The sequence below is a fragment of the Winogradskyella haliclonae genome (genome assembly GCF_014635865.1).
Lineage (GTDB): Bacteria > Bacteroidota > Bacteroidia > Flavobacteriales > Flavobacteriaceae > Winogradskyella > Winogradskyella haliclonae.
The window spans coordinates 288,357-346,027 of record NZ_BMDQ01000003.1; the positions used below are offsets into that span (position 1 = coordinate 288,357).

The 57,671-nt window shown below is 33.5% G+C and carries 56 protein-coding genes (2 of these 56 cut by a window edge); 14 read left to right on the forward strand and 42 right to left on the reverse strand.

The genetic code is table 11. The annotated features are described in order from the left end of the window. The 21 genes from IEV10_RS11830 to IEV10_RS11930 all read right to left on the reverse strand — a co-directional run. On the reverse strand, positions 1-894 hold the 5' portion of the coding sequence (locus IEV10_RS11830) for an asparagine synthase-related protein (protein ID WP_188374936.1). It extends 492 nt beyond the left edge of the window; the window shows 894 of its 1,386 coding nt (coding positions 1-894); its start codon is at positions 892-894; its stop codon lies beyond the left edge, outside the window. A gap of 75 nt (positions 895-969) precedes the next feature. Further along, positions 970-2,160 (reverse strand): glycosyltransferase family 4 protein, encoded by a 1,191-nt coding sequence (locus IEV10_RS11835; protein ID WP_188374937.1) that lies wholly within the window; start codon positions 2,158-2,160, stop codon positions 970-972. After that, entirely contained in the window at positions 2,157-2,915 is a 759-nt protein-coding gene (locus tag IEV10_RS11840; protein ID WP_188374938.1) for an SAM-dependent methyltransferase, read from the reverse strand. The genes IEV10_RS11835 and IEV10_RS11840 overlap by 4 nt, the downstream gene beginning before the upstream one ends. Then, complete coding sequence (locus IEV10_RS11845; protein ID WP_188374939.1) at positions 2,915-3,904, reverse strand: glycosyltransferase family 2 protein; 990 nt, start codon at positions 3,902-3,904, stop codon at positions 2,915-2,917. The genes IEV10_RS11840 and IEV10_RS11845 overlap by 1 nt, the downstream gene beginning before the upstream one ends. Beyond that, positions 3,897-5,012, reverse strand: a complete 1,116-nt coding sequence (locus tag IEV10_RS11850; protein ID WP_188374940.1) for a glycosyltransferase family 4 protein — start codon at positions 5,010-5,012, stop codon at positions 3,897-3,899. The genes IEV10_RS11845 and IEV10_RS11850 overlap by 8 nt, the downstream gene beginning before the upstream one ends. 37 nt (positions 5,013-5,049) lie before the next feature. Further along, on the reverse strand, positions 5,050-5,982 hold the full coding sequence (locus IEV10_RS11855) for a glycosyltransferase (RefSeq protein WP_188374941.1): 933 nt from the start codon (positions 5,980-5,982) through the stop codon (positions 5,050-5,052). Continuing rightward, entirely contained in the window at positions 5,982-6,893 is a 912-nt protein-coding gene (locus IEV10_RS11860; RefSeq protein ID WP_188374942.1) for a glycosyltransferase family 2 protein, read from the reverse strand. The genes IEV10_RS11855 and IEV10_RS11860 overlap by 1 nt, the downstream gene beginning before the upstream one ends. Position 6,894: 1 nt before the next feature. Further along, a complete protein-coding gene (locus IEV10_RS11865; protein ID WP_188374943.1) occupies positions 6,895-7,770 on the reverse strand; it encodes a glycosyltransferase family 2 protein in 876 nt (291 codons plus the stop codon). After that, complete coding sequence (locus IEV10_RS11870; protein WP_188374944.1) at positions 7,757-8,584, reverse strand: glycosyltransferase family protein; 828 nt, start codon at positions 8,582-8,584, stop codon at positions 7,757-7,759. Before IEV10_RS11870 ends, IEV10_RS11865 begins: the two co-directional genes overlap by 14 nt. A 6-nt stretch (positions 8,585-8,590) precedes the next feature. Beyond that, entirely contained in the window at positions 8,591-9,553 is a 963-nt protein-coding gene (locus IEV10_RS11875) for a glycosyltransferase family 2 protein (RefSeq protein WP_188374945.1), read from the reverse strand. 14 nt (positions 9,554-9,567) lie between these two features. After that, complete coding sequence (locus tag IEV10_RS11880) at positions 9,568-10,491, reverse strand: glycosyltransferase family 2 protein (protein ID WP_188374946.1); 924 nt, start codon at positions 10,489-10,491, stop codon at positions 9,568-9,570. Further along, positions 10,484-11,143, reverse strand: a complete 660-nt coding sequence (locus tag IEV10_RS11885; protein WP_188374947.1) for a class I SAM-dependent methyltransferase — start codon at positions 11,141-11,143, stop codon at positions 10,484-10,486. Before IEV10_RS11885 ends, IEV10_RS11880 begins: the two co-directional genes overlap by 8 nt. Next, on the reverse strand, positions 11,133-12,017 hold the full coding sequence (locus IEV10_RS11890) for a GT-D fold domain-containing glycosyltransferase (RefSeq protein ID WP_188374948.1): 885 nt from the start codon (positions 12,015-12,017) through the stop codon (positions 11,133-11,135). Before IEV10_RS11890 ends, IEV10_RS11885 begins: the two co-directional genes overlap by 11 nt. Continuing rightward, complete coding sequence (locus IEV10_RS11895) at positions 12,010-12,867, reverse strand: glycosyltransferase family 2 protein (RefSeq protein WP_188374949.1); 858 nt, start codon at positions 12,865-12,867, stop codon at positions 12,010-12,012. Before IEV10_RS11895 ends, IEV10_RS11890 begins: the two co-directional genes overlap by 8 nt. A gap of 9 nt (positions 12,868-12,876) precedes the next feature. Next, entirely contained in the window at positions 12,877-13,497 is a 621-nt protein-coding gene (locus tag IEV10_RS11900) for an acetyltransferase (RefSeq protein ID WP_188374950.1), read from the reverse strand. Further along, on the reverse strand, positions 13,491-14,558 hold the full coding sequence (locus tag IEV10_RS11905) for a DegT/DnrJ/EryC1/StrS family aminotransferase (RefSeq protein ID WP_188374951.1): 1,068 nt from the start codon (positions 14,556-14,558) through the stop codon (positions 13,491-13,493). Before IEV10_RS11905 ends, IEV10_RS11900 begins: the two co-directional genes overlap by 7 nt. A gap of 8 nt (positions 14,559-14,566) precedes the next feature. After that, entirely contained in the window at positions 14,567-15,676 is a 1,110-nt protein-coding gene (locus IEV10_RS11910; protein ID WP_188374952.1) for an FkbM family methyltransferase, read from the reverse strand. Then, positions 15,676-16,935 (reverse strand): ABC transporter ATP-binding protein, encoded by a 1,260-nt coding sequence (locus IEV10_RS11915; protein ID WP_188374953.1) that lies wholly within the window; start codon positions 16,933-16,935, stop codon positions 15,676-15,678. Before IEV10_RS11915 ends, IEV10_RS11910 begins: the two co-directional genes overlap by 1 nt. Positions 16,936-16,940: 5 nt before the next feature. Beyond that, positions 16,941-17,804 carry an ABC transporter permease gene (locus IEV10_RS11920; RefSeq protein ID WP_188374954.1) on the reverse strand — a complete coding sequence of 288 codons (864 nt, stop codon included), beginning with the start codon at positions 17,802-17,804 and terminating at the stop codon, positions 16,941-16,943. Between the two features lie 97 nt (positions 17,805-17,901). Then, positions 17,902-20,385: an exopolysaccharide transport family protein gene (locus IEV10_RS11925; RefSeq protein WP_188374955.1), complete on the reverse strand. Its 2,484-nt coding sequence runs from the start codon at positions 20,383-20,385 to the stop codon at positions 17,902-17,904. A gap of 2 nt (positions 20,386-20,387) precedes the next feature. After that, the gene (locus IEV10_RS11930) at positions 20,388-21,182 is read right to left on the reverse strand and encodes a polysaccharide biosynthesis/export family protein (protein WP_188374956.1); all 795 of its coding nucleotides are present in this window, start codon (positions 21,180-21,182) and stop codon (positions 20,388-20,390) included. A 103-nt stretch (positions 21,183-21,285) separates the two neighbouring features. Between IEV10_RS11930 and IEV10_RS11935 the strand changes: the two genes are divergently transcribed. From IEV10_RS11935 to IEV10_RS11965, 7 genes are all read left to right on the forward strand, one after another. Continuing rightward, on the forward strand, positions 21,286-23,148 hold the full coding sequence (locus tag IEV10_RS11935) for an ABC-F family ATP-binding cassette domain-containing protein (RefSeq protein WP_188374957.1): 1,863 nt from the start codon (positions 21,286-21,288) through the stop codon (positions 23,146-23,148). Positions 23,149-23,151: 3 nt separating this feature from the next. Continuing rightward, a complete protein-coding gene (locus IEV10_RS11940) occupies positions 23,152-23,922 on the forward strand; it encodes an O-methyltransferase (protein ID WP_188374958.1) in 771 nt (256 codons plus the stop codon). A gap of 86 nt (positions 23,923-24,008) precedes the next feature. After that, entirely contained in the window at positions 24,009-24,695 is a 687-nt protein-coding gene (locus tag IEV10_RS11945; protein WP_188374959.1) for an ABC transporter ATP-binding protein, read from the forward strand. 266 nt (positions 24,696-24,961) lie between these two features. Next, complete coding sequence (locus IEV10_RS11950) at positions 24,962-25,537, forward strand: cob(I)yrinic acid a,c-diamide adenosyltransferase (RefSeq protein WP_188374960.1); 576 nt, start codon at positions 24,962-24,964, stop codon at positions 25,535-25,537. 239 nt (positions 25,538-25,776) lie between these two features. Further along, a complete protein-coding gene (locus IEV10_RS11955; RefSeq protein ID WP_008272287.1) occupies positions 25,777-25,998 on the forward strand; it encodes a DUF2795 domain-containing protein in 222 nt (73 codons plus the stop codon). Between the two features lie 181 nt (positions 25,999-26,179). Further along, on the forward strand, positions 26,180-29,539 hold the full coding sequence (gene secA, locus IEV10_RS11960; RefSeq protein WP_188374961.1) for a preprotein translocase subunit SecA: 3,360 nt from the start codon (positions 26,180-26,182) through the stop codon (positions 29,537-29,539). Between the two features lie 108 nt (positions 29,540-29,647). After that, positions 29,648-30,283, forward strand: coding sequence for a BglII/BstYI family type II restriction endonuclease (locus IEV10_RS11965; protein ID WP_188374962.1), 636 nt, complete (start codon positions 29,648-29,650; stop codon positions 30,281-30,283). Positions 30,284-30,305: 22 nt separating this feature from the next. Here the strand turns inward: IEV10_RS11965 and IEV10_RS11970 are convergent, their stop codons facing one another. From IEV10_RS11970 to IEV10_RS11985, 4 genes are all read right to left on the reverse strand, one after another. Beyond that, positions 30,306-30,983 carry a peptidoglycan DD-metalloendopeptidase family protein gene (locus tag IEV10_RS11970; RefSeq protein WP_188374963.1) on the reverse strand — a complete coding sequence of 226 codons (678 nt, stop codon included), beginning with the start codon at positions 30,981-30,983 and terminating at the stop codon, positions 30,306-30,308. A 116-nt stretch (positions 30,984-31,099) separates the two neighbouring features. Beyond that, complete coding sequence (locus IEV10_RS11975) at positions 31,100-32,740, reverse strand: hypothetical protein (protein WP_188374964.1); 1,641 nt, start codon at positions 32,738-32,740, stop codon at positions 31,100-31,102. A 46-nt stretch (positions 32,741-32,786) separates the two neighbouring features. Beyond that, a complete protein-coding gene (locus tag IEV10_RS11980; protein WP_188374965.1) occupies positions 32,787-33,356 on the reverse strand; it encodes a hypothetical protein in 570 nt (189 codons plus the stop codon). Beyond that, positions 33,340-33,885 (reverse strand): RNA polymerase sigma factor, encoded by a 546-nt coding sequence (locus IEV10_RS11985; RefSeq protein WP_188374966.1) that lies wholly within the window; start codon positions 33,883-33,885, stop codon positions 33,340-33,342. Before IEV10_RS11985 ends, IEV10_RS11980 begins: the two co-directional genes overlap by 17 nt. A 186-nt stretch (positions 33,886-34,071) precedes the next feature. On the opposite strand from IEV10_RS11985, the gene IEV10_RS11990 reads away from it, so the two are divergent. Together IEV10_RS11990 and meaB are read left to right on the forward strand one after the other, a co-directional pair. Beyond that, positions 34,072-34,659, forward strand: coding sequence for a DUF2911 domain-containing protein (locus tag IEV10_RS11990; protein ID WP_188374967.1), 588 nt, complete (start codon positions 34,072-34,074; stop codon positions 34,657-34,659). Positions 34,660-34,669: 10 nt separating this feature from the next. Next, positions 34,670-35,749, forward strand: a complete 1,080-nt coding sequence (gene meaB, locus IEV10_RS11995) for a methylmalonyl Co-A mutase-associated GTPase MeaB (protein ID WP_188374968.1) — start codon at positions 34,670-34,672, stop codon at positions 35,747-35,749. 3 nt (positions 35,750-35,752) lie between these two features. On the opposite strand, the gene IEV10_RS12000 is transcribed toward meaB, so the two are convergent. Next, positions 35,753-36,697, reverse strand: a complete 945-nt coding sequence (locus IEV10_RS12000) for an NAD-dependent epimerase/dehydratase family protein (protein ID WP_188374969.1) — start codon at positions 36,695-36,697, stop codon at positions 35,753-35,755. A gap of 110 nt (positions 36,698-36,807) precedes the next feature. On the opposite strand from IEV10_RS12000, the gene IEV10_RS12005 reads away from it, so the two are divergent. Then, positions 36,808-37,521, forward strand: a complete 714-nt coding sequence (locus IEV10_RS12005; RefSeq protein WP_188374970.1) for a glycosyltransferase family 2 protein — start codon at positions 36,808-36,810, stop codon at positions 37,519-37,521. Here the strand turns inward: IEV10_RS12005 and IEV10_RS12010 are convergent. The 14 genes from IEV10_RS12010 to IEV10_RS12075 all read right to left on the reverse strand — a co-directional run bounded on the left by IEV10_RS12010 (position 37,518) and on the right by IEV10_RS12075 (position 50,623). Continuing rightward, the gene (locus tag IEV10_RS12010; protein ID WP_188374971.1) at positions 37,518-38,090 is read right to left on the reverse strand and encodes a phosphatase PAP2 family protein; all 573 of its coding nucleotides are present in this window, start codon (positions 38,088-38,090) and stop codon (positions 37,518-37,520) included. The two genes, IEV10_RS12005 and IEV10_RS12010, sit on opposite strands and share 4 nt — an antisense overlap. Further along, positions 38,090-38,317, reverse strand: a complete 228-nt coding sequence (locus tag IEV10_RS12015; protein WP_073085759.1) for a DUF8828 family protein — start codon at positions 38,315-38,317, stop codon at positions 38,090-38,092. The genes IEV10_RS12010 and IEV10_RS12015 overlap by 1 nt, the downstream gene beginning before the upstream one ends. Then, positions 38,318-39,700 carry an MATE family efflux transporter gene (locus IEV10_RS12020; RefSeq protein WP_188374972.1) on the reverse strand — a complete coding sequence of 461 codons (1,383 nt, stop codon included), beginning with the start codon at positions 39,698-39,700 and terminating at the stop codon, positions 38,318-38,320. It lies immediately after the preceding gene. 33 nt (positions 39,701-39,733) lie between these two features. Then, the gene (locus IEV10_RS12025) at positions 39,734-40,651 is read right to left on the reverse strand and encodes a helix-turn-helix domain-containing protein (protein WP_188374973.1); all 918 of its coding nucleotides are present in this window, start codon (positions 40,649-40,651) and stop codon (positions 39,734-39,736) included. A gap of 20 nt (positions 40,652-40,671) precedes the next feature. Beyond that, positions 40,672-41,427, reverse strand: a complete 756-nt coding sequence (locus IEV10_RS12030) for an SDR family NAD(P)-dependent oxidoreductase (protein WP_188374974.1) — start codon at positions 41,425-41,427, stop codon at positions 40,672-40,674. Between the two features lie 262 nt (positions 41,428-41,689). Then, the gene (locus tag IEV10_RS12035; protein WP_188374975.1) at positions 41,690-42,283 is read right to left on the reverse strand and encodes a DUF4276 family protein; all 594 of its coding nucleotides are present in this window, start codon (positions 42,281-42,283) and stop codon (positions 41,690-41,692) included. Continuing rightward, complete coding sequence (locus IEV10_RS12040) at positions 42,276-43,487, reverse strand: AAA family ATPase (protein WP_188374976.1); 1,212 nt, start codon at positions 43,485-43,487, stop codon at positions 42,276-42,278. Before IEV10_RS12040 ends, IEV10_RS12035 begins: the two co-directional genes overlap by 8 nt. A 230-nt stretch (positions 43,488-43,717) precedes the next feature. Next, positions 43,718-45,082 (reverse strand): serine hydrolase domain-containing protein, encoded by a 1,365-nt coding sequence (locus IEV10_RS12045; protein WP_188374977.1) that lies wholly within the window; start codon positions 45,080-45,082, stop codon positions 43,718-43,720. Between the two features lie 223 nt (positions 45,083-45,305). Continuing rightward, positions 45,306-46,310 carry a DUF4097 family beta strand repeat-containing protein gene (locus tag IEV10_RS12050; RefSeq protein ID WP_188374978.1) on the reverse strand — a complete coding sequence of 335 codons (1,005 nt, stop codon included), beginning with the start codon at positions 46,308-46,310 and terminating at the stop codon, positions 45,306-45,308. 37 nt (positions 46,311-46,347) lie between these two features. Beyond that, positions 46,348-46,971, reverse strand: a complete 624-nt coding sequence (locus IEV10_RS12055) for a HEAT repeat domain-containing protein (protein WP_188374979.1) — start codon at positions 46,969-46,971, stop codon at positions 46,348-46,350. Beyond that, positions 46,968-47,501, reverse strand: coding sequence for an RNA polymerase sigma factor (locus IEV10_RS12060; protein ID WP_188374980.1), 534 nt, complete (start codon positions 47,499-47,501; stop codon positions 46,968-46,970). Before IEV10_RS12060 ends, IEV10_RS12055 begins: the two co-directional genes overlap by 4 nt. 111 nt (positions 47,502-47,612) lie before the next feature. Further along, positions 47,613-48,554 (reverse strand): NAD(P)H-dependent flavin oxidoreductase, encoded by a 942-nt coding sequence (locus tag IEV10_RS12065; RefSeq protein ID WP_188374981.1) that lies wholly within the window; start codon positions 48,552-48,554, stop codon positions 47,613-47,615. Positions 48,555-48,605: 51 nt separating this feature from the next. Beyond that, positions 48,606-49,799, reverse strand: coding sequence for a tRNA 2-thiouridine(34) synthase MnmA (gene mnmA, locus IEV10_RS12070; RefSeq protein ID WP_188374982.1), 1,194 nt, complete (start codon positions 49,797-49,799; stop codon positions 48,606-48,608). 113 nt (positions 49,800-49,912) lie between these two features. Next, positions 49,913-50,623, reverse strand: a complete 711-nt coding sequence (locus tag IEV10_RS12075; protein ID WP_188374983.1) for a toxin-antitoxin system YwqK family antitoxin — start codon at positions 50,621-50,623, stop codon at positions 49,913-49,915. 56 nt (positions 50,624-50,679) lie between these two features. Between IEV10_RS12075 and IEV10_RS12080 the strand changes: the two genes are divergently transcribed. Then, entirely contained in the window at positions 50,680-51,699 is a 1,020-nt protein-coding gene (locus IEV10_RS12080) for a fasciclin domain-containing protein (protein ID WP_188374984.1), read from the forward strand. Positions 51,700-52,114: 415 nt separating this feature from the next. On the opposite strand, the gene yidC is transcribed toward IEV10_RS12080, so the two are convergent. After that, positions 52,115-54,034: a membrane protein insertase YidC gene (yidC, locus tag IEV10_RS12085; protein WP_188374985.1), complete on the reverse strand. Its 1,920-nt coding sequence runs from the start codon at positions 54,032-54,034 to the stop codon at positions 52,115-52,117. 95 nt (positions 54,035-54,129) lie between these two features. Beyond that, positions 54,130-55,746, reverse strand: a complete 1,617-nt coding sequence (pyrG, locus tag IEV10_RS12090) for a CTP synthase (protein ID WP_188374986.1) — start codon at positions 55,744-55,746, stop codon at positions 54,130-54,132. Between the two features lie 157 nt (positions 55,747-55,903). Between pyrG and IEV10_RS12095 the strand changes: the two genes are divergently transcribed. The 3 genes from IEV10_RS12095 to IEV10_RS12105 all read left to right on the forward strand — a co-directional run. Beyond that, positions 55,904-56,962, forward strand: coding sequence for a helix-turn-helix domain-containing protein (locus tag IEV10_RS12095; protein ID WP_188374987.1), 1,059 nt, complete (start codon positions 55,904-55,906; stop codon positions 56,960-56,962). A gap of 74 nt (positions 56,963-57,036) precedes the next feature. Further along, positions 57,037-57,390, forward strand: coding sequence for a hypothetical protein (locus IEV10_RS12100; protein WP_188374988.1), 354 nt, complete (start codon positions 57,037-57,039; stop codon positions 57,388-57,390). A 28-nt stretch (positions 57,391-57,418) separates the two neighbouring features. Further along, positions 57,419-57,671, forward strand: the 5' portion of a protein-coding gene (locus tag IEV10_RS12105; protein WP_188374989.1) for a YHS domain-containing (seleno)protein. The gene runs 218 nt beyond the window's last position; only the first 253 of its 471 coding nucleotides appear in the window; the start codon lies at positions 57,419-57,421; the stop codon falls past the right edge of the window.

A 57,671-nucleotide genomic window follows, 5' to 3' on the forward strand; every position in this document is an offset into this window, starting at 1 on the left:
AAGGTTAACTGATGTCCATCTTGGTGCCCAATATTTGGACTTAAACGCTCTGAGTTTTGCATTAGTATCCTCAATCTTAATAGTACTTAGTAAGTTTGAGATTCTATTTTCAAAATAAGATTTAAAATCGCCTTCCAAATCCCAGGTTTGCCATAATTTAGAAGCAAATTCTAATCCTCCTCGTTTTAATAGTTTTTTACTCAAAAATTGAACTTGTGCATCATGAGACAGCTTCTCAGAATTATAACTATCAAACAGCACATCACCCCAATGTCCTAGTGAGAAAACACCTCCCATTTTAGAGAACTCATCTGAAATAGCCATTTGTCTTGGACTCGTAAAATCTGAATAGCAGTTATTTAGCTTAGCCAAATCATCTAGCTTTTTCCATAAATAGCCTTTCCCAATTTTAAAAGATTGAAAATCAAAATCGCAAACTTGTGCAATTTGCTTAGCTATTTTAGTTTCAGGATAACCATTTCTATACTCATAACTATATGCAGAAACATTGGCTCCTAAATACGTTAATGCAGCTGCTTGTGTTCTGCTATCTAATCCTCCAGATAAAGGCAAAATAACTTTTTTATCTTCAACTTGTTCAGTAATAATAGCTTCAAAAAGCTGGGAGAATTCTTCAAGAGCTTGTTCAAAACTAATATGGCGTGGCGTATAGTGCCAATTAAAATAGGGTTCAGATTTTTCTAGAATATTCTCAGAACTAGTACGATGGACAGAAGCTGGTTTTAGAACCTTTTTATGTGTCCAATAAGTATCATCATCCAAGAAAAAACCTATAGCCGAAAAAACACAAATGGCTTTTAAGTCTAACTCACCATTAGTGTCAATACAGACTTCTTTAGGTTTTATTGGGATTATTGGGTTGGTGATTTGCATAAATAAACAACTGCTCTAATATAGAGTTTTTGCAACAATGCTAGAGTATAATCTCTTGTACATTGTTAACAGTTTTTATTTAACAACTGTGTTATAGAGTTCTATGAATTTTTTAATATTATTAGCATAATCAAATTCACGTTTTACAAACTCATGTGCATTGGAAACCATAGATTTCAGTTTATCTTCAGGTGTGTTATCAAAATCAATTATAGCTGCTTCAATAGCTTTTGCATCTCGCATTGGTACTAGCCAACCAGTTTCTTTATGTTTTACAACCTCAGCCATGCCTCCACAGTCTGTAGAAATCACGGGTAATCCAACAGCCATAGCTTCTAAAACAACATTAGCAATACCTTCTCCTAAGCTTGGCAAAAGCAAGACATCTTGATGCTGTAAAGCCTCTAATAGTTCTTGTTGAGTCAATTGACTCTTAAAAGATATTGCCTCTAAGACATTAAGCTGGTGCATTTGAAAAAGCAAGGCCTCTGTAGGTCTTTCTGGTCCAATCAAAGTATACTGCACATCAAAACCCTTTACTCTTAATTGATGCAAGGCATCAATAGCGTATTGGTAACCTTTTTTCCAATGATTTCGACCCACAGACACTACACGTATAAGCTTACGCTTAGGTTTCTGATAAGGCTTATAGGTATTAAAAAAGAATCTTGGTGTTGGTGAGTAGATAACAATACTGCGACTAAGAATATCATCGTATTGCGACGCTTTTTTTACGATGGTATGTGATACGCCATGAAAAGCATCAACACAAGGAAATAGCTCTTTATAAACAGATGCAAACTTAGGCTCTACTACTGGTGTGTAATTGATATGAGCACCTCTAAAACTCACTACTAATGGTATGTTAAATCTGGTCTTTAAGAATCCATAAGCAGCAATATCTTTTGCCCATTGTAAGTGCAAAATATCTGGTTTATGCAATAAAATAGGTAAGCATCGCGAAAGTTTTATAAATCTTGAATAGCGTATTTTTTCTGATTTAACTTCTTCTAATAATCTAAATAGAGCTTTAGGTTGCTTAAAAAACAAATGCAATATCCTAAATGAAGTGACTAAAACATTAACCCACTTAGAATTTGGCGTAGCGTAAACTCTAATGTTTTTTGAAGAATACTTTACACTCTTTTTCTGAATACCAAATAAAAAAACCTTGTGATGTTCTGCGACTCCATTGATGAGACGTTCTATAAAAGACGTACTAGGAATATTGCCAGAGAAGATTGCTATTTTAAGTTGTTTTTTCAAGATTCAGGTTTTTCGAAAACTCCAATTATGGTTGCGCTTAAATACTTTGACGGATGTTTAATTAGATAATTATTAACACGTCCTTTAAAGATAAAACGCATGCCTTTATGAATGACCTTCTGAAAGAAATTCAATTTTTGATGTACTGCAAAAGGGAATCCTCCATAATATTGTAAAGTATTTACCTTTAGTTTATTTCTATTAGCAAACTTGTTAAAAACACTTAGCTTCATACATTTAAGATTATGAATTTTTAAATTTTCATAATCGCATAAATAACCATAAATCTTTCTTAAATATCTTTTATTAGGAATCATAATTAATAGCTTTCCTCCTGGCTTTAGATACTTGCAATGCAAATCTAAAATCTCATCATAGTTTTCAAAATGCTCTATAAAACCATTTGAAACAACATAATCGTATAATTGTTCTGATTGGTGCTTTGTAAAGTCAGCTCTAATAATCTCATAATCCTTGACTTCCATGGTTTTGAAAGCATCTTCAATTTGAGAAATGTTAGAATTATAATCCAGGCACGTTGGCTTAACACCATATTCTGAGGCAAGATATGCTAAATAACGCCCTGGGTAACCTCCAATTTCTATTAGGGTTTTACCTGAGTTTTTTTCTGAAATAAGCGTATCCCAAAAGGATGCATAAAACGAACATACATTAACTATGTGGGCTTTATCTGTATGTTTGGCCTTATAATACGTTTCCCAGTAGGATTGTGTTGTGAGTTTATTATCGGACATTAAATGTATCTATACTGATGGATATTTGGGCTCAGCAATTTACGTCTTACTTTGTACATAAATTGAAATATTGGTCTTCGGTTTTTAAAAGGTAATTGTATGACTAATTGTAAAATTAAAAGTTCAAAATGTTTTACGAGTGATTTGGTTGTTTTTTTTGAAGCTTTTACCAAATCTAGGCTCTCTTTTTTGTAACCCGTAAGATTGACACGCATTGCAGCATGAAACATACGTTCTGCAAGCGGATTAGCATATCTTTTTTGTTTTAGTAGACCTCTTTCTTTGAGTCGAGATTGCATGCCTAAATTTAAATCTAAACAATCGTTAACAAAGCGAGAATGATTCTTTTTCAAACCACTAGCATTTGATAATCCACCATCTGGATTATCAAAAACAAGATTAACCCTAATGACATCTTCAAAATGGACTTTACCTCTATTATTTATAGCAACTTCAAAATCATGAAATACATCTTCTCCATTAAATAAACTTGACCAGTATTTCCCGCTTTGATAATTCCACAAAGGTGCCGATGTATGCCATTTTCTAACTTCAAGCACATTTTTAAGTAAATCATCAAACTGATTTCTATTCAATTTTGGACGGTGTGTTTTCTTTGGATTACCATCAATCATACTCAAGCCATATGTCATTATTACAGTAGGGTTTTCATCAAGAACTTTAACTTGTTGTTCTAATTTATCTGGTAACAATTCGTCTCCAGCATCTAAATATTGAATATACTTTCCGTTAGATTTCTCCAAACCCAATTGCCTTGCTAAACCTGGACCTTCATTTTCTTTGTCAAAAAACCGAATAGAATTATTCTCTTTGAATCTAGATTTGACGGTCTCATAACCCACATCTGAGCCGTCATTAACTACAATAACCTCAATATTAGAATATGTTTGGGCAATTACAGACTTCACAGAACGCTCCAATTGCTTTGGGTTATTATATGTTGGTATGATTACTGAAACCTTATGCATTTTCAGTAAGTTTTTTATACAAATTAATATAAGATTCTGCTTCTGTCAGATTGGTGAATTTATGTTTTACATTAGCAATTGCTGCTTCTGAAAATTGCTGGTATAATACCTTATTATTTATAAGACGTTCTATCTTCTTAGTAGCTAAATCACTTTCATAAAACGGAACAGCATAACCAGATTTCTCATCCAATATGGTCTCTGGCATGCCTCCAGCGTCAGATATAATCGCAGGCAAGCCAAAAGATTGGGCTTCTATTGTGCTTATAGATAATGACTCAGACTTACTTAACTGTAAGTAAAAATCATAAGTTTTGAGTTGTTTAAGATATTCATCATTCTCAACTTTGCCTTTTATATTGACAATGTCATGCAAACCATATTTGTCTACCATAAAATAAACTTCACCTATATCGTGACCTTTTCCATAAACATCATAACTCACATTATAGCCTTTGTCAACCAAATACTTAATCACCCTCAAGTTACCTTCTATGTTTTTTTCCCACGTCATCCTAAAAGACGATACAATTTTAATGATATCACCATCTAACTGCCTTGGCGAATGATTACTTTTTTTTATTGACGCAGGAATGACTTCAATTATAGCCTCGGAAACGCCCCATTTCTGAAGGTAATTTTTCTGATGCTGACTCATAACTACAAAAGCATCTATTCTATCTGAGCTATTTTTATAAAAATCCACCCATCGCTTATCGTACCAAGGTCTTAAGTAGGTATCACTACCCCTAAGTGTTACTATTAACTTTGGTCTATTAATAGCATTTAACTTAGAAATTCCATTGAAATACTTAAACAAAAATGAATGATGTAGATGTACAATATTTACTTTGTTTTGAAGCCATTTTATTTCCAAATATGATAAGCCATTATATGCCTTAGAAATCATTCCATAAAAACGTTCGTACAAACGTTTTTGGAAATAGTTTGGCGTTAATTGTACTTTAACTGTTGACTTATAATCGCTTTCTTTTAAACCATTAATTTCTAAATCAACAGATGTGTCTTTTGCCAATAACTCAACCATGTCTGCAATGTAGGATTGGTTAAATGCTGGGAAGTGCTCGAAAAAAAGTACTAATTTCAATTTTAACTGGTTTCTAGATTAAACTTCGCATAGTCATTTAATGTATCTTCATTTTCCTCAATAGTCTCTTAAACAAATTCTTAAACTTCAAATTATAATATAATTTCGATTTACGTAATTGATTTAGAATTTCTTTTTTTTCTGAATCAGAAATTTTATGACCATGCAGTTTTAAAAACTTAAACAACTTAAGTAAATATTTTTTTCTTATACCATCTACAACTGCCTTAGATTTAAAATAATTGAGTTCCGTTTTTAATTCATTAATTCTATTTCGCATGTAAGCTTCAGAATTCAATTTATTAGAAACTCCAAAATCATGCTTTCGGTAAGCACTCATAACACTATCTAAAAAACCAGCCTTACCGTGATGCAATAATTCGCAATACAACATAAAATCTCCATGAGAATGATGCATTCTTTTAATGGATTTTATCTCTATACTTCTATACATTAAGCTACATGTTGCTGAGCTATTTAATGCTAAATATTTAGACGCATTAAGTGTGTTTGCTTTTATATCTTCAGGATAAATATGTGTATCTGATGTAATTTCACCAGTTTCTGAAACGAGATAAGCTTTATGAAAACAAAAAGAACAATCTTTATTTTTTCCTAAAAAATCGACTTGCTTTTGAAGTTTTAATGGGTCAGTCCAAAAATCATCTCCTTCTAATAATGCTACGTATTTGCCAGTACAGCTATCGAGAGTAAATATAAAATTAGGCATCATACCTAGATTAGAAGATTGGTTATAATATCGAATGCTTAATCTACTATTTGTATTCTGCTTGATTACAGTTTCTATAACAGTATTTGTACTATCGGTAGAACAATCATTAGATATTACCAGCTCAAAATTAAAATCAGTTTTTTGCTCAATAACTGACAGAATAGCTTGAGCTATATAAGCTTCATGATTATAGGTAATCATGCAGATACTAACAACTGGATTTCTATTTGATTGCACTATGCTTTACTTAAAAGTGATTTTATTTTTTTACACAAATAACTCATAAAATAGCTGTCTTTATACTTCAAAAAATAAACTATAGACATAACGACAATTTTCACTTTTGAATAACTTCCCAATTCTATCTTATGCTGCACTTTCATGGCATTTTTATAATCTTGGGCAGTTACTATGTCTGAAAATTCATTTTTAAAATCTTTGAGCAACTGTTTTGAAGCATGTTGCTGACCTTGAGCATTTGCTGTAACAGAATCGTTAGCAATAATCCTGTTCATAGTTACCAGTTTTTTTGGTAATCCATGAATTTTCGAAATAAGACTGAATCGTAATACATAATCCCAATCTACATTAAAATTACCATACGTATTTTTAAATTTTAAATCGTTTTCTAAATGTATTGCCTTTTGCCATAACATACAGGTGTTTACAACCTTAAGTTGGTTAACATACAAGTATTTAAAAAGTGCTTTCCCTTGTGGAAATTGCTCACTACGGAGCAGTAGGCCTGGAAATAACAAATTCTTTTTTACTCCTGTATATTCTACTATACCAGAAACAAGACCAACATCTTTATCGTTTTTCATCACCTCAACTTGCCACTCAAGACGTTCTGGTACATAAATATCATCTTGCTCCGCCATTGCAAAATATAAACTATTTGGAGATGCATGCTTAATGATTGCATTCAAATTATTAGCCAATCCTAAATTTTGAGGATGCTCAATAACCTTAATTCTTGAGTCATCAAAAGCTAGGGCAATTGCTTTAGATTTATCCTTTGTGCCATCAATACCAATAATAATCTCAAAATCTGTAAAGGTTTGATCGCGTAAACTCTCAATGGTAGCCTTTAAGGTTTTTTCGCCATTATAAACTGGTAATAATATGCTGACCAAAGGTGCACTCATTTTAGCTAAATCTCGCTTTTAGTTTTACTAATCTTGATAGTATAGGGTGAAATCTCTTTTGCAGTTTTTGTCGGCATTCTTTATGCAAATAAGGCAACAAGGTATCGTAATACATCTTATATAAAACTTCTGTTTCATTAATTTTTTCAGACTTATTAACAGCTGATGCTTGTGCTGCATGCAATCTAAACGAACTTAAATACGCATCTACAAAACCAATGTTATAAAAAGGCATTAAACGGCTCCAAAACTCACAATCTAAAGCTTGCTTTAATTCCTCATTAAAATAACCAACTTTATCAAAACACGCTTTGTCAATAAGAACACTTGTTGGTTCTCCTATTTTATTTTTTGGTGCATTTAAAAAATTTCTGTCCTTCAAATAGGTTTTACCTTCAATAACACCTTCTTTAATCTTTAGATTTGACCAATTTTCATGAAGATTACCATATACGTTTTTGAACTCTAAAATAGATTCGCTGTGTTCTGTATGGATGAAATGGCGTTTTGCATATACCAAAGCTATGTTACTTTCAGAAAACATCACATTTACGAGTTTCTCAACACAGTCTGGAGCCAATACATCATCCTGGAAAAGGAACTTAATATATTGTCCGTTAGAATTCTTAATGCAGTTGTTCCAATTGGCACCTATGCCTTTAGGCGCATGATGAAAAATATGAATCGGAATTTCTGTGTTCTCTTTTAACCTATTGATAAGTGCTAATGTCCGATCACTTGAAGCATCATCAGAAATTATTAATTCTATGTTTTTGTATGTTTGAGATAAGGCCGAATTAAGACATTCCTCAATATAAGTTTCACCGTTATAGGTAGGAATACAAATGGAAACCAATGGCACATTATTTGTTTTCATCTGTATATGTTTTTTGATGCAAATCGCTTTTTAATTCGCCATCTTCTTCCAATAACCAAGACGCAGATGCATTTGCCGTTTTCTGATAATATAGTTGTTCTTCTGAAAGGTTGGCAGGATTGATATACCAACCACCGTGAATAGCCTGTAAAGGGTAATCTGTGCGCCAAGCTTTTGTAAAGTTTTTACGTTGGTATTTATAATCTGGCCTATATAACGCAAAAGTTGTATCTATCTCTGCTTTATAGGCTTGAGGATGGATCTTTGTAGCCCAAAATTGCTTTTCCCAATTTTTAATTTTTTCCATCTGTGGATTATGTATAGGTATGTCATCCAACTTTAAAGAAAAACCAACTTTTGTTCGGTCATAGGCTTTATCTAAAAGTTTAAGCATGGTTTTTAAAAAATCATCCGGGCATTCAGATAAAGGCACAATATCTGGGTCAGTAAGCACATAATAACCCTTAGTGTATTTGTCTACTAACTCTTTATGTTTCCAAAAAGATAAGTGTCCACTATTGCTAACCAATCTATGAACTTTAATCTCAGTTTCAATAGTATTATAATAGTCTAACAATGGTTTGTATGTTGAATTATTATCAATAATAACAATATTTGAGTAGCCTCTTTCTTGTAAACTTTCGATGAGTAGCTTGAGATAAAACAGTTGGTTAAAATTATTAATTATTATAGGAATAGACTTGATATCGCGAATCTGTTTTCTAATTGTTTTATTAAACAACTGATGATACAACGTCTTGAAGTGATGCTTTAAGTAATGCTCTAGTTTAGTTATTTTGGTTATCGTAGGCATCTACTCTTAGGTTAATGGTTTTACTAATTTATAGCCTTTACCAAAAAAAACAAAAGACATATAGGTTAATATAATTTTCAGCTTAAAGGACAGTCTACTGATAAATGAAATTTCAACTTCTTCAACAGATCTAAAAATTAAAGGAATACTCTTTTTAGCATATTCTTTTTTCCCTCGAATTAGAAGCTCTTTGTAATAGAGCGTTAATATTTCTAACCACTTTAATTTTCCTGAGGCTGTAAAGTTGGGAAGATAATCTTTAGTAACATTCCCTTTAACTTTTAAGTTAGATTCAATTTTAAAATCTTGAAAAATATTATTTGATATTGCTTCATTATGCTTAATCAGAGTCAATAAAGGTTCTTTAACAATAGTATACTTATCAGATATGTATAATGCTTTAGTATGAAAGTCGTACTCTTGAGATTGATGCAGTTCTTCATCAAATTTTAAATTATATTTTTCTAAAAAACCTTTCCTCCACAAAGGTGCTGTAGTTAACCAAACAATATTATATAAGCAATAATCTTCGAGTCTATTTTTGGAATCTATAGTTCTTGAGCGTAGTCCTAAATCTTTATTCGATTCCTTATCAAACCAATTCGATTGACAAATGCTATATGGAGATTCTGTATTAAACTCGAGAGATTTTAATTGCACAGACAGCTTATTTTCATGCATAATATCATCACTATCAAACCAATTAATAAAATCACCCTTACTTAATTGAAACCCATAATTTCTGCATGCATTGGCGCCTTTAGGCATATGTTGTGGCCGTTTTGCATAAATAAAGCGTGCATCGTTTTTAGAATAGTTTTCTATAACTTCTTTCGTGTTATCTGTTGAGTTATCATCCACAATAATACACTCCCAATACGTGTGAGTTTGAGATTTTATAGAATCTAGAGTTTCCGTGATAAGATGAGCACGATTATAAGTTGGTATTATTATGGAAACTAAGGACATATCAAATTTTGAATCTATAAATAATGAGTTCCTTTAGTTTTATTTTTTTTAATACTTGAAAATATATCTTGTTCAATATTTTTCAATTCTCGCAGCTCTCTCAACCAATTGTGAGCTTTTGATAGCTTTAAAAACACCATCATCTTTAGAATAGTCTTTTGAAGTAATTTCTTTTGTGCCTCTATTCTCAATAAGGTATCTACACGATTTACATTAGCAAAATCTATTTTATACCCTTTTAATTTGTTCTTAAAATACGCTTCACTAAATTTTTCAACTTTATGATGATCTATGTTTTCTCTATCATGAATGATATACGTATTTGGTACCATACCAAGCTTATAACCATGATAGCTTAATCGTTGACAGTAATTATCATCTTCTCCATAATGATAAAATAAAGGATCAAAACCACCTACAGTTTCTAAACAGCTTCTTGAGATAAGCCATGCAGCCGCATTTACAAATGCAACATCATAAATAGCTTTTAAAGGTTTATTTAAAAATAAATCTGAGTGAAGGTTTGCACAATTCTTATAAGATACATAATCCATAAATTTTGCATCTATTCCTCTCTTTTCTGAGCTTAAATGTATGGGGCTTAAAATTCCGTATTCTGGAGATTTAGATTGTAATTTCACCAATACTTCAAGAACATCATCACATAAATAAGCGTCTTGATTGAGTAAAAAGACATGCGATGCGCCTTTATCTAATGCAAATCGAATTCCAATATTATTTGCCTTCCCAAAGCCATGATTATTAGATTCTTCTATAAGTATTACTTCAGGAAAATTTTGTTTTATAAGACTCACGGTTGCATCAGTAGAATTATTATCTACGACAATGACAGTATAGCCCTTACATGATTGTAAACAAGTTTTTATCCATTTTTCACCATTATATGTCGCTATAACTATGTATACGTTTTCAAGCATTTTTCTCACATAAAACTACATACTGAAACGTATATAAGTTAGGAAATATCTTCTTTAATATCTTTCCATAAAATGGAAATTTTGACCCAATAGCATCTCTAAATCTAAAGTTTCTTTTTATAGTTATAGGCTTTAGATTAGACGCATCCATTAGTATTTCAATATTCTTTAAGGTAAACCATTGCAAATGTGTTTTATCAAAGATACCTCTATCATTTCTTGGAAAAATTCCTTTAATGAAAATATGCTTTAAAACATCAATATGTTGAACATTAGGCAGAGAAAATATAACTCTACCGTCTTGCTTAAGCAAAGTTAACAAACTCATTAGCGTCTTTTTAGAATCTTTGAGATGTTCTAAAACATCGCCAAGAATAATCAAGTCATACATTCTATCGTAAGAACTTATTTTTTCTATAAACTCTTTGTCATCAAGATTGCCAACAAATACTTCTTGATAATGATTTTTAGCTTCCTTAGCCATGGCATCATCTAATTCTATACCCACAACTTGACTTGCAATTTTATGGTCTAGTAAGTAAGCACCATTAACGCCATTTGCACAACCCACATCCAAAACTGACAAATCTTTACCGCTTACTAAAGCCAATATATCTGGCCTCAGACCTATGTATGATTTATTAAAGCTCATTTAAAATATTTTGTAAATTTTCTATTGACGCATCCTTAATCCAACTTCGGGTTTGATTACCATTAAAGGCATCCAAAAGGCTTCCGAAATCAAATAAATAGACATTATAATCTTTTTTAATAATACGTTTTTGCAACACACGTCCAGAACAACCCATAGCAATTACCACTACTCTAAACGCATTTATATTCGCTTTTAAAATTGCTTCTAAGTCAGCTTCAATTCGGTCAATTTCAGTAAAAGCATTTATAGACGGTGAACCAACGGTATCCTTCCCAAACAATTTATTAATAATATTTGGTGAAATGTCCTTATTTCCAACAAATATTGGGTTCTTGGATTTTAAAAATTTTAAAAAACTTATACAATAATTGGTATCATAGATGGCCAAATGATGCAAAGCTACCGGGCTATACACTTTTTCATTCACAAAAAACTCATGTGTAGCAGATATATATTTTAACGCCAAATCATCTGGAAGTAAATGCTTTTTACTATTCATGCCATCTTCAAAACCAAACTGTTTAGAGTGTATTGGTAAAGACTTATGAATTGCTCCATGACTCAGCAAAAAAGCTTGCTTCATTTCTTTACTAAGAGACTTATCTTTTTGCTGATAAATATCATTAATGCCATACATTAAATTTATATCACCATCACCAAATCTTAAATAAGCACCTTTCTTTTCTTTCTCAATGGCTTCGCGAATGGTATTTAGTGTTGTTTTGGTATCAATAATTCTGACAGAGCTTTTAATTCTATTGGTTTCTTCTAGGCTTAGAACTGGCCATTTTTTAAGTTTTGACTTAAGACCTAATAGCCTAAGTACAATTACTACTTTATGTTTTAATTTACTTATCAATTGACTAGACATAGGATCCAAAAAACTTTCCTAAAGACTTAAGATCTCTAGTTTTAATAATAGTTTTCAACAATGAGTTACGTTCTTTTTTCACTCTATTTTTATAATATTTGGACAGTTCTTTTTCATTTTGATTGAAATAATAACGCGATATAATTTTAAAATCATGTATCAGGTTAAGATTATTCTTTATTTGTGTTATTGAAGAGTGTACACCTCCATCATGCTTTCTATAAACTGCGCCTACAAAATCTAAATACTTTGCTTTCCCATATTCCGCATAAATACAGTTTAAAAAAAAGTCGCCATAATTAACTTTAATAAACTCCTCTGGTAAATGTATTGTATTTTTAAAACATCTGGTAAGGGTTGGCATCCATACGCCTTTTTTAATTTGGTCTTTAGAGAAATCTTCACAACGTCCCTCAGGAATTAAATTTGTTTTAGAAATTCTATCGTTTTGCAACACTTTGGCGTTGTGATAAGTGACAACAAACTCTGGATTATTTTCTAAAAAATCAACCTGCTTTTGAAGCTTTAGAGGGTCTGTCCAATAATCATCACCTTCACAAATAGCGATGTACTTACCTGAGCATTGTTGTAATGCAAACACAAAATTAGGCATTACTCCTAAATTTGATTCTTGATTAAAATAAGAAACTCTAATATTTTTTTTTGTATTAGAAGCAATAAGCTTCTCTATAATAATATGCGTATCATCTGTTGAGCAATCATTTGATATCACAAACTCAACGTCGAAATCTACCTGTTGATTAAAAACACCTTTAATAGCTTCATTAATAAAGGATTCATGATTATAAGTAATCATGCAAACACTAATCATAGGGTTTTCTATCTCCACATCCTTGTATTATAAATCTCTTGCTGGAATTCCAGCCACTTTAGTATTATTCTCAATGTTCTTTGTAACAACAGCTCCTGCACCAATAACTACATTGTCTCCGATGACAATGTCCGGTAAAATAGTGGCGTTTGCCCCAACAAAACATTGATTTCCTATTTTACAACGTCCCAGTAATGTTGCTCCGGGAGAAATAATACTATGACTTCCGATGCTAACATCGTGAGTAATACTTGCATTAAAATAGACCAAACATCCTTTTCCAATAGAAACACCATTAGAAACTACAGCTCCAGGCATGATTACTACACCTTCACCAATACTGACATCAAAAGTACTAATATTGGCTTCAGGGCTCAATAAACTTGTGAACTCTCCACCTAAATTGATAAATTGTTCAGCTAGCTTTACGCGATGTATTATATCTCCAAAACCTAAAACAAAACGTTTATCTATAGTTTTGAAATAATTTATTACAGAGGCATCATCATTAAGAATTGGAAATTCATCATAAAGAAAATTGTCATTCGTATTTATATTATCATAAAAAACTAAGCTCTTAAGCTTATTACTAAGCTTACAAACTTCGAGGAGTTCTTTAGCCAATCCTTTAGCACCTATTATTAACATACACTAGCTTTTATAAGATTACATATTTTTATGATATCTGCTTCTGCAAGCCCATGGTATAGCGGTAAGCATAAAACACATTTTGCAATTTGTTCAGATATAGGCATCTCAGTATCATGCACATAAGGTAGCGTATTTAAACTAGGGTAGAAATAACGCCTTGGATATATGGCTTCTTCATTAAGCCTTTTCATGACTCTTAAAACCTCTTCTTCAGAATTAAAAATTACAGGAAAATAACTATAATTCCATTCTGTATGCGCTCTTATTTTGATGGTTTTTAGACCAGGTAATAGATGTAAATATGTTTCTACTACACGTTTTCTTTCTTCTAAAATATCTGACATATAAGGCAAAACTGATAAACCCATGGCCGCTTGTGGTTCACTCATCTTGGCATTAATTCCGATACCATGAAAAGCTTCTGGTCCATCATGCCCAAAATTATGATGCTGGTACATAAGGTCGTAAAGATTAGGATTACAGAATAAGGCTCCACCTTCGCCAGTATGAAACAGTTTTGTTGCATGAAAACTACAAGTACTGACATCTCCAAATTCAAAAACACTTTTATTCTTATAATTTACTCCAAAGCAATGAGCTGCATCGTATATAACTTTAAGATTATGCCTTTTTGCAATAGCTTCTATAGCCTCAATATCACAGGGATTACCAAAAACTTGGGTTGCCAAAATAGCTGACGTTTTATTGGTTATGGCTGCTTCAATTTTTGTCTCATCAATGGTTAAATAGTCTGGATGAATATCTACAAAAACGGGGGTACAACCTTCCCATACGATACTTGATGTTGTCGCCACATAGCTAAATGGAGTTGTAATAATTTCGCCTTGAAGTTTTAAGGCTTTTATAGCTATTTGTATTGGCAAAGTACCATTGGTCATACAAATAATATTAGGCGTTTTTAGATACGATTTTACCTGTTTCTCTAACGCTTTTACCAAAACACCGCGATTAGTCATCCAACCGGTATCCCAAGCTTTTTTAAGAATCGCTTGATACTCATCCTGAGGTGGCAAAAATGTTTTGGTTACGTTAATCACTTTCTGTGTTATCTTGGTTTAGCGAAACATATCGTTTCTTCTGCATGAATGGTAAAATGATCTATAAATATTTCATAATCTAAATCCAAATTTAATATCCAGTTAGGAATCTTAGCGAAGTCACTTAAACTATGATATATTGCTATAGCCAGTTTAGGCCTGTGTTTTTTTATTGTATTTATTGCGCCTTCTAAGGCTAGCGGCTCAGCGCCTTCTATATCCATTTTAATAAAATCTACCCTTTCAATATTATTTGTGGTAACAAAGTCATCTATAGAAACGGTGTGCGTTATGCCAGTTTGATCATCAAAAGGCTCAAACTTGACTTGACTTCCAGGTCCTCTATCCTTAAAATAAATTTTATCATTTGACACATTTGACACTGGATGTTCAACCAAATTTATTCGAGAAGCAAGTTTTGGGTTTAGTGCTAAGTTTTTATGAAATAGTTTAATATTACCAGGAATGAACTCAAATGAATATACTTTACCATTATCACCACAATGATGCGCAAAATATAATGCTGTATCTCCCCAACACGCGCCAAGATCTAAAACAATATCATCTTTTTCTACTGACACAAGTTTTTTATTATCTATAGAGTAAGCATACTGTTCTATGATATAATCCATAACTACACCTGTAATACTAAAATAAAAACTAATGTCATAACCTATTGGTTTTAAATCAAATCTGTTTAGAATAAAATGTATAAAATTAGGATCATAAGTATCATTAGGGTCGGCTATTGATTTTGCTTTTTCAATGGCTTTCCAATAGTGCGCATTATTCCTGGGAAGCTTTACTTTTTTATACCCTAAAAGCCTATAAGCAAGTAAGCTAACTAAAAGTTCTTTATCTTTATCATTTATGTTATTGTATAAATTTTCTAAGTCTTCGGAAAAACCAGCAATATACTTATCTACCTTATTAACAATGATTTGCTTATCGGGTGTATAATTCAAAATTTTCTTTACTAGCCTTTTTAGTTCATTTTTAAGGCTAAGTGGTTGGGGTGAAAATTTTCCAAATCTATATTCACTATAGTTTTCAATACCATAATTATTGTTTAAAGAAGCTTGGACTTTATTTTGTAATGATTCTTTTAGTTTAGACATTATAATTTAATTTTTTTCCATTGAAAATTTTGTGGCCTAAGTAATCCTGGGTATTTACCTAACCAAGCACCGTCTCTATCCTCTTCGTTACCTTCAATCGTCGTAACATTTTTTAAATTTAATAACGCTTTCTCTCCATTCTCTACAACCATAATATCAATATTGTACATAATATTATTTAATGTGCCCTTAGGGATAATACATTGATAGATATATTTACCTGTTTCTTGTTTTTCTTGTTCTGAACACGTCGCAAAGATTGTTATTGCATCAATTGAATTAAGAAAAATATTGATATTTATTAAATTCTGTTCTTTCTTACAATCAATTAAAATGTCAAACATCAAATCTTCATAAATATTGAAACTTCCATCAACACCATTATTTGATATTTTTAAAGACTCAACAGTAAAACCATCTTTTTCCTCATTAATTGTGACTTCGGAACTCAATAAGTCATTAGAATTCGACAAATAGAAATCTACTGCATCATTAGTAGCGCCTTCAAATGCTATATTTCCATGCTCTAATACAATAGCTCTGGTACATAAGCCTTTTACAGCAGTCATGTTATGGCTTACAAACAAAACTGTGCGACCTTCACCTTTACTAATATCTTGCATTTTACCAACAGCTTTTCTTTGAAATTCTGCATCGCCAACCGCAAGAACCTCATCAATGACTAAAATATCTGGTTCTAAAAATGCAGCTACCGCAAAAGCCAAACGTACAGTCATACCACTACTGTAACGCTTTACTGGTGTATCTATATAACGCTCACATCCTGAAAAAGAGATAATTTCATCTATTTTTTCAGTAATCTCAGCTTTAGTCATTCCTAAAATTGCACCATTGAGATAGATATTTTCTCGACCTGTTAATTCGTGATGAAACCCTGTACCAACCTCAAGCAAAGATGCGATTCGTCCTTTCGTTTTTATTTCTCCTGTTGTAGGTGCTGTGACACGAGATAATATTTTAAGCAATGTAGATTTTCCTGCGCCATTTTTTCCAATTATCCCAAGAACTTCACCTTGCCTAACTTGAAAGTTAATGTCTTTAATAGCCCAAACATAATCACTTTCACTTTTCTGAGATCTATCATTAACATCTCCTACCTTTAAAAATGGATCTTCTTTTCCTCTAACCTTATACCACCATCGTTTTAAATCATCACCTATGGTCCCTGTACCAACAACTCCCAAACGGTATTGTTTACTTATATCTTCAACTTTTAGTATGACATTCGTTTTTTCCATAACTCCTAAACGGTATCGATAAAGCTTTTCTCTGTTCTGTTGAAAATTATAAGACCAACTGCAAGTATGGCAATCGTAAAAACAACAGAAAAACCAATTCCTGTTATAGATATACTACCTGAGGATAATAACATATATCTTGCAGCTTCAATAAAATAAGCTATCGGGTTGTACTCTACTAGCCATGCAAATCTTGGTAACTTTTCACGCATCAAATCTAAAGGATACATGACTGCTGATATATACATGAGCAATTGTATCCCAAAATTGAGTAAATATTTTAAATCTCTGTATTTAGTCACCATTGAAGAAATAATCATCCCCAATCCGAGGCTTAGTAAAGCCATAAATAAAATTAGCACAGGAAAAAATACTACACTTTTATCGATAGCTATACCTGCTCCATTCATATAGTAGTACACATAAAATCCAACAAAAATTGATAGTTGAATCGCAAACTTTATAAGATTAGAAATAACAACAGATAATGGTGAGATGACACGGGGAAAATAGACTTTACTATAAATACCCGCATTACTATTAAAAGTTGAAGACGTGGCTGTCAAACAGCTTTTAAAATAATTCCAAACAGAAACACCAGCCAAATTAAATAAAAATGGAGGCACTGTACCTGTTTCAATGTTAGCAACCTTATTAAATATTAGTGTAAACGTTAATGCCGTAAATAGTGGTTGAATTAAATACCATAATGGTCCTAGAACTGTTTGTTTGTATACAGTAACAATATCTCTCTTAACAAATAGGACTAACAAATCTCTGTACTGCCATATTTCTTTAAGATTAAAATCTACAAGCTTACGCTTGGCAGAAATAGTATATAACCAGTTGTCGTCTTGGTGGGATTTCAAGTAAAAGTTAATTTAGGGTTTAGCTAATATAACAATAATTACAACCTGATAAAATGAAACTAAAATAAGTTATAAGCAGCCAATTAACAGAATAAAACTAAGATTTGAGGTTTATTATTTTTTTAATACGTTTTAAAAGTCCTTTCTTATCATTTTCGTGGTAAGCATCACCATACGAACCATAGCCGTAACCATAGCCATAGCCGTAACCATAGCCATAGCCATAGCCCTTTTTATGGTTATAAAAATTCAGTAATAGGTTAACATTTTTCAACTCTCCTTTTCTCACCTTAGAGTTAATCAAAGCCAACATTCCTTTTTTAGTATAGTTAAGGCGTACCATGAATATTGTAGCATTAGCATGTTGAGATAATTCTAAGGCATCAGTTACTAATCCCAATGGAGGCGTATCTAACACAACCATGTCATATTTTTTCTTTAACTCTTGAATCAAGTCATTCATACGCTCGCTCATAAGTAGTTCAGATGGGTTTGGTGGTATTGGACCAGATAGAATTAAATCTAAATTTGGAATATGAGTTTTATGTGTAATGCCCTCTAAATCACTATCATCAATTAAGTAGTTGACAGCACCTTTATCATTCTTGACTTCAAAATCTTCAAAAATTTTCGGTTTACGCAAATCCAAACCAACAATAACTGTCTTTTTACCAGAAAGTGCATATACCGTTGCAGTATTAATGGAACAAAACGTTTTACCTTCACCACTTATAGAAGAGGTAAACATTAATGTTTTTGCACCATCAGCATCTTTTTGGTTTTTATAAATAAATTGCAAACTAGACCTAATAGCTCTAAAAGACTCAGAAACAGAAGATTTTGGCTTCTCGTAGGCGACTAAATTATTTTTATGATTGTATTTACCAACAAGACCAATTATTGGAAGTTTCGATAAGCGTTCTACGTCTTCAGCGGTATGAATATTTCTATCAAGAATAAACAATACAAATATAATAACCACAGGTATGATACCTCCAATGAGTAGAGCCATCATATAATTTAAAGACTTTTTTGGACCAACTGGCCCATTACCAACATCCATAGCTGGATCTATAGTCGTAATATCTGAAACATTTGCGGCTTTTACGATTGCTGCTTCGGATCGCTTTGCCAAGTATACATTGTAAGTTTCCTGATTGATACTCAGTTTTCTCTGAATTTTAAGAAACTCCTGTTGATCCTTAGGTAACTTTTTTAGCTCATTTTCTAATCTAGCAATAGCGCTACTTATCGTTCCTAATTTTAAATTAACGCCTCTTCGCGCCGCATTAATCAATTCAAAAGTTACATTCTTCTCTGTATCAATCTGACTATCTATACGTCTTAATAGTATAGAGCCTTCACGAGCGGTTTTTTCCTGATTCTGTCGTTGAGTAGCTAAAAATGTGATTCTTGAAATACTATTCAATAATCCACTTTCATCTATACCTACTGAAGTAGGTGCTGCAATTTTTGTGTAATCTGATTTATCTTGTAAATACGTCTCTAAACTCCTTAAGTAGTTAATCTTGATACGTTCTTTCTCTCTATCAAGTTCATACTCCTTTAAACGTCCAGAAATATCAGTAATCTCCTGACTAACGTTAAACACTTTCTTAGATGTTCTAAAGTCATTCATTTCTCTATTAACATCTTTAAGGGTATCATTTACTGCACTTAAACTATTATCAATAAATTTAATAGTATTAGTAGCGTATAAATTTTTACTTCTTAACTCTGTTTGACTCAAAATAGCGGCAGTGGCATTTAAATAATCTACAATTTTTGCTTTATTAACACCTGCCTGTGATAATGATAAAACTGTGGAACTATTCTTAAAAAAACTTACCGAAACACTATTCTGATAACTCAAAACAACATTGTCAAAATTGGAGAATCTTAAAAAATACTCATCCTCTTCACTTGGCTTAAAGCTTTCTATATTATAAATTGTAGCAGAAAAAAAAGGAAGGTTTACAGGTACTCCATAAGTAAAAGTTTGATTAAAAACCCCTGGAGATACAGGAATATTTATTTTATGTTTATCCGAATAACGTTGAGCCAACACACTAGTAGTTCCTTCTCCAAAATCACAAATGAGCTTAAATTCATTGTCATTAATGTGTTTAACTTCAAGATTTCTACCTAGGACTTGATACTGGCTTTTATCTAAGTCGACTTCGAAAGGAGAAGATTTATACACATCGAGAAGGTGATATTTACCTTGCTTTAAATACTGCATATAATACCCTAAAGAATCGACAACCAATTCATTATGACTTCTAGTAGCAATAGTAGTCATCACTTTACCTAACTTCCCAGATACACCTCCCCAGTTAAAAGAGATGCTTGTATTGGCTGTAAAAAAAGGATTCTGTTCTGATTCTACAGAAACTAAGGCATTTAAACGGTAAATATTTTGCTTTCTAACATTTATGTAATGAGCGACACCTAAAGCAATAGCAACAGATAACGCAATAAAAAACCAATTACGTAGAATTTTAAATATAAAACCTTGAAAATCAAAGGTAATACGTCCTCCTGTATCATTAAATTCTAAATCTTGATCTAAATTGGTCATAATTAGAGTCTATCAATCAATAAAATGGTACTTGTAACTACCGTCACAATACTAAGTATTGTTGTAAATGTCTGTATACCATCAGTTCCAGTCCCCAATGATTTTTGCACAAGAGGGTCTACAATAATAATATCATTAGGTTGTATGTAATAATATGGTGATTTCATCACATTAATATCCGTCAAATCTAAACGATGAATCTCCTGACCATGAGGGTATTGTCTTAAAATACGAACAGCTTTTTTATTTCCTACCACTGGTATATCTCCTGCATTAGCAATAGCTTCTAAAATAGTCGCACGTTCTTGAAAAAGAACTTGCGAGCCTGTGCTATTGATTTCTCCTAATGTAGTATATCTTAAACCTGCCAGTTTTACCGTTACAAATATTTGTGAAAACTCATTAAATTCTGTTTCTAATAAACGTTTCTTTATTAAATCTTCTATTTCTGTAGCGGTTAAATTTAATACTTGAAATTCTTCGAGCTGAGGGATTTTAATATTACCTCTCAAATCTACAGTAAACCCATCAAAATAGGCACGTTCTTGAGGGCTAGCCTCTAGAGAACCTTCACCAGTAGGGTTAAAAATTGTTGCATCCTCTTGATTGAGGACTTTAATCCTAATATTTAAAATATCATTAATCTGAACACGATAAGGCTTTTGCTGCTCTACTAAATTAGGAATAGTATCATTAGAATTCCCTTTATCTTGTAGATATATAGTATTTCGTTGAGGCACACAAGACGTACAAAAGAAAAGGCCTAGACATAAAATAGCCAATAAATAGCGAGTCATATATAAAATAGGTTTACACACAAATATAATCTAACGCTAGAAATAACAAAACTATTGAGTTGCTTTTTGGATTAATTCCCATATTTGCAAAAAACCGAACAACTTGAATTACTTAAATGTTGAAAACATATCTAAGTCTTATGGTGAACTAGAATTGTTCAGTAATATTTCTTTTAGTATTCACAAAGACCAAAAGATTGCTTTTGTAGCTAAAAACGGAAGCGGAAAAACGTCAATACTTAATATTTTATCTGGTAAAGACACGCCTGATTCTGGCCAAATAGTCGTTCGTAAAGGTTTAAAACTGGCTTTTCTTGACCAAGAGCCAAATCTTAATGGCAAACTCACAATTGAAGAAAGCATTTTTACAAGTGATTTACCAATTCTAAAAGTTATAGAAACTTATGAAAAAGCACTTCAAAACCCTGAGAATACTGAGACCTATCAGTCAGCTTTCGAAGACATGGACCGGCATAATGCTTGGGAATTCGAAACACAGTTTCAACAAATTCTATCGCAACTAAAACTTAATGACCTAAAGGCAAAGATAAATTCACTTTCAGGAGGACAAAAAAAACGTTTATCGTTAGCAAAAGCCCTAATAAGCAAACCTGACATTCTCATTTTAGATGAGCCCACCAATCATTTAGATTTAGAAATGATAGAATGGCTCGAGGATTATTTTGCCAAAACCCAACAAACATTATTCATGGTAACACATGACCGTTACTTTTTAGAACGTGTCTGTAACGAAATCATCGAATTAGATCATGGTAAAATGTTCACTTACAAAGGTAATTACTCTTACTACCTCGAAAAAAAAGAAGCGCGTATTGCTAATGAACTAACCGAAGTTGGTAAGGCCAAACAGCTCTTTAAGAAAGAACTTGATTGGATGCGTCGTCAACCTAAAGCGCGTACAACAAAATCTAAAAGTCGGATTGATGATTTCTTCGAAATAAAAAAGAAAGCGCATCAACGTCGTAAAGACCATGTTATTCAGCTTGAAATTAGCATGGAACGTTTAGGCAGTAAAATTATTGAATTTCATAATGTCTCGAAAGCTTTCAAAGACAGAGTAATTCTTAATGGTTTTGATTACACTTTTAAAAAAGGAGAACGCATTGGGATTATTGGGAAAAATGGCACAGGAAAATCGACATTTCTAAACATGCTTACCCAATCCTTGCAACCAGATGGAGGAAAAATCGTTGTTGGAGAAACTGTAAAATTTGGTTATTATACTCAAGGCGGTATCAAGGCAAAACCAAATCAAAAAGTTATTGATGTAGTTAGAGACTATGGCGATTATATACCATTAGCAAAAGGGCGACAAATAAGTGCACAACAATTATTAGAACGTTTTTTATTCGACCGAAAAAAGCAATATGATTTTGTTGAAAAATTGAGTGGCGGTGAGCAAAAACGGTTGTACTTATGTACCGTATTAATTCAGAATCCTAATGTTTTAATTTTAGATGAGCCCACTAACGACCTAGACATAGTAACCCTTAACGTCCTAGAAAGCTTCTTGTTGGACTTCCCAGGCTGTCTATTGGTCGTTTCTCATGACCGTTACTTTATGGATAAAATTGTGGATCATTTGTTTGTATTTCAAGGTGAAGGTATTGTAGATGATTTTCCTGGAAACTACTCTGATTATCGTGCTTATGAAACCAGTCAACCTAAACAAGTCTCAAAATCAGAAAAAACCGAAAACACCTTAAATACCAAGCAAAATAAAGCTAATAAGCTCTCTTATAACGAGCAGAAAGAATACAAAAACTTAGAATCTAAAATTCGTTCTTTAGAATTAGATAAAAAAGCTCTAGAAGCCAAATTTCTGAATCCTGATTTAACACAAGAAGATATCGCAAAACTATCTGAAGATCTCCAAACTATCATAGACACCATCGAAGAAAAAGAAATGCGATGGTTTGAATTAGCTGAAAAATTTGAAGGATAATTAATGTATCAAATACTTGCTTACATAACGTTTTTATTAAAATCTACCAATCAACATGGGGTGCACTCCCCTTTTGTGTATGATTTTATCACAAAATGCCTCTATGATAAAAGACATTATGAAGCTTATGGCAAGTTAAAAGCATATAGAAAACAGCTATTACAATCTAAAGATATCCTTGAGATAAAAGACTTTGGAGCTGGCTCTAAACGCATGAGTGCCAATAAGCGTAGTGTTTCTAAAATGGTAAAAAACTCCAGCAGTAGTTTTAAATATACTAAATTGTTATTCAGAATTTCAAAATACTTTCAATTTAAAGATACTCTAGAATTAGGCACATCTTTAGGAGTAGGAGCACAAGCCCTCTCCCTTGGGAATATAAACAATCAAATCGTTACGATTGAAGGCTGCCCAAATACATTTCAATATTCTAAAAACAAATTCAAAGCATTAAAACTTTCAAATATATCATGTATTAATTCAGATTTTAAATCAGCAATTACTCAATTAGACGAAACAACTTTCGACTGTATTTTCTTTGATGGACATCACAATAGAGAAGCCACATTAGCGTATTTTAACGTACTCATCTCTAAAACACATAACGATTCTATGTTCATATTTGATGATATTTATTGGTCAAAAGACATGACTCAAGCTTGGAATGACATTATTTCAAATCCAAGAGTTACCGCTTCAATAGATTGTTTTAATTTAGGCTTTGTTTTTTTTAGAAAAGAGCAAGCAAAACAACATTTTACAATCAGATTGTAACAAGCTTCTAATTTTAACGTCTTATTCAGATAACAGCTTTTTAATTATTTTATCTTGCAAAAGATTTAGCCAAAAGACCAACACATATGAGTGACAATGTCATTGAAATTAGAAACATCATCAGAGACTTTAAACTAGGTCAAGAGACCGTTCATGTACTAAAAGGTATTGACTTAGACATAAAACGTGGCGAGTATGTTGCCATTATGGGACCTTCTGGCTCTGGTAAATCTACACTTATGAATCTTTTAGGCTGTTTAGATACACCTACTGCAGGTTCTTATTTATTAAACGGAAATGATGTTAGTGAGATGTCTGATGATGAGTTGGCAGAAATTAGAAATACTGAAATTGGTTTCGTTTTTCAAACTTTTAATCTTTTACCAAGAACAACGGCTTTAGATAATGTTGCATTACCAATGATATATGCGGGTGCTTCAAAAAAAGAGCGAATAGATAGAGCCTCTGAAGTATTAACAGATGTTGGTCTTGACGATCGTATGGACCACAAACCTAATCAGCTTTCTGGTGGACAACGTCAACGTGTAGCTGTAGGCCGTGCTTTGGTAAACAGACCCTCTATAATCCTTGCAGATGAGCCAACAGGTAACTTAGACTCAAAAACAGGCACCGAGATTATGGGGCTTTTTGATGAGATACACTCTAAAGGGAATACCGTAATTATGGTAACTCACGAAGAGGACATCGCGGCTCATGCCAAACGTGTTATCCGCTTACGTGATGGTATTATTGAAAGTGATACGTTTAATTAATAAACAATATAAATATTTCGATTTCAATATTTAAGATTACTAGATTCTAACTATGATAACAATTCTAATTTTAGTTTTAATCTATATGATTGTTAAAGGCATGGCAAAAAAATCTGAACGTAAATACAAAGAGCGAAATACTAAGTTTAAAAGAAGAAGATAAAATTCATCTCAAAATACAGAGACTTCCATTATTTTAAAATTTCTATTCAAAACTTCATCAGTTAGGTACAATGTTTTCAATTGAAAGTTTATAACTTTACATCATGAAAATCTACACTAAAACAGGAGATAAAGGTACCACCGCATTATTTGGCGGTACTCGTGTTCCTAAACATCATATACGTATTGAAAGTTATGGTACCATAGACGAGCTTAACTCACATATTGGTTTAATTAGAGACCAAGCGATAGACCCAATGCATAAAAAAGTCTTGATGAAAATACAAGACCGTCTATTTACTGTTGGTGCTATTTTAGCTACTGATCCAGAAAAAGCGACGTTAAAGAACGGAAAAGACCGTTTAAATATTCCTAAGATTTCTGATGCAGATATAAAGCTACTCGAAGATAATATGGATAGTATGAATGCTGCATTACCGCCAATGACGCATTTTGTATTACCTGGTGGCCATCAAACTGTGTCATTCTGTCACATTGCACGAACCGTATGCCGTAGAGCCGAACGCTTAGCAAGTCATCTTAATGATTTAGAGCCTTTTCAACCAGAAACATTAATGTATATCAACCGACTATCTGACTATCTTTTTGTGTTGGCACGGAAGTTGTCTCATGAGTTACAAGCAGATGAGGTAAAATGGATACCTAAAAAGGGATCTTAAATCTTATTTGCCTAGGATTTGTAAACGCAAAATGCCAATCCGTGAAGTTATGAGATTATACGTTCTTTTTATTATTAGGTAAACATTTACAATTAAGTTTAAGCAATTGTATAAACTGAAAACTAAATGTACAGCGAGACAATTTTAACAAAATTGATTTGACGAGCTAAATAATTTAATTTTTTCTTGACTTTTTAAACTAAAAAATTATTTTTGCAAAAATTAAAACGCAATAGCAAATGTATTGGACATTAGAATTAGCATCGTATTTAAGTGATGCACCTTGGCCAGCAACTAAAGATGAATTAATCGATTACGCGATTAGAACTGGAGCTCCTCTTGAAGTTGTAGAAAATTTACAAGCTATAGAAGATGAAGGCGATTCTTACGACTCTATAGAAGAAATCTGGCCAGATTATCCAACTGACGAAGATTACCTCTGGAACGAGGACGAATATTAATACTATAAAAAACACATCAAAAAAGTCTCTTTCGTTTTTAACGATATTGAGACTTTTTTTGTTTAAGAAGGTTTCGGAAAAACCTAATACAAACCGTATATTTGAAACCCTTTCAAAGGTCAAATAAAAAACTAATACAAAAGCAACTTCGGTTAGCTTTTTATAAACATACAATACCAAAATGGGATTACTAGATTCAGTACTTAAAGTTTTTGTTGGAGACAAATCCAAGCAAGACGTCAAGTCGATAATGCCTATCGTCGATAAAATTAAAGCCTATGAGCAATCTTTAGAAGCTTTATCTCATGACGAATTAAGAGCAAAAACAGTAGAGTTTAAAGCAAAAATTGATGATGCACGCGCACCTTTTAATGCACGTATTGAAGAACTTAATGCAAAAGCAGAAGCTACTGAAGATATTGATGAACGTGAAGATATCTATCAAGAAATTGATAATATCAAAGATGAAATCTACACAACAACCGAAGACGTCTTAAACGACATTTTACCTGAAGCCTTTGCCGTTGTAAAAGAAACTGCAAAACGTTTTGTAAACAATACCGAAATTAAGGTTACAGCAAATGCTTACGATAGAGAAATCTCTGGAGATAACGATTATGTAACACTTGAAGGCGACAATGCACTTTGGGCCAACTCATGGGATGCAGCTGGGAAGCCTATAACCTGGGATATGATTCATTATGACGTACAGCTAATTGGTGGTATTGCCATGCATCAAGGTAAAATTGCAGAAATGCAAACTGGTGAAGGTAAAACTCTGGTTGCAACATTACCTGTTTACCTGAATGCCTTAGCTGGTCGTGGCGTACACTTGGTAACTGTAAATGACTACTTAGCAAAGCGTGACAGTGCATGGATGGCGCCATTATTTCAGTTCCATGGCTTAAGTGTCGATTGTATTGATTATCACAGACCAAACTCTGATGCACGTCGCAAAGCTTATAACGCCGATATTACTTACGGAACAAATAACGAATTTGGTTTCGATTACTTACGTGATAATATGGCGCATTCGCCTGATGATTTGGTACAACGCCCGCATCATTATGCTATTGTCGATGAGGTTGATTCTGTATTAATTGATGATGCACGTACCCCATTAATTATCTCTGGCCCTATTCCTAAAGGTGACGAGCATGAGTTTGATGTTTTAAAACCTAAGGTCCAACAAATAGAAGAAGTACAACGTAAATATTTAGTTGGAGTCCTTGCAGAAGCTAAAAAGTTAATTGCAGCTGGAGACACTAAAGAAGGTGGTTTCCAATTATTGCGAGTGTATAGAGGTATTCCAAAAAATAAAGCATTAATAAAGTTCTTAAGTGAAGAAGGTATCAAACAATTACTTCAGAAAACTGAGAACTTCTACATGCAGGACAACAATAGAGAAATGCCAAAAGTAGATGCAGAACTCTATTACGTGATTGATGAAAAAAACAATCAGGTTGAGCTATCTGATAAAGGTGTTGAGTTTCTTTCTGGAAAAGATGACCCAAATTTCTTTGTCATGCCAGAAATGGGTACTGAAATTGCAAAGATTGAAAACAAAGGCTTATCATCAGAAGAAGAAGCCGCAGAAAAAGAAGTACTATTCCGTGATTTCTCAGTAAAGTCAGAACGTATTCACACGTTGAATCAGCTTCTAAAAGCTTATGCACTTTTCGAAAAAGACACTCAGTATGTGGTTATGGACAATAAAGTAATGATTGTCGATGAGCAAACTGGTCGTATTATGGATGGCCGTCGTTATTCAGATGGATTACACCAAGCCATTGAAGCCAAAGAAAATGTAAAGATTGAAGATGCAACGCAAACTTTTGCTACAGTAACGCTTCAAAATTACTTCCGTATGTACCGCAAATTATCTGGTATGACGGGTACTGCTGTTACAGAAGCAGGAGAGCTTTGGGAAATCTACAAATTAGATGTTGTGGAGATTCCAACCAACAGACCAATTGCGCGTGACGATAGAGAAGATTTGGTTTATAAAACTAAGCGCGAAAAATATAATGCTGTTGTTGACGAGGTTACTAAACTATCGCAAGAAGGAAGACCAGTTCTTATTGGTACAACTTCTGTAGATATCTCAGAATTATTAGGAAAAATATTAACGCAGCGTAAAATTTCGCATAACGTACTTAATGCCAAGCAGCATAAGCGTGAAGCAGATATTGTTGCGCAAGCTGGTAATGCTGGTCAGGTGACTATTGCTACAAACATGGCTGGTCGTGGTACCGATATTAAATTATCTGATGAAGTAAAAGCCGCTGGTGGCTTAGCCATTGTTGGTACTGAGCGTCACGATTCTCGTCGTGTTGACAGACAATTACGTGGTCGTGCTGGTCGTCAAGGAGATCCAGGAAGTTCTCAGTTTTACGTATCTCTAGAAGATAATTTAATGCGCTTATTTGGTAGTGAGCGTATTGCTAAGATGATGGATAAAATGGGCCTTAAAGAAGGTGAAGTTATCCAGCATAGCATGATATCAAAGTCTATTGAACGCGCACAGAAAAAAGTTGAAGAAAATCAATTTGGTGTTCGTAAGCGTTTATTAGAGTATGATGATGTTATGAATGCACAACGTGAAGTGGTTTACAAGCGTCGTCGTCATGCTTTAGATGGTGTAAGGCTTCGTGTAGACTTAGCCAACATGATTTTTGACACATCAGAAATTATTGCAAATACTAATAAAGACGCTAACGATTATAAGAACTTTGAGTTTGAACTCATCCGTTATTTTTCTATGGCGTCTCCTATTACAGAAACTGAGTTTGCAAAAATGGGTGCTCAAGAAATCGCTGGTGTTATTTACAAAACAGCTTTTGCACACTACAGAGATAAAATGCAACGTGCTGCAGATTTAGCATACCCAGTAATTGAGAATGTATACAATACACAACGTGATAAATTCAAACGCATTGTTGTGCCATTCACGGATGGCACAAAAACACTACAAGTCGTTACAGACCTTGAAAAAGCATACCAATCAAAAGGTACACAGCTTATCAATGATTTTGAAAAGAACATTACGCTAGCAATTGTAGATGATGCCTGGAAAACGCATTTGCGTAAAATGGACGAATTAAAACAATCTGTGCAATTAGCAGTACACGAGCAAAAAGACCCACTATTGATCTATAAGTTTGAAGCTTTTGAACTGTTTAAGGTGATGATTGACCAAGTAAATAAGGATGTAATTTCATTCTTATTTAAAGGCGAAATTCCTCAAGACACTGCAAACAATCTTCAAGAGGCTAAAGCACGTCGCCAAGAAAAAACAACAGAGCAAAAAGAAGAAATCCAAAATATGGATGAGCGCGCAGCACAAAATCGTGCAGTTGGTGAAAGTGCTTCTCGTCGTCAACAACAAGTCGTTGAAACGATTGTTAGAGAACAACCAAAAATTGGACGTAACGACCGTGTCACAATAAAACACGTAATGAGTGGTGAAGCCAAAACAGTTAAATACAAACAAGCCATTCCTTTAATTGATAAAGGTGAATGGGTTTTGGTGGAAGACTAAGTCACTAGCCACATTTAACAATAAAACTCATATTTATAAAATCCTGATGTCCACAACATCAGGATTTTTTGTTTAAATTATGCTATTATTGAAGAAAAGATAATTGATATGAAAGTTACCAATGTATGGGCACATAGATTTGGAGATAAAATTTTACATCAAGCTAAAGAACTTGATGAAATAATAAATGGACTAAAATCAATTAAAGTTCCTATTTGCAAAGGCTTCAAAAGACCTCCTTTCGATGTAAAACAAGGGTTACTAAATAAAATGATTGATTTCATCTTTGTTAATAATGAATGGAAAAGTCAACCTTACATTGATACTAGAATTCCGAGAGAATCTTCTCAAAAAGGAGACTTTGCTATAATAACTGAAGATGATATCAAAATTTTTGTTGAAGTAGAATTTGGAAATATTGCATCTTCATTTAGAGATTTATATAAATTCAACTTAGCATATTCCTTAGACACATATCACTGCGGTATTTTCATACTCCCTGTAAAGAATCTTGCTAGAAGAATAGATACTATACAATCTTTTGAAGGGGCCAAAAAATTAATTACTGAAGCCCGTAATTTTATTAATTTACCTTTAATACTAATCGGAATTGATTCTGATCCTGACACTGAACTAAATTTATTAGAAATAAAAGATGATATTAATTATTGGAAAACATATAAAGAATCAGATTTTGAAAAATTTATTTTAGAGCACAAAAATCTTTTATTTACTGATATTTAATCAAGCTCAAAACTTACTCCAATCAGAACAACAAATTAGGGTCTGGGCAATTATTCTTATAATACTCTAGTTCTCCTTGACTACAAACACCTGGATAATCTCCTAAATTACCTTGTATATCCTTTATAATTTGGAAATGCAAATGTGGTGGATAATCACCATTAACTTCAGCTGTTCCTAAAGTAGCTATTTGTTGACCTTCATTAATCTTATCTCCTACGGTGTTTTTATTTAAAGAATTATGACTTAAATGTCCGTAAAGTGTGTAGAATTTGACACCGTTTAGTTGATGCTCTAAAATGAGTGTTGGCCCATAATTACCAAAACCAGAATTGTCTTTAAAACTATGCAATTGACCATCTAAGGGCGCATAAATTGGTGCATTGGCTTCAATCCATAAGTCTATACCCAAATGTATATTGCGTTCGGTTTCAGGATTATTTTGGTTAAAATATTCGCTTCGGTTATAAATGCCTCGCTTTTCGAGATAACCGCCATAAGCTATTTTGGCGTCTTGGGTTTTCATATGCTTCCATATGTAGGCTTCTAAATCTTGAGAAGATGAAACATTTATAGATTGTAAATCGAGATTATCTACTGACAAATCTAGCGGTACATAATCATGATTTAAATAAGCATGTCCAAGTACCGGAAAAGCATCTAGAGATTGTAAAACACTTTCGAAAGATGATGTGGGCATAAACTAAAAATTTCCATAAAAATACAAATCAATTTTATGGAAAACAGGAAAGAAATACTATAGAATTTGTGATTAAACTTAGACCAAATCCTATATGAAAGAGAAATGGTCTAAGACTAATTAGTACTTATAGTACTATATTTTGCATTTAATACAATGGTTTTACCAGAGCTACCATTAACAGTTTTGCTTTTTGTAACCTCATCATTAAATTTAGAGCGTTCACCTCTAAACATTAAACTATAATCTACATTTGGCAACTTTACCCAAGCATCGCTATTTTCTAATATAATATTTAGATTATTAAAAGAGTCTAAGATGTTATGTATAGTTAACTCATCAAAACTACCATCAATAATATTATTACCAGATAAATAATCTACATTAACTTTAGATGAGTTTGAGTTTAGCGTTAAATTCTGAACATTTTTTAATAATGCATCATCTACATAGTTAAGTCCCAGAGTACCATTTTTCCAATCATTAACTAAAACGCTAGAATAGGATACATTGATGGAAGTGTCACTTCCATCAATGTCTTTTGCTAATAAATTTGCGTGAGATAGATTACCTTTTGCATTGTGTACTGCAGAAGCTATCTTAAGTTCTCCATGTCTTACATTAAGCTTTAGCTTAGCCTTCTTAGGCATCTTAATTTTTATCACGCGCTTAACTTGACTGTTTGCTTTTCCGTATCGGTTTACAAAAACTGACTCTCTTCTTTTTTGCATTTTGTCTCTACGCTTAGCCAATTCTTTTACGCGCTTCTCACGTTCTTTAGCTCTTTGCTCATGGCGCTTCTCCATCTCCACTGCTCTTTTTTCCATAACTTCGGCACGCTTTTCCATAACCTTCGCTTTTTTCTCCATTTGTCTTTCAAAACGTTTTCCCCAAGCTTCCATTTTTTCTTCCCATTCTTTACCAAATTTCTCTCCAAACTCTTCGCCCCATTTTTCCATGTCTTTACCAAATTTTTCACCAAACTCTTCACCCCATTTCTCCATATCTTTTGCCCATTGACCTTCAAAACGCTTGCCGTATTCCTCTCCCCATTTAGCCATTTTTTCTTCGTATCCAGATTCTGCAAATTTCTTTGCCCATTCTTCCATACGTTTTTGCAACTCCTTACCGCCTTTCTTTTCATACTTCTTACTCCACTCAGCTAAATACTTTTCACCATCCTTTTGATATTTATCATAATCAAATTTAATGGTAGTTACACCTTCAGGTAACTCTGGAAGCTCAGGAAACTCTGGCATCTCTGGCATCTCTGGCAAATTTGGCATATTTGCCATATTTGGTAATACTCTGATTTTAGGTAATTCTGGCATCTCTGGTAAATCCGCTAGATTAAATTCTAAATCTTTTAGTATCTCATCATAAGAGCCACTAGAAAACACCTCATATCGTCTACCGCCTTCTGAGGAGATAACTACATTATCCATAGAGGCTTCCACGTTTAGGTTCCATGCTTTTAAAGACTTTTTTAGTTCTTCTTCAGATAACTTATCACTCTCAATGTAGGCTTCAACTTCTACAACATCTTTGTCCCAAGTTTCGATTTCGATTTCTACATAGTTAGTGTTTAAATCCACCACAACATCTTTGTTAACGTTAATCGTCTGCGATGTTTTGTTTTGTTTCTTCTGTGCAAACCCAATAGTGGTGATTAAGCACAAGGTTAAAATTCTAATAGTTTTACTCACAGCAATTCTATTGCTTTTTTTGTGTTCGTGATTTTTCTTTGAAAAATTCATTTTTTTTGGTTTTTAAAACTGTTCGTTTTTTGATTTATAATTATGATTAGATACTTACTTCTTCAAAAGTGTCATTACTAAATTCTTGTAATTTTTCTTTTAATCGCATTACTAGATTAAGTCTGAATTTGAGATTATCTATTAATGCGTCTAAAGTCTCTTCGTTAGGTCCGTTTTCATTAAGTTCTAGAGTTAACTTATCGTATTCTATATTTAGCTCTTTAAGGCGTCCTATATAACCATCAACTAAGTCTTTGTTATCTGGTGTTAAATTCACTTTAGACAATTCTAAATTGATACTTGCCAAATAATAATCCTCTACTTTTTTTAGTTCTGGAGAGAATGCGCCCATAGTCTTAATTTTATTATCCTTAACGATTTCTGTTGGCTCAATTGGGTCTACAGGTTGATTAAAAAACTGAAATGCACCGTAGCTCAATCCTAATAAGACGATAACACTGGCTGCAATATTTAAAAATCCAAAGCGATTAGACCTTTTCTCTTGCGGTAATGCCTTATCTAGCTTTTCTAAAAAGCGAGCCTCATGACCTTGAGACATTTTTATACTCTCATCTTTAGGCTGATTTTTAAATAGGTCTTTAAGATTCTGTCCCATTTTTCTTTTGGTTTAATAATTCTTTTAATTTTCCTTTTCCTCTTGATAGTTGTGTTCTTGATGCTACTTCAGAGATGTTTAATATTTCAGAAATTTCTTGATGGTCATAACCTTCAATTAAATATAGCATCACAACATATTTATATTTCTCAGGCAGTTGCTGGATGGCAACTTTAACCTCATCAATAGTAATTCTGTTATCAACAGACCAATCGTTATCTTCATCAACAATCTTAAGTTGTACATCTTCTATATCTACTAGTCTTTGTTTTTGAGACTTTAATAGGTCTATACTTTTATTAATTACTATACGTTTTAACCAAGCACCAAACGTCACTTCTGCTTTATACTGTTCTAATTTTGTAAACGCTTTTATAAATGACTCTTGTACCACATCCTCAGCTTCCATCGTGTTTTTAACAAAACGCTGTGCAACAATGAGCATACCATCACAATATTGGTTGTATAGCTTTAACTGTGCCTTTCGGTCATTTCGTCTACACTTTTCAATGATGTCTACTTGAAACATTCTTGGTTAATTATTGGTTGTTTTTGATTGGTTTGTCTTAAAGACGATGCAAAAAATGGAGTGTTGCAAAAAATCGAAAAAAACTTCAAAATATTTTATTTACGTTAAAATTAAATCTCCTTAGTCTATAAATTTAGGGATTTCGATTATCTTTATTTTTTAAAAATTGTTATCGCTTTAGAATTTATGTTGAAACGCATCCTCATTTTCCTATCCATTGCTGCTATTGCTTTATTACTGTATTCTGTTTTTGTAGAAAATATCTTTTCACCAAGATTAAGCCCTAAAGATTCTGCAACTATAACGCTAAATGATTTAAAATGTAAAGTTCAATATAATAGACCTTCAAAACGCGAGCGTGATATTTTTGGTGCTTTGGTACCATACAACAAGGTATGGAGAACTGGAGCAAATGAAGCGACTACCTTTTCGACCAATAGAGATTTAATCATACAAGGCATGCTCTTGCCAAAAGGTGATTATACGTTGTGGACTGTACCTATGGAAAATTCATGGAAAGTAATGTTCAACTCAGGACAATACCAATGGGGCGTTAACGAAAAAATGGAGCCTATGTGGGATCCTAATTATGACGTCATTGAAATAGAAGTGCCTACCGAAAAACTAGATACCACTGTAGAGAAATTTACCATAGCTTTTGATAATACAACAGGAAACTTAAAGTTAACCTTAGCTTGGGATAGCACTAAAATAGAAATCCCTATAATAGTATCTAACACTAAAGATTCTAGCAATATAGAGCAGAATCGATAATTCATTTACAGTGGCTAAATCTGACAAACAAAAAACATCAGCCTTAAAAGAAAAAGATGGCATTAAAGCGCCAGATGCTTTGAGTTCTGTTTCTGCAAAAGCCATAAAGTCTAGACGTCAAAAACAACCTTCTGTAAACGATTTAGTAAAAGGTATTACTAATGGAGATATCACAGCATTAAGCCGTGCCATTACACTAATCGAAAGCACAAATCCAAAGCATACAGAAAAAGCGAACAAAATTATAACCGCATGTTTGCCTTATGCGAATGATTCTATTAGAGTTGGTATTACTGGAGTTCCTGGTGTTGGAAAAAGTACTTTTATCGAAGCCTTAGGTAAGCATCTTACCAATACCAATAAAAAAGTTGCTGTATTGGCTGTGGACCCTAGTAGCTCTTTGAGTAAAGGCAGTATTTTAGGCGATAAAACCCGTATGGAAGATTTGGTAAAAATCAAAAATGCGTTTATTAGACCTTCACCTTCTGGTGATTCTCTTGGTGGTGTTGCACGCAAAACTCGCGAAACTATTATTTTATGTGAAGCCGCTGGTTTTGACACTATTTTAATTGAAACTGTTGGTGTTGGACAAAGCGAAACTGCTGTACATAGCATGGTTGATTTCTTTTTATTATTGAAATTGGCAGGTGCTGGAGACGAACTTCAAGGAATAAAGCGCGGCATTATAGAAATGGCAGATGCTATTGTGATTAACAAAGCTGATGGTGAGAATGTAAAAGCCGCCAAATCTGCTAAGTTAGAGTTTAATAGAGCTTTACATCTCTATCCTGAAAAAGCATCTGGTTGGACACCAAAAACAACATTGTGCAGTGCGTTGCATAATGAAGGTATTTCTGAAATTTGGGATATGATTAGCAATTATATGTCCGAAACAACATCCAGCAATTATTTTGAAACGCATCGTACTGAGCAGAACAAGTTTTGGCTACTACAAACTATTGAAGAACGACTAAAATCTAATTTCTACAATAAACCAAAAATAAAATCTGAATTGCAACAACAAATAGAGCTTATTGAATCTGGAAAAACGACACCTTTTGCTGCCGCTGAGTATTTGTTAGGACTTTAAAAATTAAAGACAATTCGCCTTAAACCATTTTACTTGAGCTTCTACACTTTCTAGTAATGTTGTTTGTGGATTATAATCAAGTAGTTTTCTAGCTTTATCAATATTGGCTTTTGTACGCAATTGATCGCCAGCACGTTTTGGTTTAATCTCAAGTGTAATGGATTTACCAATCACCTTTTCGACAGCTTCTATACCTTGTTTCGTGGTATATTCTGCTTCTGTTCCCAGATTGATAATTTCTCCATCAACCTTATCTTCATTACCAATTACACTGGTAACACCATCAATAATATCGCCCACATACGTAAAACTTCTCAGATGTTTTTCGCTACCCTCAAATAGCGGGAATGGTTCGCCTTTAAGGCCCAAATCAATCAATTTGGTATACATTTTTTCTGGACGTTCTCTTGGTCCAATCACTGAGTAAAGTCTTAAACTACAAGCTTTAAACTCAAGGGTTATTTTTTGCTTACTTAAAACTAAGTGCTCGGCCATTTGCTTTGTAAAACCGTAATCTGAGGCTGGCTTTGGGATAGTATCTTCAGGGGAAGTAGCTTCTAAGCCATAGATAGAAGAAGTGCCTATATTTACAAATAACTTTAAATCCTTACTTGTTTCAGCAAATTTTAGCAGATTTGCTGTGCCTTCCACATTATTCGAAAAGTAATCCTCGTAGGTTGCTGTTTTAGATAAACCTGGTTGTGCTGCAAAATGAAAAATATAATTGAAATCAGTGTCTAATACTTCTAAAGCTTCAGTATTTCGTAAATCTAAAGTTATCATCTTCCCGCCCATAGCTTTAACTGCATCAGCATTTTTCGCCTTTAAATCGGTACTATAGTAACTTGAAAAATTATCCACACCAACAAGCTCATGTCCCATTTGCAATAAACGTTCTGCACAATGCGACCCTATAAACCCAGCTGCTCCTGTTATTAATATTTTCATTTATCAAACAAAAAGTGATACACAAATAAACATCTTTTTTACTAGTAAACCTATGGCAAATCAAGTAAAGTAAAAACAATACTTTTGTAAATGTTGACTAATAACAACTTATGCACTATTCCTTTACCATCATTATTCCTGTGTACAATGAAGCCGAAAACCTTCTTCGGGTTGAAGAGGCTATTCTAGACTACCTTAAAATCGCCTCTGCTAAAACGTCTATACTTTTTGTAAATGATGGCTCTACTGATCAAAGTTTTCAACTTATCAAAGACATATGCATAAGGAACGATGTTTTCAATTTTATCTCACTGAAAAAAAACCGAGGTCTAAGTGCAGCTTTAAAAGCTGGTTTTGATGCCGTAGAAAGTGACTTAATCGGTTATGTTGATTCGGATTTACAAACATCTCCTAAAGATTTTAATTTACTTTTGGAGCATATTGACGATTATCAATTAATTACAGGTGTTAGAGTCCATAGAAAAGATAGTTTTACAAAAAACATGTCTTCTAAAATTGCCAATTTTATACGGCGCGCTTTTACTAAAGATGGTATGGACGACACGGGTTGTCCTTTAAAAATAATACATACAGATTACGCCAAACGCATTCCTATGTTTAAAGGTCTACATCGGTTTTTACCAGCCATGATATTACTTCAAGAAGGAAGGATAAAGCAAGTCCCTGTTCAGCATTTTCCACGTGTAGCTGGTAAGACTAAATTTGGCTTAAGAAATAGGATATTTGGGCCACTTACAGATTGCTTTGCGTATCTATGGATGAAACGAAAATATATTAATTACCACATAGATAAAAGGTCTTAGCCTTTAAAATAACGCTGCACCAAAACTCCTGAAAGCTTATAGAATCCATATCCAGAAATGGCTCCGAAAGTCATGCCACATATGATATCGATCGGAAAGTGTACACCGACATATATTCTACTATAAGCCACCATTGCGCTCCAAAAGAGTAGTATAAATATTAGGTTCTTAAAATATGGCCGCAAAATAAGTCCTCCAAAAACAGCTGCAGCCATTGAGTTAGAGGCATGACCAGAAAAGAAACTACGATTAGAACTACAACGTTCTGCAATAAATCGTATGGAGTCCATAATATCATAGCAAGCACAGGGTCTAAAACGTAACACTGAACGCTTAACAACATTTGTCATTTGATCAGTAAATGTTATCATAGCAGCAATAACTATGGCAAAGACTACTAATTTTTGCCAACCGTATTTTTTATAAATCAATGCTAGTAACACCGCATAAAACGGGATAAAGGTTAGCTTATTAGTGACTAATAGCCAAAACCCATCCCAAGTTTCGCTTCCTAAACTATTGAGAAATACAAAAAGTGCTTTATCGTATTCTAGTAGCTGTTCTAACATTAGTCTTCGTATCGTGCGACTTCTCTATCGTAAAACTCTGTGGCTAATCGAATGTAGTTTTCTGTTTCTGTAGCCAATTCTTTTTCATCATGCTGGTCAAATTCTTCAAACCACTCCACCTCATCATTTTCAAGATTGATAATAAATCTTGGAAATTCGGTATGAATGATGAATATCGCATCTGGATAATCTGTGTTATCACCTAATATAAACTTTGGAAGTTCCATTTAGTTAGTCTCGTTTTTTAGTATTAAACGCTTTGTCAAATATACAAACCTTATGTATAATAAAATTGCCGCAGAACTTAAACCTGCCAGTAAACCCAACCAAATACCAAGGCTACCATAAGCATCTGCTTGGCCCAAATAATAACTCATAGGAAAACCTATGAGCCAATAGGCAACAAATGTAATTAATGTAGGTATGTACACGTCTTGCAAGCCTCTAAGTGCTCCTAAAACAATAACCTGGAGACTGTCCGTAATCTGAAATACTGCTGCCGCTAGTAATAAGGTCGCTGCTATTTTCACAACCTCAGCAGTATCCAATGCATTTGCTGGATCATCTAAATCGACATATAGATTAGGCAAAGCTTGATGAAATATTACAAAGATTAAAGCAAAGACAACTGCAAATAGAAATCCTAAAAAGAAAATGGATTCTGCAATACGTTTTAAGGCTTTAAAGTCTTTTAACCCTTTTTGATTACCAACTCTAATCATAGCTGCCACACTCAATCCCATAGCTACCATAAAGGTCATTGATGATAAATTTAAGGCAATTTGATTTGCTGCTTGTGCATTTCTACCCAAAGTACCACTTAACCAAATAGCTGCTGTAAAAATCCCAACCTCAAAAAACATTTGCATGGCACTTGGTAGTCCTAAATTAGTCAACTTTTTTAAAGCTTGCTTAGTTAGAGTAAAAAGCTTTATGCCAGTCACATATAATCTTGATTTTTCTTTCTTTGACAACAAAAACCACAAATAAAACAGCATGACAAATCGTGAAACTAATGTCCCAACTGCTGCACCAACAATACCCATTTGCGGAAAACCAAACTTCCCGAAAATCAATACATAATTGATGGCAACATTAAGCACATTGGCTAAAATAGTCGCATACATGGGATATTTGGTTAAGGATAAACCATCACTAAACTGTTTAAAGGCTTGAAAAATAATGAGTGGCACTAAAGAAAAGGCCACTAAATCTAGATAAGGTAAAGCCAACACCACCACTTCTTCGGGTTGATCCATGATATACATTAAAGGCTTGGCTAGTAACAATAGCCCAAAAAGGATGAGCGATAAAACGGTACAGAGAAAAAGGCCGTGCTTAAATGCAGACTTTCCTTTAACAAAATTACCCTCAGCATCTGCCTCAGCAACTAGAGGTGTGATGGCTGTAGAAAAGCCAATACCAATAGACATGGCTATAAAAATAAAGCTATTACCCAAAGACACAGCTGCTAATTCTGCGGCACCCAATTGCCCCACCATAACATTGTCTATAAAGCTGACAAAGGTATGCCCAAGCATACCTAGAATCACAGGTGTTGCTAATTTTAGATTATATGAAAACTCTTTGGTGTAACTGCTAAAAACCATCAGGCAAAAGTAGCGGTTTTAAGCTTAGAATTTTTAATTAAATGCTTTCCTAAACTCTAAAGGTGACATCTCCGTTTTATTTTTGAAGAGTTTTGAAAACGAGGCCGCTTGTTCAAAACCTAGACTATAGGCAATCTCGCTCACCGAAAGTGCTGTACTGGATAATTTTAGTTTGGCCTTTTCTATTAGTTTATTGTGTATGTGTTGCTGGGTGCTTTGACCAGTAATAGATTTTAACAAATTACTCAGATAATTAGGTGATAAATTAAGGTGTTCCGCCACAAAGCTTACCGTTGGCAAACCTTTATCGATTAGATTGTCATTATTAAAATAGTCCGTAAGCAGTTTGTTTAATTGCTCCGAAATCTGATGATTAGCTATTTGTCTGGTGATGAATTGCCGCTCGTAAAACCGATTGGCATAATTGAGTAGTAGCTCTAATTGAGAGACAATAATTTGCTGGCTAAACTTATCAATGTTAGCTTGATACTCACGCTGAATATTTTTAAGCAAATCTTCCATCATGGTTTCCTCTTTTTCGGATAAAAAGAGCGATTCGTTAACACTATAATTAAAAAACTCATAGCGTTTAATGGACTCTGCCAACGATGTGTTCCATAAAAAATCTGGATGCACCAGTAATAACCATCCTGTTGGTTCTTTTGCTTTTACATTAGGGTTGCTTTCCAAACTCATGATTTGATGTGGTGCAATGAATGTCATCACACCTTCATCAAAATCATATTCTTGTTGCCCGTAGAAAAACTTATAAGGGATATTGCGTTTTAAGCCAATGGTATAATAGTCCTGTTGCCATCTCAGCGTTTCGATGTTATCGACGTAGTTTACTTTGCTGTAATCTACCAGACTAATCAGTGGATGTTCTGGTGAAGAAATATTTGCCAGTTTATGGTAATCGGCTACTTTTTTAAAATGCTTTAAGTCTTTCATTTCCGTAAAATTAAATAAAACTAGACTAACATTCCGCCAGACACCTCAATACGCTGTCCGTTAATCCAACCTGCTCTGTCCGAACATAAAAAGGCAACGGTACCACCGACATCTTCTGGCTCTCCTACTCTACCTAAGGCGGTGATGCTAGAGATGATGGCTGCTTTTTCCGCGTCTTTATTGCTGCCTCCAGCAAAGTCCGTAGCTATGGCTCCTGGCGCAATAACGTTAGCTGTAATTTTACGCTCGCCCAATTCTTTTGCCAAGTAGCGTGTAAAGACTTCGATAGCGCCTTTCATGATGGCATAAGACGACATCCCTGGCAAGCTAAATCGTGCCAATCCGCTAGAAATATTTATAATACGCCCGCCAGTATTAATATATGGTAGAGCAGCTTGGGTTAAAAAATACACGCTTTTAAGATGTACATTCATCATTTCATCGAACTGCTCTTCTGTGGTATCAGCAACCCTATTAAAGGTGCCTGTACCGGCATTGTTGACTAAAAAATCAAAGTTTGGACTCCCAGTTTCTTCTTTAAGGTAATTGGTCGCTTGTTCTATAAATGCTTGGCCACTTTTATAATCGTTAGCATTAAACGGAAAAGCCACCGCTTTTTGCCCTAAAGCTTCAATCTCTGAAATGACTTCATTGGCTTTTGTGGTGTTAGTATTGTACGAAAATATAATATCTACACCATCTTTTGCGAGATTAAGCGCCATATCACGACCTAATCCTCGACTTCCTCCTGTAATAATTGCAGTTTTTTGACTCATTTTTTGTTTGTGTTTTAATTACAGTACAAAGTTGAGTCTTATCTATGAGCACTATTTGTCTAAATCTATGAAGGTCTTGTCCAAATCTATGGTTTGGTAATTTTTAGATGGATTTGGAGTTACGCTTTGCGGTTTTGTGTATGGCTAGTAGAGGATTTCAAGCACTAACTTTTCGGTTAAACATAAACCTCATTTTATATTTACTTTCTTTCGTTTTAGCGATTAAACTGCTATTTTTTATATACGTTGTTGGGCGTAGTATTTAATATGAATAGGTATTTATTTTTTCTTCGAATTCTTTGAATGATACACACTTCTTTCTTATTTTTTCTAAATCTAAACTTGCGGATAGTAAGTTGTTGTGCTTTGTATTCAAGTATATTTTTGATTTATTGGAACATTGAAATACAAAATCCTCTAATTTTTCCTTTGGTGAAGTGACAGTCTCAGGGTTTCCTTTTATATTGGGTATTCTCTTTAGGCCAAATGCATTTTTTATTCCCTCAGGGTCACTCAAAAACCATCCCTCTATTTCTTCGATTGGAATGCAAACAAATTTATTTTTTGCATTACTCATATTAATTGTCTGATTTAGTTCAGTCCTCAGGGTCTTTAAATCATTTCTGTCTAAATCGTGAACTAAAATAATTAAATCACAGCCTTTATTGCTTAGAACGTTTGCATAACTTACAGCTTTTCTTTTCATTTTACCGCAACCGTTTCCAATAGCCTTTTTAAACGTTAAGTTATTTTTTTTTATAATACGGCTAATGATAATTTTTAGTGAGGTAAAATCACTATTATCTTCAACAATTAAACCTATTGCCTTAATTTTCGTTTTTTTACTTTTACTCATAGTCAAAGCCACCTTCTTTCCAATATTCACCTAAATTCCCCTCACTTTCTAAATAATCTTTTAGAACTCTATATTCGTTTGCGGACAGGGTCTTCGATATAGAAGTTACTTTGGTGCCAAAATCAAATTCTTTATGAACCAATAAAATATTTTCAGGGCTAAGCATATCAAGCACATAATCTGAATGAGTACTAATAATTATTTGTTTATATCTAGACTGCTGTATGATTAGTTGTAGTATACTACTAAGTAAACCGTGATGAATACAAACTTCAGGTTCTTCTATAAGTAATAATTCGTTCTTATCATTTAGAATATAAAATACTAAGGCTAATGTTTTAAATGTTCCCTCTGAGAGTTGATTAGGCGATAACGTAAGCCCATCTACTTTAACTGATGGTATAATTATACTTTTCTTATTTTCAATTTGTTGAATTTTACCTCCAGTCTTTACTTTATATGAACTGCTCGGAATTGTATGGTCGCTAAAGTTTATGTCTTCAACAAGTCCAAGACCGTTAAGTCCTACTGTGTTTAAAAACAGCTCAAAGTTTGAATTCGAACTCTTATAAGCTTTGTATAAGTCATAGACAAATTGTTGATGTATTTTATTTCCTTTTACATTTCGAGAACTTATCCTATAATCGTCTAATTCGATTGATATTGGACATTTACTTGGGTCAGAAAATTGTGTGGCGCTGTAATAACTAAGGTTAGTTAAACTTTTTATCAACCTTGTCTGATATTTAATTCTATTTGTGCGTATGGATTTGGGTAATTGGTCAAATGTTAATCTGCCACCATCTAGCACATCAATTATTTGATAAATAGTGCCAGAAATCTCATGGTATTTTCTCGAATTTTCACCTTCAATTCTATATTTTACTTCACTATGTAAGACTTTATCAATATTTCTCTCATCTGTTTCATAGTAAAACTTACAGCGAATAAATACAATTTTATCTTCAAAATCTACAACTAAATTTATTTGAGTATTTATTAATTCATCTAAAATGCCATCTTTTATTTCATCGGTAAAGAAAGTTCGGTTATTGTCCATTTCTGTGAAGAGGCGCAAACCATATAAAATATTGCTTTTACCGACACCATTCGCGCCAATTAACGTCATCAAATTAAGAGGTAAACTAAATTTAGTCTGAATACAAGACCGATAATTGTTTATTTCGACATTTAATATTTTCATTCTTGAGTTTTTTTATATTACGCCCAACGATGAGATAAGTTCTGTTTTAATTGAATTTATTGTTAGATAAGCGAAGTTAGTTTTTAAAATACTAATAATCAATACGTAAAAATACGTAGTTTTTAGGGGTAAAACAGGGTTTTTGGAAAAATGGACGTCAAATAAAAAAGTTTCAGCCATTGCCTTGAGCGTTTTGGCAATCACTGAAACTTAGTTTTTAAGTGGATATTCTAATCTGATATTTTTTTACCATTATAACCAACTACTTTTAAATTTGTGACCGAGCCATTTTCAAAAACAAACTCAAAATATGTACCGCTCTTAGAACTAAAAAACAAGGTGTCCGATTCTGGTATTAAAAAGATAGGGTTCTTTACAAGACCTCCTGAAAATTCCAAACCATTATCCTTAATAGAGACTTTAGCTACAGTGTCTTCAGAGAATTGATATAATCCTACATAGCGAGCGCGTTGTTCTTTGGACTGTTCACTATAAGTCCTTAATCTATGATAGATTCCTGGTAAATTGTACTCCTTAGCTATGCTTAAAAATAGTTCTTGAATAATATCATTGCCATTATCTGAATTTACCATAATAGCTACTGAAATAGGATGCGCTTTCCAGATTCTTAGGTCTGATACAAACCCTTCATCAGAACCTCCATGCCCAAATAAATGGTCTACAACATAAGGGCCCATACCTTGGTTATTACCATAATCTGTTACCATTTCATTCACTGTCTGCGCTTTTAAAAATCCATCTTTTTTGTTTTGATAGGTGTCTTGGATAGCTTTTGCCCATAACAGCAATTGAGATGGTGTTGTCCAAAGTCCAGCTGCTGCCATTTCGGGATAAGTATGCCACTTCCCTGGCACTTGGGAACCATCAGATTTATAACCAGCCGCAGCAAGATTGTGATAGGACTTTGGCAATGGGTTTGCGTATGTACTTGAGGTCATCCCAAGTGGGTTGAGTACTTCTTTTTGTAAAATATCCGAGAATTCTTTCTGTTCCGTATCAGATATCATAAGTTGCATCACTGTATAGCCACCACCAGAATAGCCTACCTTTTCACCAGGTTCTCGAAAAACACGTACTGCATCTGTATTTCCTTTACCTTCTAGTACATCTAAAACACTAGGAACCGCATCATTGGTCGAATATCCAGGAAAACCATGAATGGTAAGTCCCGCAGAATGATTTAGCAATCGTCTTAAAGTCACCTTTTCTTTAGTTGTAAATTCATTCTCAGGCACTTTCCAACTTTTTAGATAGTCATTTACATTAGTATCTAAATTTAGTTGACCTTTCTCAACAAGTTGAAGTGCTCTAGTAGCGGCAATAGGTTTGCTTATAGAACCTGCCTGAAATAGTGTCTTTGCAGTCACCTTTTTATTCTGACTAGTATCAGCCATTCCGTAACCTTTGGCCCATTCTACAACGCCATTATTTAAAACAGCAATACTAAGGCCATGAATCTTCAGTTCTTTCATGCGTTCTTCAATATTATAATATTGAATACTAACACTATCGCCATACTTAACCCTTAAATTGGATTGTAAGCCATTCTCTATTCGTGAAATTCGCTCTTCCAAAGCTTTATTTTCACTCTTTTTTTGACCCTTGCAACTCACAAAGAGGCATAGGGTTATGATAACACATAACAAACGCATAATTAAATTTTTTAGTTGGTTTTTGATGAATTATAGGTCACTTCATGACATGTTAAAGCCACCTATCTTTTAGTCTGTAAGAACTACGTAGGACATAAATGAAATTAAAAGTCTAACTCAATAAGCTAGACTTTTTTAGAATATACTAGCCTTTTCTTAGGTAGACACTACCTGAACCTGCATCTATCTTTATTTTGGTCTTACCAGATTTTAATTGAAGCTTCATTTCTTTAATTCCATTTTGTAACGTTTCGTCTAAAACGGTAAAGTCTATATCACTGAGTACACGCTTACCATTGACATCCACCTTTACATCAGAATTCTTTGGTAAGCTAACATCTATATAACCATCGTTACTTACTAGAGAGTATAACTTACTTGGCGAAATTTTATCGAACACAACAGTAATGTTTCCACCAATAGTATTGGCAATTACAGGACCACTAACATTAGCTAAACTTATTGAGTTATAAGACGTTGAAATCTCCGCCTCACCTCTAAAATCATTTAATTCCCAAGGTGTTGAAGTGGTTCTTATAAAAAATGTATTAGAATTTTTCTTGGCACAATCTTCAACATTCCATGATAACTTAATTGAATTTGGAATTAATATTTCATACTTATTATTCCTTTGAAGAAGACTATTATATTGTGTTGTTACATCTTTTTTTGATTTTCCTTTTTTATCCTTAATGAAATATGCAAAACCATCAACCTTGCTTTTATCAGATATACTATAATCATAGTCTTTAATAATTAACTCACCTGGCTTTTCTGTAATATTTAGATATAGATTATCTTCAGGGTTGGCAGACTTATTCCCTAAAGGCTTTAAGCCTTTCTCTAATTCTTTATCTTGAAATTGTGATGACAACAAATAGTAACTCTTTGATAAAGCACCGTCTGATGATTCTTCTAGTGAGTCTACAAACTTATCATCTTTATCTCCAAAGTCATAAAAATAGGAAAAACGTGACTCATTAAGACTCTTTATGATAACTTCATCTCCATCATAACCTTTTATAGTCATGTGAGAGTTTGAGCATATTTTTAATGTTCCTTTATTAAATTTAATTCGTTTTTCTTTTACTTGTGAATTACCAATACCTACAATTAAAAGTAGTGCTATTAGTGTTATTATATTTTTCATTTCTATTCGTTTTTCTTATGTTGAATTTATTTCAGTATTATTGATTTAACATAGCTAATAAGGCTGAAGCGTTACCTTTTACCAACGGTAAAGACTCATTGTCTTCTATAATTTCTTGTAAATTAGGTTTTGCACGCTTTTCTCTTAAGACGGCAACAGATTTTATGAGTTTTAGTTGTACTAAAGGTTCTTTTTCATTTCCTAAAGCTTCAATGAGGTTAGTCCTAACCTTTTGATTATTTGGAAATTTTAAAAGTGCATCAATGACCGCTATTTTAGAATTTGCATCAGAATTTTCTTTTAAAATTTTAAAGAACGCATTTAATATTTTTTCATCTTCTTCCTTGTCTTGATACTCATCTTCTATGTCATAAATAGCTACTAGACGCTCACTATTAGTTTCACTTTCATCCAAAGCTAGCATTAGATTATCTCTAATTTCTAATTGCTGTTGCCTATCATTATATAAAACCCCTAATGTGACTAACAATGCTATACTAGCCGCTACAGAGGCGTATTTAATAAGACTTAAGTGTTTAACCCGACTAGAATGATGCAGCTCATTTTTTAACCGTGCTTCAAAATCTAATGTGATAGCATCAGGCATGACTTGGTCGTCAAATGCTGTTTTATGTTCCTTAATAAATTTCTCTAAACTCATACTATTAGTTTATTTTGCAATTGCTGTTTTAAAAGACACTTACCTCTTACATATTGATTACGTACTGTACTTTCTTTTAAGCCTAATTGCGCAGCGATTTCTCTATGCGAATAGTCTTCAATTAAATACAGTACTATGATGATTCGGTACTTGTCCTTTAATGTATTAATTGCTTTTTTTACTTCTTCGACTTTAAATGTGATGTCTTCATAAGTATCATCGTCTTCTGTCTCTGGAAGTTCATACGATTCTTGTAACCAACCTAACTTCTTTTTTTGTCTTAAAAAATCTAAAGAACAATTGATTACAATACGTTTTAACCAAGGCCCAAGGTTAAGGTCGTTTTCTAACTTAGATATATTTTGAAACGCTTTAATAAAAGCATCATGTACAGTATCCTGTGCATCTTGTGCGTTTTTAATAATCCTAAAGCTCACATTATACAGCATATCCTTGTACATCAGATAGACTTGCATCTGGGCTTTTAGATTATTCTTTTTACATGCTTTTATTAATTCCGGATGTTCCAAAAATTAGTATTCGATTGGTTTGTTTTATTTAATAACGGCACTTTTTGAAAAATGTCTCAAAAAAGTTTTAGTCGCTATTAAATTTATCGAATATTTAAGGAATGTGTACCTCTAAAGTGTGTTGATGTGCTGTTTAGCTATTTCAAACTCAGACACCATATCTTGAACAATTTGAGCTACAGGTTTTATATCGTGTATGAGTCCTGCGATTTGCCCGATTTCTAATTCGCCATCTTCTAAATCGCCTTCAAACATACCGCGCTTGGCACGCGCTCTACCCAAAAGCACTTTTAGTTCATCGACTGTTGGTCCAGTTTTATACAATTCTTGGACCTCGTTATAAAACTTGTTTTTAATTAAGCGTACAGGTGCTAACTCTTTTAAGGTGAGCTGTGTATCGCCTTCTTTTGCATCTACCACAACGTCCTTAAAAGCTTGATGTGCTGAGGATTCTTCACTAGCTACAAATCGACTACCTACTTGTACACCATCTGCACCTAGAACCATACAAGCAAGCATGGCTTTTCCTGTGGCTATTCCGCCAGCGGCAATTAGTGGAATACTTAATTGCTCCTTTACCATAGGAATTAAGGTTAGCGTCGTGGTTTCATCACGACCATTATGGCCTCCAGCTTCAAAACCTTCTGCTACAATAGCATCTACGCCAGCAGCTTCTGCCTTAAGCGCAAATTTGACACTACTCACTACATGTACAATAGTAATTCCGCGCTCTTGCAACCAACTTGTCCAAGTTTTAGGATTGCCAGCAGAGGTAAATACAATCTTCACACCTTCCTCGACAATAATGTCCATAATCTCTTCGATATTAGGATACAGCATTGGCACATTCACGCCAAAAGGCTTGTCTGTTGCCGCTTTACATTTCTGAATGTGCTCACGCAACACATCTGGATACATAGAACCAGCACCGATTAATCCTAGAATTCCTGAATTGCTCGCTGCAGAAGCCAAACGCCAACCGCTATTCCAAATCATTCCGGCTTGAATAATTGGATATTTTATATTGAAAAGTGAAGTGATTCTATTTGCCATTAATCCTATGTATTTAATAGCGTAAAGTTAATGAAAAAGAAGTCTAAATATCTAAGAAATTACACCAGAGCCTAACAGCTCATCATCGATATACCAAGCCACAAATTGCCCTTCAGTAATGGCAGATTGCTTGTTTTTAAACTCTACATACAATCCAGAAGATACTTTATATAATGTAGCCTCTTCTAATGGTTGTCTATAGCGAATACGCGCTTTGACTTGCATGGTTTCACCATCAGCCATAGTTAAATCTTCACGTACCCAATGCAATTCTTCATTTTTAACAAACAACACCGAACGTAATAAACCTGGATGATTTTTGCCTTGACCGGTATAAATGATATTTTCGTCAACATCAGTTTCAATGACAAATAGTGGTTCTTTTGTACCACCAACGGCTAAACCTTTACGCTGCCCTTTAGTAAAATAATGGGCACCTTGATGTTTCCCAACAACCTTGCCTTGAGACACATTATAGGCCATTTTATCGGAATGAAATGCCAACTCGCTAACTTTAGAATCGAAACGAGGAATAGATTTATGATAGGCATCTAATGTTTCAGGAATCTCTACAATAACACCCTCTTTTGGCTTGAGTTGCTGTTGTAAAAATTCTGGAAGTCTAACTTTTCCTATAAAACAAAGGCCTTGAGAATCTTTCTTTCCTGCAGTAATTAAGCCTTGTGCTTTTGCAATATCTCTAACTTCAGGTTTTGTCAATTCTCCAATCGGGAATAATGCTTTAGTCAATTGCGCTTGTGATAATTGACATAAAAAATAGGATTGGTCCTTATTAGTATCTACACCTGCTAATAATTGATGGATGTGCTGTCCATCTTTTTCAAAAGTTGCTTTTCGGCAATAATGACCTGTCGCTACATAATCTGCGCCAAGCTCAAGTGCGATATCCATAAAGACATCAAACTTGATCTCACGATTACAAAGCACATCAGGGTTTGGTGTACGTCCGTTTTCGTATTCCTTAAACATGTAGTCTACAATACGCTCTTTGTATTGCACACTTAAATCTACAGTCTGGAAAGGAATCCCCAACTTATCTGCCACCAACATGGCATCATTACTATCCTCTAACCATGGACATTCATCTGAAATAGTCACAGAATCGTCATGCCAATTTTTCATAAATAGTCCAATAACCTCATAACCTTGTTCTTTTAAAAGGTATGCAGCAACGCTGGAGTCTACACCTCCAGAAAGACCTACTATGACACGTTTGTTTTTCATCTTGTTATATGTTTCGAAATCTATTCGAAAAAACTTGGGCAAAATTACAAAATAAAAAAGGTAATCTTTTGAAGATTACCATTCTTAAAGCTTATCTATAGGATAGTTTAAAACTATTGCTTTTTAAAAATCACTTTGTCATTATCATGGTCCACTTTTCTAACCAGTTCTCCATTCTTATAATATTCCCAAAGACCGATTTTAAGATTAGATTTAAAACTGCCTTTGGCTTGGAGATTACCATCAATATCGTAATAGCTTGTATTGCCATCAAGTTTATCATCCTTATATATGGATTCTTGAAGTAATTTGCCAGATTCTGAATATATTTTTGTTATCCCATTAAGCAAGTCATTTTTGTAATCTGCTACCTCAGCAACTTTACCATTAATAAACATTACGGAACGCTTACCTTCTAACTGACCTTTGGCATTATAATTTTCTTCAATCATAATGTCTTGCGAATTTTTATGAAAGAATACCCATTTACCAATAAAATTTTTGCCATCCATTTTTCCTTGGCTAATCACGTTTCCATTAGATGCCATGAAAGTGACTTGGGCTTCATTATTATCTAGATTAAAAACCTTAACAGCACTTAAAACACTTTTCTTTCTTTTGAGCTTATAATACTTAAATGTGTCTATTTCTTTTCCGTGAAGAAATTTTCCTTTATAACGTAACTGATTGGTTTTTGGGTAGTTTTTTTGCCATATACCGTGCCTTTTACCACTTTCGTCGAACTTATTAATCTCATTTTGAGCAGCTAAAGGTGTTAAAATTATTGTTAAAACAACACCGTAGGCAATTATATGTTTAATCATTTTATATTTTTGTTAAACAAGATGAACAAATTTTATTAACTTTTAAACTCAAAAAAATGAAAATTATTTCAAAGTACTTAAAGTTACTCCCAGTTTTTTTATTGGTTTTAGGATTATCTGGATGTAGCGACGATGATGACAACAACACGCCTGTTCCAAATACAGTGGTAGATGTTGCTATAGCAAATGGTTTCTCATCTCTTGCAGATGCTTTAATCAGAGCTGATTTAGTCTTAACATTAAGAGGAGATGGTCCTTTTACTGTATTTGCACCTGACAATGCTGCATTTCAAGCATTATTAGATTCTAACCCTGCATGGAACTCAATTGATGATATTGAGATAAACCTATTAACCAATGTGTTATTAAATCATGTTATTATAGGTAGCGAAATCCCTTCTTCTGCAATAACAACAGATGGTGTTTATGCAAATGTTGGAGCTACTGGTCCCGGAAATAATAATTTAAGCCTATACGCTAGAAATAATTCTGGTACGGTCGAGATAAATGGTGGATTTGCTTCTACAGCTGGTGCTAATGTTACTGGTGCTGATGTTGCTGCAGATAATGGCGTTATACATGTCATTAATAAAGTATTACTGCCACCAACTGTTGTAGATATGGCTTTAGCAAATCCTGAATTTGCAAGTTTAGTTGCCTCTTTAACAACTGCTGGACAACCAGATTTTGTAGCTACATTATCTACAGCTAATGGAACTATGCCTGCACCTTTTACAGTATTTGCACCAACAAATGCGGCTTTTCAAGCATTATTAGATTCTAACATGATGTGGAATTCTCCTGCAGATATAGATTCAGCTTTATTGACAGAAGTTCTAGAACATCACGTTTTAGCTGGTAACAATGTCCAGTCTGGAGATTTAAACCAAAGTGGAGATACGATGCCTACAACATTACAAGGGCAAACTATTACAATAACATTACCTGGAACAGGTGGAAATATTGCAGATATAACTGATGGTGCTGGTAATGACGCTGGTATTATTGCTGTAGATGTACAAACAGCAAATGGTGTTATACATGTTATAAACGCAGTTTTATTACCTGCAACTTAAAAATTAAAAGTCGAGGCTGATTACCTCATTTTTATATTGATTGATTTAGTTTTTAAAGCCTCCTATTAATAGGAGGCTTTTCTTTTATGATTATAATTTTATGCATAGATTAAGAACATCTTATGATTAAAAATGAATTAGAATTTATCTTTAGAAAAGCAACCGAAAAAGATATAGCTAAATAAAAGAGGGCTGGGCATTGGAAAAGCAGTGTTCAAATGGGCAATACATAGAGCCAAAGAAAGAAACGCCCAATTATTACAATCAACTAAGACAAACAAAGACCAAAAGCTATTAAGTTTTACGAGGACTTAGGGTTTAAAAAATCACACTAAGGCATGAAACTTCATTTTAAATAAAAAAGAAAAGCCACAGCATAAAACTGTGGCTTTTTTAATATCTAAATTATAATAGACTATTTTTTTCTATTACGCTGTTGCATTTGCTTTTGCTTTTCGGCTTGCTCCATCATATCAGCCATCTTCTTTTGAAAACGATTCTGCTTTTTTGGCTTGCTCTTACTCACCTCAATTTTTGCCAATACTTTTTCTTCGTCAATAATGTAGTTTTTAATGACTAACATAATACCAATACTAATTAAGTTAGAAATAAAGTAATACAAACTTAATCCAGAGGCATAGTTATTAAAGAACACCAACATTAATAATGGCGAAAAGTAAATCATATACTTCATCATCTTACTCATATCTGGCATGCCTTCTTGCGGTGGTCCTTGCATCGCTGTTTGTTGGCCAGTTGTCATCTTCATGTAGAAGAAAATAGCTATAGCCGCTAATATTGGAAACAAGCTCACATGATCACCATAAAACGGAATACTAAATGGTAATTCTGCAATACTATCATAAGAACTTAAATCATCCGCCCAAAGGAAACTCTTCTGACGTAAATCAAACGCAGTCGGGAAAAACATAAATAAGGCATAGAACACTGGTATCTGCATTAAACCAGGTAAACACCCACTTAATGGACTTGCACCTGCTTTATTTTGTAATGCCATAGTTTCTTGCTGAGCTTTTAATTTATTGTCTTTGTACTTAGCTCTAATCGCATCTAATTCTGGCTTTAGAATCTTCATTTTTGCCTGAGACAAGAACTGCTTATACTGTACAAAAGACAATAGTATTTTTACCAATACGGTCATCACAATAATAGCGATTCCATAAGGTAAGAATCCACTTAAGAATCCAAATAAAGGAATAAATACGGCCTTATTAATCCATCCGAAAATTCCCCAACCAAACGGAATACTCTCTTCAAGATTTTTGTCATATTCTTTTAAAATCTTAGCATCTGTAGGCCCGTAGTACATGCCCATAGACTTATTAAACTCTCCACCACTTAAAGTCAATGGCATTTTTGAAGCATATAATTTTGTATAAACACTATCTACTTCTTCATCTTTAACCAAGTCTTTAGAAGACATGCTCACCGATGTTAATGGCGAATCTGGTACTAGAATGCTGCTAAAAAAGTGCTGCCTGTAAGATAGCCAATACACATCGGTCACCACCTCTTCGTCATCATTCATTTGTGCGAGCTTATCTATCTTATCGCCATCATGCTGATACGTTAAGCGTGTATATCTATTTTCATAAGATATACTTTGATCATGACTGTAACCCTTAAGTTTCCAGTCTAGATTAATTTCTTGAGAGCTATTAACAACGTTATCTAAACCTTGAGATTTAATAGCGAAATCAATCATATAATCGCTAGGTTTTAACTCGTACCTGTATTCTAAGTAACGTGTTTCTGAAACTTTAAGCTTCATAGACACTACAGTGTTATCGCCACTTTTAGTTATGGTTGGCTGAAAGTATAAATTTTCTGTATTTAAAACACGATTGTCTGTCGTCGAAAAATTGATATTAAAATTGCTATTGCCATCTTTCACCAAATAGATAGGCGCATCATTATGATCTACAAAAGCTTTTAACTTAACCTCAGAAAGGTATCCTCCTTTATTATTAAATTTTAATGCCAACACATCTGTTTCTACTTCTGTAACCGCATCAGTTGCTGATGGTAAAGTAGATGCATATGCAAAAGCCCCTAATTCGTTTTGGAGTGCGACTTGCTGCAAAGAATCTGTAGCTGATGCATTAGAATAATCTTCAGCAGTTGTCACTTTAGTGCTCAATGCTTCTGCTTCTTGTTTTGCTTTTTGTTCTGCAGCTATCTTTTCTGTTTCAGCTTGTTTTTGGGCTTCTAATTCTTCAGGTGTTGGTTGACTTTGGTACAAATACCAAATCATAATACCAAAAAGAAGCACAAAGCCTATGATTGAGTTAATGTCTAATTTCTTTTCTTCCATATGTCTTTTGCCAAAAATGTCGGCGGTCTAATTGATTAGTTATTTTGAATAAACCAAAAAGCTATCCAAAGTCTTAATTATGCCAAACTGGCACATTACTTATTGTTCTTATACGTTAAAGCTGCTGCAACAAATGATACAAAAAGTGGGTGCGGATTGGCAACTGTACTCTTATATTCTGGATGGTATTGTACACCAACAAACCAATTGTGCGAAGGAATTTCTACTATCTCTACCAAACCAGTTTCTGGATTATACCCTGTCGCTATTAAACCTGCAGCTTCAATCTGTGCTTTATAATCGTTATTAAACTCAAAACGGTGTCTGTGGCGTTCTTTTATTTCTGTACGATTATAAGATATATAAGCAAGTGTATCCACTTCAACATTACAATCCCAAGAGCCTAAACGCATAGTTCCGCCTTTGTTAACGACATCTTTCTGCGATTCCATTAAAGCAATAACAGGATGCGGTGTATGTTCATCCATCTCCGTAGAATTGGCATTATCTAAGCCTAAAATATTTCTAGAGTATTCTATAACTGCCATTTGCATACCTAAACAAATACCTAAAAATGGTATATTATGCTCTCTAACATATTTAACTGCATCAATCTTACCTTCGATACCACGTTCTCCAAAACCAGGAGCTACAAGTACACCATCTAGATGACTCAACTTTTCTTGAACATTGTCTTTAGACAAATATTCTGAATGAATAGACTCAACTTTAACCTTCACTTCGTTCTCAGCACCAGCATGGATAAATGCCTCTAAAATTGACTTATAAGAATCTTGCAATTCAACATATTTACCGATTAAGCCAATAGTCACTTCTCCTTTTGGGTTTTTATGGCGCTTTAAAAACTCATTCCAACGACCTAAATCTGGTTGATTGCTTTCTAAATCTAGCTGTTTTAAAACCACTTTATCTAAACCTTCCTCAAGCATTAGGTTAGGAACATCATAAATAGTGGAAGCATCAATAGATTGAATAACGGCCTCTTTCTTAACATTACAAAAACGTGCGAGTTTGGTTTTAATACTATCGCTCAATTCGTGTTCCGTACGACATACCAAAATATCGGCTTGTACGCCGCTTTCCATTAATGTTTTTACACTATGCTGCGTTGGTTTTGTTTTTAATTCTCCAGCTGCAGAAAGGTATGGGACTAATGTTAAGTGAATGACTAATGCATTGTTCTCGCCTAAATCCCACTGCAATTGGCGTACTGCTTCTATATAGGGTAAAGACTCAATATCACCAACCGTTCCGCCTATTTCGGTAAGAATAATATCATAATCACCAGAATTGCCAAGCAACTGTATGCGATGCTTAATCTCATCTGTAATATGTGGAATGACCTGTACCGTTTTACCTAAAAATTCTCCACGACGTTCTTTATCTATAACACTTTGGTATATACGACCAGTCGTTACATTATTAGCTTGAGAAGTAGGTACATTTAAGAAGCGTTCATAATGTCCTAAATCTAAATCTGTTTCTGCACCATCGTCAGTAACATAGCATTCACCATGCTCATAAGGATTTAAAGTTCCCGGATCTATGTTAATATATGGATCTAGTTTTTGAATTGTAGTTCTGTAACCTTGAGCTTGTAGTAATTTGGCTAGAGATGCTGCAATAATGCCTTTTCCAAGAGAAGAAGACACGCCGCCAGTTACAAAAATATACTTAGGATGAGTTATCATGTTGCGCTTTTAAACGCAGGCAAATTTACAAAATTAAATGACTTATTTGGTAATTGTTTTAGGTTTGTTTAGATGAATTAAAGTCATATAAGAACTTGAATTTAACAATCTAAACGACTAAATTCGTTTAGTAGCTAACACGGTTTAATGTTACTCAATGCAAAAAGTTGAAAAATTCTCTCCAGAAATTAATAAGATATACTTTATAGAAAGTCATACACTTATACATATTCTGTCTGGTAAAGGAAGTATTCAAGTAGACTTTAAAAATTATTACGATTGGCAGGAAAAAGCCATTTTTCTAGAAAAAGGACAGTACATTAAATTTCTATCAGATGATTTTACTGTTAGAAAGATTATATTTTCTAATCAGGAGAAGTTTTACGATAGTGACGTTAGGGTACTTTTTAAGCATCTTATTTCGTTAGGTTATATTGATCTATTAGAATGCGAAGAGTGTAACACGTTTCTATCAGAATCTGCATTAACAGATAATTCAGCTGATATAATAGATGTTTCCTCAAAGCAATGGTATTGGCAAAATCCTTTTAAAGCCAATAAAGAAGAATATCAAGTTATTTTTGATACAAAAGAAATTATAGATAAAGAATACTCTAATCACCTAACCGGCAATGATCTGGTAAGTCTTATTAATGACCGTGGTTATAATGCCCAAGCTTTAATAAAAGATAAAATTGGCTTATCTGTTAAAAATTTGATGAGCTCAAAACGCCTCCAAGAAAGTCGAAAACAAGTTGCGTTTACTGATAAAAGTATCCAAGAAGTGTCCTATGAATTAGGCTTCAAAGATGATGCTTACTTTAATCGCGTTTTTAAAAACTCTACAGGACAAACACCAAAACAGTTTAGAGAAAATTTCGATTTTAAAAACAGAGATTTATTTTCTCAGAATATTATAGAACTACTTCAAAAATACCATACTCAAGAACGTTCTCTTGAGTTTTATGCTGATAAAATGAACCTTTCTATAAAAGCACTGTCTAGCAAAGTACAAGCAAAAATGAATACATCTTTAGGTCAACTAATACGTCTCGAAATAATAAATACAGCCAAATTAATGCTGATTGAAGGCCAGCCTATAAATGCTATATCGATACAACTGGGCTTCGAAGAACCTAATCACTTTACACGGTTTTTCAAACATTATTCAGGCATAACTCCTACCGACTTCAAATTAAAAAAGTACAATTCTTAGTCCTTTTTTTGTAGCATTAAAACTTTAATTCTGCTTCATCTTTGCAGTGTAAAAATCACTAAAAACAAAAAAAGATGATAATTAAAGAACAAGTACAAAAAATGGACGCCATAGTTTCACAAGGCGCTATAGTAGATGCTGTGAAAGAATTTTTCGCAGACCATGCAAACACCTCAGATTATGGAAATGGCGGAACAACTGGAAAATCAGAAATGATTGCAAAAATGGAAGGTTTTGCTGGGGCTATCGCTAAAGTAAATGGCATTACGCATCATCACTCAATAGTTGATGGAAATGTATCAGCATCAGAATTTACATTCGATTTTGACATGAAAGATGGTAGTAAAATCTACTGGCACGAAATCATTCGTAGAATCTGGAATGATGAAGGCAAAGTAATTCATGAAGAATATTTCAACGCAGAATAATTTTAATAACACTAAATACATAGAAAAAATGAAAACTTTAAAAACAATAGTATTAGCATTCACCTTAATACTAACAGCATCGTTGTCTGCACAAGATAAAATGGCAAACAACTTAGACAATAGCAATATTGCACTCCAAGGTTATAGTCCTGTATCCTATTTAGACTTAGGACTTGCACAAATTGGTAATAAAAATTATAAGTCAGAATATAAGAAAGTAACATATTACTTTACATCTAAAGAGCAAAAAGCAACTTTTGATAAAAACCCAGCTAAATATA

Excerpts from the sequence above, each read along its gene's own strand:
- IEV10_RS11930 (WP_188374956.1), bottom strand. The coding sequence starts at position 21,182 with ATGACTCGCTATTTATTGGCTATTTTATGTCTAGGCCTTTTCTTTTGT.
- IEV10_RS11880 (WP_188374946.1), bottom strand. The coding sequence starts at position 10,491 with ATGCTTGAAAACGTATACATAGTTATAGCGACATATAATGGTGAAAAA.
- IEV10_RS12025 (WP_188374973.1), bottom strand. The coding sequence starts at position 40,651 with ATGAAAGACTTAAAGCATTTTAAAAAAGTAGCCGATTACCATAAACTG.
- IEV10_RS12100 (WP_188374988.1), top strand. The coding sequence starts at position 57,037 with ATGATAATTAAAGAACAAGTACAAAAAATGGACGCCATAGTTTCACAA.
- IEV10_RS11860 (WP_188374942.1), bottom strand. The coding sequence starts at position 6,893 with ATGAGTGCACCTTTGGTCAGCATATTATTACCAGTTTATAATGGCGAA.
- IEV10_RS11875 (WP_188374945.1), bottom strand. The coding sequence starts at position 9,553 with ATGTCCTTAGTTTCCATAATAATACCAACTTATAATCGTGCTCATCTT.
- IEV10_RS12010 (WP_188374971.1), bottom strand. The coding sequence starts at position 38,090 with ATGTTAGAACAGCTACTAGAATACGATAAAGCACTTTTTGTATTTCTC.
- IEV10_RS11990 (WP_188374967.1), top strand. The coding sequence starts at position 34,072 with ATGTTGAAACGCATCCTCATTTTCCTATCCATTGCTGCTATTGCTTTA.
- IEV10_RS11925 (WP_188374955.1), bottom strand. The coding sequence starts at position 20,385 with ATGACCAATTTAGATCAAGATTTAGAATTTAATGATACAGGAGGACGT.
- IEV10_RS12030 (WP_188374974.1), bottom strand. The coding sequence starts at position 41,427 with ATGAGTCAAAAAACTGCAATTATTACAGGAGGAAGTCGAGGATTAGGT.
- IEV10_RS11900 (WP_188374950.1), bottom strand. The coding sequence starts at position 13,497 with ATGTTAATAATAGGTGCTAAAGGATTGGCTAAAGAACTCCTCGAAGTT.
- IEV10_RS12080 (WP_188374984.1), top strand. The coding sequence starts at position 50,680 with ATGAAAATTATTTCAAAGTACTTAAAGTTACTCCCAGTTTTTTTATTG.
- IEV10_RS12035 (WP_188374975.1), bottom strand. The coding sequence starts at position 42,283 with ATGAGTAAAAGTAAAAAAACGAAAATTAAGGCAATAGGTTTAATTGTT.
- IEV10_RS11950 (WP_188374960.1), top strand. The coding sequence starts at position 24,962 with ATGAAAATCTACACTAAAACAGGAGATAAAGGTACCACCGCATTATTT.
- secA (WP_188374961.1), top strand. The coding sequence starts at position 26,180 with ATGGGATTACTAGATTCAGTACTTAAAGTTTTTGTTGGAGACAAATCC.
- IEV10_RS12015 (WP_073085759.1), bottom strand. The coding sequence starts at position 38,317 with ATGGAACTTCCAAAGTTTATATTAGGTGATAACACAGATTATCCAGAT.
- IEV10_RS11910 (WP_188374952.1), bottom strand. The coding sequence starts at position 15,676 with ATGTCTAAACTAAAAGAATCATTACAAAATAAAGTCCAAGCTTCTTTA.
- mnmA (WP_188374982.1), bottom strand. The coding sequence starts at position 49,799 with ATGAAAAACAAACGTGTCATAGTAGGTCTTTCTGGAGGTGTAGACTCC.
- IEV10_RS12020 (WP_188374972.1), bottom strand. The coding sequence starts at position 39,700 with ATGGTTTTTAGCAGTTACACCAAAGAGTTTTCATATAATCTAAAATTA.
- IEV10_RS12095 (WP_188374987.1), top strand. The coding sequence starts at position 55,904 with ATGCAAAAAGTTGAAAAATTCTCTCCAGAAATTAATAAGATATACTTT.
- IEV10_RS11890 (WP_188374948.1), bottom strand. The coding sequence starts at position 12,017 with ATGTCTAGTCAATTGATAAGTAAATTAAAACATAAAGTAGTAATTGTA.
- IEV10_RS11965 (WP_188374962.1), top strand. The coding sequence starts at position 29,648 with ATGAAAGTTACCAATGTATGGGCACATAGATTTGGAGATAAAATTTTA.
- IEV10_RS11945 (WP_188374959.1), top strand. The coding sequence starts at position 24,009 with ATGAGTGACAATGTCATTGAAATTAGAAACATCATCAGAGACTTTAAA.
- IEV10_RS11985 (WP_188374966.1), bottom strand. The coding sequence starts at position 33,885 with ATGTTTCAAGTAGACATCATTGAAAAGTGTAGACGAAATGACCGAAAG.
- IEV10_RS12055 (WP_188374979.1), bottom strand. The coding sequence starts at position 46,971 with ATGAGTTTAGAGAAATTTATTAAGGAACATAAAACAGCATTTGACGAC.
- IEV10_RS12075 (WP_188374983.1), bottom strand. The coding sequence starts at position 50,623 with ATGATTAAACATATAATTGCCTACGGTGTTGTTTTAACAATAATTTTA.
- IEV10_RS11955 (WP_008272287.1), top strand. The coding sequence starts at position 25,777 with ATGTATTGGACATTAGAATTAGCATCGTATTTAAGTGATGCACCTTGG.
- IEV10_RS11970 (WP_188374963.1), bottom strand. The coding sequence starts at position 30,983 with ATGCCCACATCATCTTTCGAAAGTGTTTTACAATCTCTAGATGCTTTT.
- IEV10_RS11865 (WP_188374943.1), bottom strand. The coding sequence starts at position 7,770 with ATGAAAACAAATAATGTGCCATTGGTTTCCATTTGTATTCCTACCTAT.
- IEV10_RS11980 (WP_188374965.1), bottom strand. The coding sequence starts at position 33,356 with ATGGGACAGAATCTTAAAGACCTATTTAAAAATCAGCCTAAAGATGAG.
- IEV10_RS11915 (WP_188374953.1), bottom strand. The coding sequence starts at position 16,935 with ATGGAAAAAACGAATGTCATACTAAAAGTTGAAGATATAAGTAAACAA.
- IEV10_RS12005 (WP_188374970.1), top strand. The coding sequence starts at position 36,808 with ATGCACTATTCCTTTACCATCATTATTCCTGTGTACAATGAAGCCGAA.
- IEV10_RS12000 (WP_188374969.1), bottom strand. The coding sequence starts at position 36,697 with ATGAAAATATTAATAACAGGAGCAGCTGGGTTTATAGGGTCGCATTGT.
- IEV10_RS11975 (WP_188374964.1), bottom strand. The coding sequence starts at position 32,740 with ATGAATTTTTCAAAGAAAAATCACGAACACAAAAAAAGCAATAGAATT.
- IEV10_RS11940 (WP_188374958.1), top strand. The coding sequence starts at position 23,152 with ATGTATCAAATACTTGCTTACATAACGTTTTTATTAAAATCTACCAAT.
- IEV10_RS11885 (WP_188374947.1), bottom strand. The coding sequence starts at position 11,143 with ATGAGCTTTAATAAATCATACATAGGTCTGAGGCCAGATATATTGGCT.
- IEV10_RS12065 (WP_188374981.1), bottom strand. The coding sequence starts at position 48,554 with ATGGCAAATAGAATCACTTCACTTTTCAATATAAAATATCCAATTATT.
- IEV10_RS12040 (WP_188374976.1), bottom strand. The coding sequence starts at position 43,487 with ATGAAAATATTAAATGTCGAAATAAACAATTATCGGTCTTGTATTCAG.
- IEV10_RS11870 (WP_188374944.1), bottom strand. The coding sequence starts at position 8,584 with ATGCCTACGATAACCAAAATAACTAAACTAGAGCATTACTTAAAGCAT.
- IEV10_RS12050 (WP_188374978.1), bottom strand. The coding sequence starts at position 46,310 with ATGAAAAATATAATAACACTAATAGCACTACTTTTAATTGTAGGTATT.
- pyrG (WP_188374986.1), bottom strand. The coding sequence starts at position 55,746 with ATGATAACTCATCCTAAGTATATTTTTGTAACTGGCGGCGTGTCTTCT.
- IEV10_RS11840 (WP_188374938.1), bottom strand. The coding sequence starts at position 2,915 with ATGTCCGATAATAAACTCACAACACAATCCTACTGGGAAACGTATTAT.
- yidC (WP_188374985.1), bottom strand. The coding sequence starts at position 54,034 with ATGGAAGAAAAGAAATTAGACATTAACTCAATCATAGGCTTTGTGCTT.
- IEV10_RS11845 (WP_188374939.1), bottom strand. The coding sequence starts at position 3,904 with ATGCATAAGGTTTCAGTAATCATACCAACATATAATAACCCAAAGCAA.